This is a genomic window from Pantoea sp. Fr-CA_6, from assembly GCF_024520895.1.
Lineage (GTDB): Bacteria > Pseudomonadota > Gammaproteobacteria > Enterobacterales > Enterobacteriaceae > Pantoea > Pantoea agglomerans.
Genome location: NZ_JALNPO010000009.1, coordinates 115,344 through 173,014 on the forward strand (window position 1 = coordinate 115,344; position 57,671 = coordinate 173,014).

General features: G+C 56.4%; 55 protein-coding genes (2 of these 55 cut by a window edge). 13 read left to right on the forward strand and 42 right to left on the reverse strand.

Features of this window, described 5'->3' with window-relative positions:
* The 4 genes from gyrB to NR201_RS16400 all read left to right on the forward strand — a co-directional run.
* Positions 1-1,654, forward strand: the 3' portion of a protein-coding gene (gyrB, locus tag NR201_RS16385) for a DNA topoisomerase (ATP-hydrolyzing) subunit B (protein WP_010258926.1). 755 nt of this gene lie to the left of the window's left edge; only the last 1,654 of its 2,409 coding nucleotides appear in the window; its start codon lies beyond the left edge, outside the window; its stop codon occupies positions 1,652-1,654.
* A 192-nt stretch (positions 1,655-1,846) separates the two neighbouring features.
* On the forward strand, positions 1,847-2,326 hold the full coding sequence (locus NR201_RS16390) for a YhcH/YjgK/YiaL family protein (protein WP_010671614.1): 480 nt from the start codon (positions 1,847-1,849) through the stop codon (positions 2,324-2,326).
* A gap of 99 nt (positions 2,327-2,425) precedes the next feature.
* The gene (gene yidA / locus NR201_RS16395; RefSeq protein WP_010258924.1) at positions 2,426-3,235 is read left to right on the forward strand and encodes a sugar-phosphatase; all 810 of its coding nucleotides are present in this window, start codon (positions 2,426-2,428) and stop codon (positions 3,233-3,235) included.
* Positions 3,236-3,350: 115 nt separating this feature from the next.
* The gene (locus NR201_RS16400) at positions 3,351-4,610 is read left to right on the forward strand and encodes a DUF3748 domain-containing protein (protein WP_033780887.1); all 1,260 of its coding nucleotides are present in this window, start codon (positions 3,351-3,353) and stop codon (positions 4,608-4,610) included.
* Here the strand turns inward: NR201_RS16400 and NR201_RS16405 are convergent.
* The gene (locus NR201_RS16405; protein WP_223564587.1) at positions 4,585-4,953 is read right to left on the reverse strand and encodes a YceK/YidQ family lipoprotein; all 369 of its coding nucleotides are present in this window, start codon (positions 4,951-4,953) and stop codon (positions 4,585-4,587) included. The two genes, NR201_RS16400 and NR201_RS16405, sit on opposite strands and share 26 nt — an antisense overlap.
* 290 nt (positions 4,954-5,243) lie before the next feature.
* On the opposite strand from NR201_RS16405, the gene ibpA reads away from it, so the two are divergent.
* A complete protein-coding gene (gene ibpA / locus NR201_RS16410; RefSeq protein WP_010258920.1) occupies positions 5,244-5,660 on the forward strand; it encodes a small heat shock chaperone IbpA in 417 nt (138 codons plus the stop codon).
* A gap of 62 nt (positions 5,661-5,722) precedes the next feature.
* Here the strand turns inward: ibpA and NR201_RS16415 are convergent, their stop codons facing one another.
* Genes NR201_RS16415 through NR201_RS16440 form a run of 6 tightly spaced genes read right to left on the reverse strand, consistent with a single transcriptional unit; the run spans position 5,723 to position 11,445 of the window.
* On the reverse strand, positions 5,723-6,634 hold the full coding sequence (locus NR201_RS16415) for an EamA family transporter (RefSeq protein WP_158131264.1): 912 nt from the start codon (positions 6,632-6,634) through the stop codon (positions 5,723-5,725).
* A 21-nt stretch (positions 6,635-6,655) separates the two neighbouring features.
* Positions 6,656-7,156, reverse strand: coding sequence for a YbaK/EbsC family protein (locus tag NR201_RS16420; protein WP_256849977.1), 501 nt, complete (start codon positions 7,154-7,156; stop codon positions 6,656-6,658).
* Between the two features lie 29 nt (positions 7,157-7,185).
* Entirely contained in the window at positions 7,186-7,986 is an 801-nt protein-coding gene (locus NR201_RS16425) for a hypothetical protein (RefSeq protein ID WP_010671609.1), read from the reverse strand.
* 5 nt (positions 7,987-7,991) lie between these two features.
* Positions 7,992-8,699: a class II glutamine amidotransferase gene (locus NR201_RS16430; RefSeq protein WP_022624802.1), complete on the reverse strand. Its 708-nt coding sequence runs from the start codon at positions 8,697-8,699 to the stop codon at positions 7,992-7,994.
* Positions 8,687-9,961 carry an acetyl-CoA carboxylase biotin carboxylase subunit family protein gene (locus NR201_RS16435; protein ID WP_167430507.1) on the reverse strand — a complete coding sequence of 425 codons (1,275 nt, stop codon included), beginning with the start codon at positions 9,959-9,961 and terminating at the stop codon, positions 8,687-8,689. The genes NR201_RS16430 and NR201_RS16435 overlap by 13 nt, the downstream gene beginning before the upstream one ends.
* Positions 9,962-9,978: 17 nt before the next feature.
* A complete protein-coding gene (locus NR201_RS16440) occupies positions 9,979-11,445 on the reverse strand; it encodes a hypothetical protein (protein WP_256849978.1) in 1,467 nt (488 codons plus the stop codon).
* A 167-nt stretch (positions 11,446-11,612) separates the two neighbouring features.
* On the opposite strand from NR201_RS16440, the gene NR201_RS16445 reads away from it, so the two are divergent.
* The gene (locus tag NR201_RS16445; RefSeq protein WP_010258912.1) at positions 11,613-13,064 is read left to right on the forward strand and encodes a PLP-dependent aminotransferase family protein; all 1,452 of its coding nucleotides are present in this window, start codon (positions 11,613-11,615) and stop codon (positions 13,062-13,064) included.
* Here NR201_RS16445 and NR201_RS16450 read toward each other — a convergent pair.
* The 9 genes from NR201_RS16450 to NR201_RS16490 all read right to left on the reverse strand — a co-directional run bounded on the left by NR201_RS16450 (position 13,061) and on the right by NR201_RS16490 (position 22,165).
* On the reverse strand, positions 13,061-14,311 hold the full coding sequence (locus tag NR201_RS16450; protein WP_010671604.1) for a valine--pyruvate transaminase: 1,251 nt from the start codon (positions 14,309-14,311) through the stop codon (positions 13,061-13,063). The genes NR201_RS16445 and NR201_RS16450 overlap by 4 nt on opposite strands.
* A gap of 81 nt (positions 14,312-14,392) precedes the next feature.
* Entirely contained in the window at positions 14,393-15,367 is a 975-nt protein-coding gene (ghrB, locus tag NR201_RS16455; protein ID WP_010671603.1) for a glyoxylate/hydroxypyruvate reductase GhrB, read from the reverse strand.
* Between the two features lie 74 nt (positions 15,368-15,441).
* Positions 15,442-16,722, reverse strand: a complete 1,281-nt coding sequence (locus NR201_RS16460) for an MFS transporter (RefSeq protein ID WP_010258909.1) — start codon at positions 16,720-16,722, stop codon at positions 15,442-15,444.
* Positions 16,723-16,754: 32 nt separating this feature from the next.
* Positions 16,755-17,720, reverse strand: coding sequence for a sugar kinase (locus NR201_RS16465; RefSeq protein WP_010671602.1), 966 nt, complete (start codon positions 17,718-17,720; stop codon positions 16,755-16,757).
* Between the two features lie 9 nt (positions 17,721-17,729).
* Positions 17,730-18,479, reverse strand: coding sequence for a hypothetical protein (locus NR201_RS16470; protein ID WP_010258907.1), 750 nt, complete (start codon positions 18,477-18,479; stop codon positions 17,730-17,732).
* Positions 18,480-18,618: 139 nt separating this feature from the next.
* On the reverse strand, positions 18,619-19,644 hold the full coding sequence (locus NR201_RS16475) for a LacI family DNA-binding transcriptional regulator (RefSeq protein WP_010258906.1): 1,026 nt from the start codon (positions 19,642-19,644) through the stop codon (positions 18,619-18,621).
* A 65-nt stretch (positions 19,645-19,709) separates the two neighbouring features.
* Positions 19,710-20,690, reverse strand: a complete 981-nt coding sequence (locus NR201_RS16480) for a LacI family DNA-binding transcriptional regulator (protein WP_256849979.1) — start codon at positions 20,688-20,690, stop codon at positions 19,710-19,712.
* Between the two features lie 135 nt (positions 20,691-20,825).
* The gene (locus NR201_RS16485; protein WP_010258904.1) at positions 20,826-21,488 is read right to left on the reverse strand and encodes an OmpA family lipoprotein; all 663 of its coding nucleotides are present in this window, start codon (positions 21,486-21,488) and stop codon (positions 20,826-20,828) included.
* Positions 21,489-21,598: 110 nt separating this feature from the next.
* Positions 21,599-22,165: a DNA-3-methyladenine glycosylase I gene (locus NR201_RS16490; RefSeq protein ID WP_033785863.1), complete on the reverse strand. Its 567-nt coding sequence runs from the start codon at positions 22,163-22,165 to the stop codon at positions 21,599-21,601.
* 153 nt (positions 22,166-22,318) lie between these two features.
* Here NR201_RS16490 and NR201_RS16495 point away from each other — a divergent pair, with 153 nt between their 5' ends.
* The 5 genes from NR201_RS16495 (at position 22,319) to NR201_RS16515 (ending at position 26,493) form a co-directional block, all read left to right on the forward strand.
* Entirely contained in the window at positions 22,319-23,005 is a 687-nt protein-coding gene (locus tag NR201_RS16495) for an autotransporter (RefSeq protein WP_010258902.1), read from the forward strand.
* Between the two features lie 75 nt (positions 23,006-23,080).
* Positions 23,081-23,761, forward strand: coding sequence for a hypothetical protein (locus NR201_RS16500; protein ID WP_010671597.1), 681 nt, complete (start codon positions 23,081-23,083; stop codon positions 23,759-23,761).
* 111 nt (positions 23,762-23,872) lie between these two features.
* Positions 23,873-24,409 (forward strand): primosomal protein DnaT, encoded by a 537-nt coding sequence (gene dnaT / locus NR201_RS16505; protein ID WP_033780812.1) that lies wholly within the window; start codon positions 23,873-23,875, stop codon positions 24,407-24,409.
* Positions 24,409-25,149, forward strand: coding sequence for a DNA replication protein DnaC (dnaC, locus tag NR201_RS16510; protein ID WP_010258898.1), 741 nt, complete (start codon positions 24,409-24,411; stop codon positions 25,147-25,149). The genes dnaT and dnaC overlap by 1 nt, the downstream gene beginning before the upstream one ends.
* Positions 25,150-25,359: 210 nt before the next feature.
* Entirely contained in the window at positions 25,360-26,493 is a 1,134-nt protein-coding gene (locus NR201_RS16515; protein WP_022624794.1) for an ROK family transcriptional regulator, read from the forward strand.
* 58 nt (positions 26,494-26,551) lie between these two features.
* Here NR201_RS16515 and xylR read toward each other — a convergent pair whose 3' ends face one another.
* From xylR to xylF, 4 genes are all read right to left on the reverse strand, one after another.
* The gene (gene xylR, locus NR201_RS16520) at positions 26,552-27,730 is read right to left on the reverse strand and encodes a D-xylose utilization transcriptional activator XylR (RefSeq protein ID WP_010672192.1); all 1,179 of its coding nucleotides are present in this window, start codon (positions 27,728-27,730) and stop codon (positions 26,552-26,554) included.
* Positions 27,731-27,823: 93 nt separating this feature from the next.
* Positions 27,824-29,008, reverse strand: a complete 1,185-nt coding sequence (gene xylH / locus NR201_RS16525; protein ID WP_033768410.1) for a xylose ABC transporter permease XylH — start codon at positions 29,006-29,008, stop codon at positions 27,824-27,826.
* Positions 29,001-30,521 (reverse strand): xylose ABC transporter ATP-binding protein, encoded by a 1,521-nt coding sequence (locus tag NR201_RS16530; RefSeq protein ID WP_052270969.1) that lies wholly within the window; start codon positions 30,519-30,521, stop codon positions 29,001-29,003. The genes xylH and NR201_RS16530 overlap by 8 nt, the downstream gene beginning before the upstream one ends.
* A 28-nt stretch (positions 30,522-30,549) precedes the next feature.
* On the reverse strand, positions 30,550-31,542 hold the full coding sequence (gene xylF / locus NR201_RS16535; RefSeq protein ID WP_010258888.1) for a D-xylose ABC transporter substrate-binding protein: 993 nt from the start codon (positions 31,540-31,542) through the stop codon (positions 30,550-30,552).
* 344 nt (positions 31,543-31,886) lie between these two features.
* On the opposite strand from xylF, the gene xylA reads away from it, so the two are divergent.
* Together xylA and xylB are read left to right on the forward strand one after the other, a co-directional pair.
* Entirely contained in the window at positions 31,887-33,209 is a 1,323-nt protein-coding gene (gene xylA / locus NR201_RS16540) for a xylose isomerase (protein ID WP_010258886.1), read from the forward strand.
* Between the two features lie 17 nt (positions 33,210-33,226).
* Entirely contained in the window at positions 33,227-34,669 is a 1,443-nt protein-coding gene (gene xylB / locus NR201_RS16545; RefSeq protein WP_256849980.1) for a xylulokinase, read from the forward strand.
* Positions 34,670-34,835: 166 nt separating this feature from the next.
* On the opposite strand, the gene NR201_RS16550 is transcribed toward xylB, so the two are convergent.
* From NR201_RS16550 to ovoA, 22 genes are all read right to left on the reverse strand, one after another.
* Positions 34,836-36,074 (reverse strand): MFS transporter, encoded by a 1,239-nt coding sequence (locus NR201_RS16550; protein ID WP_010258883.1) that lies wholly within the window; start codon positions 36,072-36,074, stop codon positions 34,836-34,838.
* A 107-nt stretch (positions 36,075-36,181) separates the two neighbouring features.
* Positions 36,182-36,916, reverse strand: a complete 735-nt coding sequence (phoU, locus tag NR201_RS16555; protein ID WP_010258881.1) for a phosphate signaling complex protein PhoU — start codon at positions 36,914-36,916, stop codon at positions 36,182-36,184.
* 17 nt (positions 36,917-36,933) lie between these two features.
* Positions 36,934-37,707 (reverse strand): phosphate ABC transporter ATP-binding protein PstB, encoded by a 774-nt coding sequence (gene pstB, locus NR201_RS16560; protein WP_010258879.1) that lies wholly within the window; start codon positions 37,705-37,707, stop codon positions 36,934-36,936.
* Between the two features lie 44 nt (positions 37,708-37,751).
* Positions 37,752-38,642 carry a phosphate ABC transporter permease PstA gene (gene pstA / locus NR201_RS16565; RefSeq protein ID WP_010258878.1) on the reverse strand — a complete coding sequence of 297 codons (891 nt, stop codon included), beginning with the start codon at positions 38,640-38,642 and terminating at the stop codon, positions 37,752-37,754.
* Positions 38,639-39,601, reverse strand: a complete 963-nt coding sequence (pstC, locus tag NR201_RS16570) for a phosphate ABC transporter permease PstC (protein ID WP_022624789.1) — start codon at positions 39,599-39,601, stop codon at positions 38,639-38,641. Before pstC ends, pstA begins: the two co-directional genes overlap by 4 nt.
* Before the next feature lie 87 nt (positions 39,602-39,688).
* Entirely contained in the window at positions 39,689-40,732 is a 1,044-nt protein-coding gene (gene pstS / locus NR201_RS16575) for a phosphate ABC transporter substrate-binding protein PstS (RefSeq protein ID WP_010258875.1), read from the reverse strand.
* Positions 40,733-40,897: 165 nt separating this feature from the next.
* Positions 40,898-42,727, reverse strand: a complete 1,830-nt coding sequence (glmS, locus tag NR201_RS16580) for a glutamine--fructose-6-phosphate transaminase (isomerizing) (protein ID WP_010258873.1) — start codon at positions 42,725-42,727, stop codon at positions 40,898-40,900.
* A 154-nt stretch (positions 42,728-42,881) separates the two neighbouring features.
* Positions 42,882-44,252 (reverse strand): bifunctional UDP-N-acetylglucosamine diphosphorylase/glucosamine-1-phosphate N-acetyltransferase GlmU, encoded by a 1,371-nt coding sequence (gene glmU, locus NR201_RS16585; protein ID WP_256849981.1) that lies wholly within the window; start codon positions 44,250-44,252, stop codon positions 42,882-42,884.
* 160 nt (positions 44,253-44,412) lie between these two features.
* Entirely contained in the window at positions 44,413-44,832 is a 420-nt protein-coding gene (locus NR201_RS16590) for a F0F1 ATP synthase subunit epsilon (RefSeq protein WP_010258871.1), read from the reverse strand.
* A 24-nt stretch (positions 44,833-44,856) separates the two neighbouring features.
* Positions 44,857-46,254, reverse strand: coding sequence for a F0F1 ATP synthase subunit beta (gene atpD / locus NR201_RS16595; RefSeq protein WP_010258870.1), 1,398 nt, complete (start codon positions 46,252-46,254; stop codon positions 44,857-44,859).
* Positions 46,255-46,284: 30 nt separating this feature from the next.
* Positions 46,285-47,151, reverse strand: a complete 867-nt coding sequence (gene atpG / locus NR201_RS16600; protein WP_010258869.1) for a F0F1 ATP synthase subunit gamma — start codon at positions 47,149-47,151, stop codon at positions 46,285-46,287.
* Positions 47,152-47,203: 52 nt separating this feature from the next.
* Positions 47,204-48,745 carry a F0F1 ATP synthase subunit alpha gene (gene atpA, locus NR201_RS16605; RefSeq protein WP_010258868.1) on the reverse strand — a complete coding sequence of 514 codons (1,542 nt, stop codon included), beginning with the start codon at positions 48,743-48,745 and terminating at the stop codon, positions 47,204-47,206.
* 14 nt (positions 48,746-48,759) lie between these two features.
* Positions 48,760-49,293 carry a F0F1 ATP synthase subunit delta gene (atpH, locus tag NR201_RS16610; RefSeq protein ID WP_003849530.1) on the reverse strand — a complete coding sequence of 178 codons (534 nt, stop codon included), beginning with the start codon at positions 49,291-49,293 and terminating at the stop codon, positions 48,760-48,762.
* 14 nt (positions 49,294-49,307) lie between these two features.
* Entirely contained in the window at positions 49,308-49,778 is a 471-nt protein-coding gene (atpF, locus tag NR201_RS16615; RefSeq protein ID WP_003849528.1) for a F0F1 ATP synthase subunit B, read from the reverse strand.
* A gap of 105 nt (positions 49,779-49,883) precedes the next feature.
* Entirely contained in the window at positions 49,884-50,123 is a 240-nt protein-coding gene (gene atpE / locus NR201_RS16620; RefSeq protein ID WP_003849523.1) for a F0F1 ATP synthase subunit C, read from the reverse strand.
* A 105-nt stretch (positions 50,124-50,228) separates the two neighbouring features.
* Positions 50,229-51,047 (reverse strand): F0F1 ATP synthase subunit A, encoded by an 819-nt coding sequence (atpB, locus tag NR201_RS16625; protein WP_010258863.1) that lies wholly within the window; start codon positions 51,045-51,047, stop codon positions 50,229-50,231.
* Between the two features lie 8 nt (positions 51,048-51,055).
* On the reverse strand, positions 51,056-51,436 hold the full coding sequence (gene atpI, locus NR201_RS16630) for a F0F1 ATP synthase subunit I (protein ID WP_010258861.1): 381 nt from the start codon (positions 51,434-51,436) through the stop codon (positions 51,056-51,058).
* A 711-nt stretch (positions 51,437-52,147) separates the two neighbouring features.
* Positions 52,148-52,765: a 16S rRNA (guanine(527)-N(7))-methyltransferase RsmG gene (gene rsmG / locus NR201_RS16635; protein ID WP_010258859.1), complete on the reverse strand. Its 618-nt coding sequence runs from the start codon at positions 52,763-52,765 to the stop codon at positions 52,148-52,150.
* A 48-nt stretch (positions 52,766-52,813) separates the two neighbouring features.
* Positions 52,814-54,703: a tRNA uridine-5-carboxymethylaminomethyl(34) synthesis enzyme MnmG gene (gene mnmG, locus NR201_RS16640; protein ID WP_010258857.1), complete on the reverse strand. Its 1,890-nt coding sequence runs from the start codon at positions 54,701-54,703 to the stop codon at positions 52,814-52,816.
* A gap of 432 nt (positions 54,704-55,135) precedes the next feature.
* On the reverse strand, positions 55,136-55,576 hold the full coding sequence (mioC, locus tag NR201_RS16645) for an FMN-binding protein MioC (RefSeq protein ID WP_052270974.1): 441 nt from the start codon (positions 55,574-55,576) through the stop codon (positions 55,136-55,138).
* 155 nt (positions 55,577-55,731) lie between these two features.
* Complete coding sequence (gene asnC / locus NR201_RS16650) at positions 55,732-56,193, reverse strand: transcriptional regulator AsnC (RefSeq protein ID WP_003849496.1); 462 nt, start codon at positions 56,191-56,193, stop codon at positions 55,732-55,734.
* 103 nt (positions 56,194-56,296) lie between these two features.
* Positions 56,297-57,671 carry the 3' portion of a 5-histidylcysteine sulfoxide synthase gene (gene ovoA, locus NR201_RS16655; RefSeq protein ID WP_256849982.1) on the reverse strand. 764 nt of this gene lie beyond the right edge of the window, so only the last 1,375 of its 2,139 coding nucleotides appear in the window; its start codon lies off the right edge, out of view — the gene reads right to left on this strand; the stop codon is at positions 56,297-56,299.

The window sequence follows — 57,671 nt, forward strand, 5'->3', positions numbered from 1 at the left end:
GGAAGTGGCGCTGCAGTGGAACGACGGCTTCCAGGAAAATATCTACTGCTTTACCAACAACATCCCACAGCGCGACGGCGGTACACACCTCGCCGGTTTCCGTTCAGCGATGACCCGTACCCTGAATGCCTATATGGAAAAAGAGGGTTACAGCAAGAAGGCCAAAGTCAGCGCCACCGGTGATGATGCCCGTGAAGGTCTGATCGCTGTGGTTTCGGTGAAAGTACCGGATCCTAAATTCTCCTCGCAGACCAAAGATAAACTGGTCTCCTCCGAGGTGAAAACAGCGGTTGAGCAGCAGATGAATGAACTGCTGGCTGAATACCTGCTGGAAAATCCTTCAGACGCCAAAATTGTAGTCGGCAAAATCATCGACGCTGCCCGTGCCCGTGAAGCGGCACGCCGCGCCCGTGAAATGACCCGCCGTAAAGGCGCGCTGGATCTGGCGGGTCTGCCAGGCAAACTGGCGGATTGCCAGGAGCGCGACCCGGCGCTGTCTGAAATCTACCTGGTGGAGGGTGACTCCGCAGGCGGCTCGGCCAAACAGGGCCGTAACCGTAAAAACCAGGCGATTCTGCCGCTGAAAGGTAAGATTCTTAACGTTGAAAAAGCGCGTTTCGACAAGATGCTCGCCTCTCAGGAAGTGGCCACGCTGATCACCGCGCTGGGCTGCGGTATTGGTCGCGACGAGTACAACCCGGACAAGCTGCGCTATCACAGCATCATCATCATGACCGATGCCGACGTCGATGGTTCGCACATCCGTACCCTGCTGCTGACCTTCTTTTATCGTCAGATGCCTGAAATCATTGAGCGCGGCCACGTTTATATCGCCCAGCCGCCACTCTACAAAGTGAAGAAAGGCAAGCAGGAGCAGTACATCAAAGATGATGAAGCGATGGATCAATACCAGATCGCTATCGCGCTTGATGGCGCGACGCTGCACACCAATGCCAGCGCGCCGGCGCTGGGCGGTGAGCCGCTGGAGACGCTGGTCACTGACTTCAACAGCACCCAGAAGATGATCAAGCGTATGGAGCGCCGTTATCCGATGGCCATGCTGCGTGCGATGATTTATCACGACACGCTGAGCGACCTGACCAGCGAAGCAGAGGTTACAACCTGGCTGAATGGTCTGGTGAGCTATCTGACTGAACGCGAAGCGCACGGCAGCACCTATCTGGCACAGGTGCGCGAAAACCGCGAATCAAACCTGTTCGAGCCGGTACTGCGCGTCCGTACCCACGGTGTAGATACTGACTATCCGCTGGATGCTGATTTCATTCAGGGTCCTGAGTATCGCAAAATCTGCGCCCTGGGCAGCAAACTGCGTGGTCTGCTGGAAGAAGATGCTTACATCGAACGTGGCGAGCGTCGTCAGCCAGTGGCAAGCTTCGAACAGGCGATTGAGTGGCTGATTAAAGAGTCGCGTCGCGGCCTCTCGGTCCAGCGCTACAAAGGTCTGGGCGAGATGAACCCGGAGCAGCTGTGGGAAACCACCATGGATCCAGACAGCCGTCGTATGCTGCGCGTTACCATTAAAGATGCGATTGGCGCTGATCAGCTGTTCACTACCCTGATGGGCGATGCGGTTGAACCGCGCCGCGCCTTCATCGAAGAAAATGCGCTGAAAGCCGCCAATATCGATATTTAACCGGCATCAGAGATGAAAGGCCATCACCCAGGTGATGGCCTTTTTTTTGTGCCGTCCGGGCGGAAAACCCGCCAGGGCGTGCCTTCCTGCCCGCATGCTGCGATCCCGATCACGTTTTAACCCGGTCAGCTCCCTTACTCTTGCCCCTCTTTGCGCATTTACCGCGCACTATTCCACACAGGGAGTAACACCATGATTGTTTGCGATCGTCACGACTGGGACAGAGAACGTCACGCCTTTCATCCGGTAGTCGATCAGGCGATAAGCTGGATTGCCAGCACAGATTTCAGCCAGCTGGAAACCGGCAAATATGAGATCCTGCCCGACAACAAAATGTTCTGTCTGGTGCAGGAGATGATGACCGAACCGGCCAGCGCACGCAAAGCGGAGTCCCACTTCAACTACATCGATATTCAGTATCTGCTGACAGGCACCGAAAATATTGGCGTGGCCCGCGCCCATCCCGACCAGCACATCACCGAAGATTTTGCCCAGCAGCGTGACGTCGTTTTTTATCAGAAAATATTGAATGAGTCAGTGATTACGCTGATGCCCGGCATGTTCGCGCTCTTTTTCCCGCACGATATCCATCGTCCCTGCTGCGCCCCTGGCGAACCCGCAACAATCCGAAAAGCCGTGATTAAAATCCACCGCGATCTCTTTACCGCCTGAAGCTGGCGATCAGCTGGCCGTTCTCGCCTGCCATGAAACTGGTCAATGTGCGCTGAATCGCGCTAGCATTGAACAAAACCCAGACGCTACGAGGACTCTATGGCTATTAAATTGATCGCTATCGACATGGATGGCACCCTGCTCAACCCGCAACATGAGATCACACCGGCGGTGAAATCCGCCCTGGATCGCGCCCGTCAGCAAGGGGTGTCGATTGTTCTGACTACCGGCCGGCCGTTTGTGGGTATCCAGCGCTATCTCATGGAACTGGATATGCAGACGCCCGGCCAGTACGCGATCAGCAACAACGGTGCGCTGGTTCATCAGGCCGAAGATGGTGAGTGCGTGGCGGAAGTGACGCTGACCTTTGACGACTACCTCTACATTGAGAACCTGGCGCGTGAGCTTGGCGTACATTTCCAGGCATTCGACAAAACCCATCTCTATACCCCTAACAAAGACATCAGCGAATACACCATCCATGAAGCGAGCCTGACCGGCATTCCGGTGCGCTACCGCGCGGTGGAGGAGATGGATCGTGCCATGCGCTTCCCGAAACTGATGATGATCGACCGGCCCGCTCTTCTCGACGCGGCGATTGCCCGCCTGCCCGGGCATGCTCAGCAGACCTACACCATCCTGAAGAGCGCGCCTTATTACCTCGAAATCCTCGATCGTCGGGTGAATAAAGGCCAGGGCGTCAAAATGCTGGCTGAGAAGCTCGGCCTGAAGCAGGAAGAAGTGATGGCGATTGGCGATCAGGAGAATGACCTGGCGATGATCGAATACGCAGGAACGGGTGTCGCAATGGGGAATGCCATTGACTCTGTTAAGAAAATTGCTCAGTTCATCACCAAAACCAATATGGAAGATGGCGTCGCGCATGCCATCGAAGAGTTAGTGCTGTAACGGCCTGTTCTCTGCCGGGCCGCTTCGGCCCGGATCCCCTAACCCGGCAAAATTGCTGCACCGCAAAACAGAATCGCGTAATTTGTCGGGCAACTCTTTCTCCGTGGGTTTCATCATGTCAGAAAAACAGATCACCTTTGCTGCCCGTCAGCATCAGCTCACCAATATTAATGTCTGGACTGCCGACAGCCAGTGGCTGGCGTTTGACGTTCGTCCATCGGGCGCGTCGTTTACCAGTCAGACCATTGAGCGGGTCAATGTGATGACCGGTGAGGTGGAGGTGCTGTATCAGGCCCGGCATGGTGCCCATGTTGGCGTCGTCACGGTCAGTCCCGACCTGCCACCGCGCTACGTCTGCATTCATGGCCCGGAACATCCCGATGCCAGCTGGCAGTATGACTTCCACCACCGGCGCGGGGTGATCGTTCAGAACGGTGCGGCGGTGAATCTGGATGCCTGCGATATCACGCCACCGTTTACCCCTGGCGCGCTGCGTGGCGGCTCGCATGTACATGTCTTCAGTCCCGACGGTTCTCGCCTGAGCTTTACCTACAATGACCACGTAATGCACGAACTGGATAGCCGGCTCGATCTGCGCAACGTCGGCATCGCGGTGCCCCTTTGCGCTGTAACGCCCGAAAAGCAGCATCCGCGCGAATATGACGGCACCTTTTTTTGCCTGCTGGTGAGCCAGACGCATGCGGAACCGCTGCCAGGCAGTGACCAGATTAATCGTGCCTGTGAGGAGTGCTGGGTCGGTGAGCGTGGCTACCAGAAGCCGGACGGCAGCTGGCAGCGCTGGGCGATCGCCTTTATTGGCGACACGCTGACGGCGCAGGGTGAAAAACGGCCTGAAGTTTTTATTGTTGATCTGCCTGATGCGCTGGAGGATTACGCCCGCGCCGGAGAGATGCCGCTGGAGGGCAGCAGCCAGCAGTTACCTGCGCCACCGGCTGGCGTGCAGCAGCGTCGCCTGACGCACAGCCGTGGTGTGGCTCTGCAACCTCGCCACTGGCTGCGCGCCGCACCGGATGGCAGCCAGATAGCGTTTCTGATGGCGGATGCCGCAGAGGTGATCCAGCTCTGGACGGTCTCACCCAACGGCGGCGAACCGCGTCAGATCACCCGACTCAGCCACAGCATTCAGTCCGCCTTTAGCTGGCATCCTGACGGCCAGGCGATCGCTTTTGTCTGCGATAACAGCGTGATGCGATGTGACGTTGAGAGCGGCGCGTGTCAGCGTCTGACCCGCAGAACAGAAGAGGCGCCATCAGGTGACGCGGTGGTCTGGTCACCTGATGGTACACAGATTGCTTATATGCGTGAGGTGAATGGCTGGCGGCAACTCTTTACGGTTGCGGCAGTGACCGCATAGGAGGCATAGGCTGCGCCTGCGCCAGGCTTTCCTGCGTATGCGCCAGCCTTTCGCTCTGCAGGATGCGTTCACGTGGAGAGTCGAGAGATTTATCTTTATCGCTGCGGTAGTAGTCCCACGGCAGCAGCAGCGTATCCAGCACGGCAGAGAAAGGAAGATCGATTAACGCCAGCGGCTTCAGCGCCCAGCTGGTATCACCATCGGACAGCATATCAGCGCTGGCACGGGTGCCTGGATAGTAGCCCTGACTCGCACCTGTGTGAGACATCACGCTGGAACAGCCGGTTGTTGCCATTGCGCAGCACACCACTCCAGCCAGAGGTAAGGTCTTCATCAATTTCATCATCATCATCCCTTCAGTCATGGCATAAGCCTGGCTGAGTTTGCTTGCCAGACAACGTCAACACTCTGGGGCGAAGTCCGTCTGGGTCTGGCAAATGTAGTCCTGAGTGTATGTCATTTCCTCAAATTGGCGAAAAAAATTGCATTTCGCCCTCTTGAAAATGGTCTTGTGGCACCCATTTTTAGTTTACGGACGCACTCACCGTTGCCGCAAGGGACAGTGGGGTGCCGTATCCAGCCTGTCCAGTAGTGGAAGGTTGCCAAAACTTGCTGACATTCAGGAGTCTTAATATGCGTAATTTTGATCTCACCCCACTTTATCGCTCTGCTATCGGTTTTGATCGCCTGTTTAACCTGCTCGAATCTAATCAGAATCAGAGCAATGGCGGCTATCCTCCCTATAACGTTGAACTGGTCGATGAAAATCACTATCGCATTACTATTGCGGTGGCCGGTTTTGCTCAGAGCGAACTGGATATCACGGCGCACGATAACGTGCTGATCGTGCGGGGTGCCCATCCTGAAGAGCAGACCGAGCGTAAATACCTGTATCAGGGTATCGCCGAGCGTAACTTCGAGCGTAAATTCCAGCTCGCCGACCACATTGTGGTGCGCGATGCCCGTCTCGAGAATGGTCTGCTGAGCATCGATCTTGAACGACTGGTGCCGGAAGAGGCGAAACCACGCCGTATTGAGATTCTGAAGTAACCATGACAAACGCCGCGTTAGCGGCGTTTTTTTTGCCCTTATATCTGAAGGCGGACTTGTCCTTACGACTGCGTTCGCATCGCTAAGCGCTGACCCAGCACGCCACCAAACACATTGACCAGCAGTCCCAGTATAATCACCACCGCACCCAGCATCTGCTGCCCGGAGAGATGCTCATCCAGCACCAGCGCGGCGGTAATAATCCCCACCACTGGCACCAGCAGCGACAGCGGCGCGACGCGCCAGGTTTCGTAGCGACTCAGCAGATTCCCCCAGATAGCGTAACCCACAATGGTGGCGACAAACGCCAGATAGAACAGCGCCAGCACGGTCTGCAGGCCGATATGCAGCAGGCTGTAAACGATGGCGGCCTGACCATCAAACAGCAGCGAACAGGCAAAGAAAGGAACGATCGGCACCAGCGCACTCCAGACCACCAGTGACATGATAGGCACGCTACGGTTCCGCATAATAATCTTATTGGTGATATTACCCAGCCCCCATGAGAGCGCCGCCGACAGCGTCAGCATCATGGTGGTCAGCGTAATACCGGCGCTGGTCTGCCCTTCCATGCCTGCCGTCGCCAGCAAAAACATCCCCAGCGTAGCGATGATAATCCCGACAATATGATTCCAGCGCAGCCTCTCCGCCAGCAACAGCGCGCCCAGCAACAGGGTAAAGAATGCCTGCGCCTGCAGCACCAGCGAGGCCAGACCGGCAGGCATGCCGAGCTTGATCGCCAGGAACAGAAAGGCGAACTGACCAAAACTGATGGTCATGCCATACACCACCAGCCAGCGCAGCGGAATCGGCGGGCGACGCACAAAGAAAATGGCGGGAAAGGCGACCAGGGTAAAACGCAGCCCGGCGAGCAAAAAAGGCGGCATACCCTGCAGCCCCAGCTTGATCACCACAAAATTGACGCCCCACGCCACCACCACGCACAGCGCTAACAGCATATCTTTTACCGACATCAGAAACTCCTTGTCCTGCCGTCAGGCGGTGACCGCAATCGGGGTCGCGATATCGGCACAGCAGCCTTCACCCACGATGCGAAAATAATCATCTACAGCCAGCGCGATCGACTTATCCAGCTCGCCCGCGTTAAACCATAACGTTCCGACCTGTTGCAGCCGGGTATCCACCCGCAGCGCCAGCCGGTCATCAAAACTAAACGGCGGTACCGCGCCCATCACACAGCCCGTCAGCGCCTGCGCCAGCTCCGGAGCGGCGAAAGAGGATTTTTTGCCGCCTATGGCGCGCGCCGCACTTTTGAAATTGATCCGGCAGTCGCCCGGCACTATCGCCAGCAGCTGACGCGATGGCGCACCGTCCGGCATGCTGACGTCCAGCACCATCGCTTTGGCCGCCTGGCCCAGCAGGTTACCGCGTATCTGGCTGATCTGTTCGGTCTGCCCTATCGCCTCATGTTCCACCACGCGGTAGCTGGCCTGCTGCTGATCCAGCAGCGCAGTAATTTTTTCAAACGTCGTCATTCCCTTCTCCTGTTCTGGCACAGCCCGGCTTAGCTCCAGGCGATAGCGTGTTTCATTTTTTTATCGGTCAGCCCGAAAAAGAAACCCATGGTGATACGGGTATCGCCTTCGACCCGATCGATCTCATGATAAAACGCAGGATTAAACAGATAGATATCGCCACTGCGTGGTGAAAATTCGCAGATCTCGCTGTTTTCAATCACCCCACTGCGATAACCCAGCTCCCCGGCGGTTTTGAACTGCTCATCCTCTGGCGACCACTTTTTGTTGTAGATGCGCAGTGCCCCACCCGCGTTGCACTCCTGCAGGCAGACCACGCAGCTGAGCTGATGCAGGATTTGCGTCACCACCAGCGAGGTCTCTGCGGCGTCGCGCACGATATTGTCGTTATGCAGCGGGTTCGCGACGCCATTGGCATGAAAGCGCACGATAGAACCGGCATAGTCTCCACAACCCGGTTCGTGGGCGATGCGTAAACTTTCCAGCCGCAGCGCATGCTGAACCCAGCGGTAAATCTGTTCGCGCAGCGTATTCAGTGAGGGCGGCAACGCCGGCTGGATATCGCGCAGCTCGGTAAAGTAGTTATCGGGAGCCGCAGTATGACGCGCCAGATAGGGGCCGAGCGTGGTCAGCGCGCCATTGGGATAGTGGGAGACACGGATCTTTTCCCGGCAGCTCTGCAGGTCAGTCACCACCGCTTCCCGCACCTCTGGCGTCAGGAAATTACGCAGCACCAGCAGCGGCACCCGTGCGGTAACGATGTCATCCAGCCAGGTCGATTCCACAAACATGTTGGGATTAATCACGCGGAACTGATTGAAAATTGCCATGTTTATCACTCCCTAAACGGTATTTCATAGAGTTCATGATTGTTCATTCGCCGCCAGTTGCCAGCGCTGCCTGGTATTGCCACGGGTTCAGAGGCGATCAGCGTGCAACCATCCTGTTGCTGAAAATGCATCGTAAAATAGTCGGGCCAGGGCGTGTCGTGCGGATACCACTGCCACGCCCAGGCTTTGTCACGGGTGACGAAAATGGCATTCCCTGCGCTGCCGCCCGGCTCTACCTGCGCCATCTTTGCGCGCAGATAGTCGCGGGTGAAATCGGCAGGCGTGGTCTGATCTACCAGATAACGCAGATACTCTTCTGAATCGAAGCGCGATTCGGCCAGACCGAGCTGACGGTAAATCGTCGGCAGAAAGCCGTTATGCATCATGTACCACTGATGTCCGGCGCTGTTGCGCCACAGCGGATGAGAAAACGCCAGTCCCTGATTTTTACTCAGCGTGGCGTGCCGCACATGCACCGCCAGAAACCGGCTGCGCAGGCGATCCACATCGATACCCGGCAGCGCTTCTGCGAACGCGCCGGTGCCGTGCAGGGTACGAATCTCGCCCTCTTCGAGCCACAGACAGCCCCAGCCGTTAGGGTGTGATTTGATCGGGCCATCGTGTTCGGCGCTTTCACCGCAGCTCATGGCGCGCGCCGCCTCCAGAATTTCTGCGCTGTCGAACCGGCCATGCGCCAGAATCATCCTGCACATACTTTATCTCTCCCGGCCGCCACCGGCTGCGCGGCAATCACCTGCTGAAAAGTGGTCATAATCGGCTCACGCGCTGTGGCCGTCAGGCTGAAAGTGGCCAGAATGCCCGCGTGACGCGTCAGGTCGGCATAGAGCGATGAGCGTGACGAAACCTGTAACGCAGGCAATCTGAGTGGCGGTAACAGCGCGCCCTGCTGATGCTGATCGATCCAGCGTTCGGCAGCCTGCAGCTGCGCCGGTTGCCGTAACCGCAGCTGGCCGACCGCACCGGGTGTGGTGAAGGCAAACGCGGGCAATGCGCCACCCGCCTCCAGCCGGAAGGTGACTTCCGCCCAGTTGATGCCGGTCGCCTCCTGCACCAGCGTCGCCACACCCATGCCGGAGAGCCGGAACCCCATCTCCAGGAAATGCGGCACGCCGTTGACCACAATAAAATCGATATGAAATGCACCCTGACAATAGCCAAAGGTTTCACAACAGAAGGTCATCAGGCTGCTGAACGAGGCTGGCAGGGCCGCTGCCGCCATCGCCACATGCCCCGACTCATAAAAGCTGACGCAGCCCTCAGCATCCCGGTGCTGCTCAATCACCTTCTGGCAGCAGGTCAGCGCCTGGGGATGTCCCTGATGCACCACGCCCTGTAATGAAAACTCATCGCCGATCAGTGCGCTTTCCACAATAAAGCCGCTGAAACCGCGTCCGCCGTAGTTCATGGTCTGCACCAGCTGTTTCACTACGCTATGCAGCTGATCGGCATGCTCAATCAGCCAGATACCCAGGCCGCCGCCGCCATCCACCGGCTTCACGACGCAGGGATAGATCAGCGCCTGTCCGGCATCCAGAATGCTGAGCGGCGAGGCGAAAAAGCGGAACTCCGGCTGCGGGAAGCGCGGCCAGGCTTTTTTTAGCGCCATGCGCTGCGCATATTTATCCAGCGGAATAAAGGCGGCGGGCGCATCCGGCCCGGCCAGCATCTCGCGCAGTCGTCCGGCGCTGGCGTTGTAGGCTTCAAAGCCCGCCAGCACCACCAGCGGATGCGCCAGTAAACCGGCGTGCAGATAGGCCTGCATCACCTCCCAGGGATTCTCGGGTCGATCGAGGCGAATGATCAGATCAAATGGCAGAGCCAGGCTTAACGACTGGTAATCGACGAAATCACCCATTTCAGCCAGCACGGTAAAATAGCCGTCGCGCTTCGCCACCGCGCAGTAAGGATTTTGCCCGTCGCGGGTGGCGCCAATTTGCAGAAAAATCTTTTTCATCGCCTCGCCTTACCGGGTTATCGCCCGGAAATGATTTCTGTCACGATGTCATTCAGTACACCGTTATTGACCTGAATCACCGCTTTGTGGGGATCAAAACGCAGCACGCGCGACAGCGGATCGGCACTTTTGCCCTCCAGCAGCGAACTGACCGGCTTGCTCTGCCAGCAGTGCCGCATCTGCGTCAGCGTCATGCCAGAGAGCCGGGTTAACTGCTGTGCCAGCGCGCCATCCTCACTGCGTTGCTCAAGCAGGTCGCGGATGGCCGCCTCATCCAGCGTAATCTGCTGCTGCATCAGCCAGTGTCCGAGCTGCTCTCCCTGCGCCAGGAACGGGGAGTAGATCATGCAGATCAGCTGATCTTCGCTGAGGTCAAACGCCTGTATGGCGAAGTCCGCCGCGCGCTGCCGCTGCCGCTGGATCGCGGCGTCATCCTGATAGCGTGCCGCCATCTCATCGATTAGCGCGGGCGGAAAATCTTTCTTCACCATCAGTCCCAGCGCAAAGCGCACATATTCGCGGATCCCTTCGGCATAGTGGCGCTGCAGCAGCGTTTCTGCCCGCAATCCGCGCAGGTGTGCCATCAGCGTCGGATTACCGCAGTCGGATTCGGAGAAGCTGAACATCAGCGCATCAAAACGGAAGCGCATAAATTCGCTGAGCAGTGCCCAGTGCGCGCCCGCTTCATAGGCGGTGTCCTGATAGATGTTGAAGAACAGTGGATTGCGCGCCAGTTGGTGGGTGATGCGGTGCGCAGGCGTCAGCTGATCGGCGCCATAAACATCGCTGAAGTAGCGCTCTGCCACACCATCCAGCGTCTGCAGAAACCCGCTGAAGCCCCGGGTTTTGTCCGCCACCGGCGCATCAAACAGCCGTGAGAGGTGCCGCGCCCAGGCGACATAGGCGGCCTGCTCCTGTGGCGAGTCGCCGGTAACAATCAGATCCACGCCACCGTTGTAGTCTGCCGCCAGGCCAAAGGAGTTCACCATGCTGAGATTACAGGCGTTGCAGAAGGTCGAGCGCGCGTCGGCGCGATACCGGTGGCCATTCATCAGCACGTCATTGCGGTTCTGCTGCCGCACGCTGCCCGGCATCGGCAGGTCGCGGTCAAATGGCCGGATAAGCAGGCCATCCACCACCAGACACTCCACCCGCTCATCGTCATGCATCGCCAGCGACTGATAAACGCGGTGAATATTCTCCATTACGCTCTGATTCATCGCCGCATGGCGATTGGTGCTGATCCGCAGATGAAAGGTGCTGCCCTGCTGCTGCCAGATCAGTCCCTGAATGTAACGCACGTAAGCCACCATGTAGCTGCTGTCTTTTCCCCCGCCATAGGCGAGCAGCACACGGTTATTCTCCAGCTGCTGCTGATCCGGCAACGCTGCCAGCAGGCGAAGAGAGCAGCGCTGAGCGGACTCAATGATGGCGGGTGACAGATACGCTTCCATCTCCTTCATCATGGCGGGCAGATTATTCATTTCTCACGTTTTCCTCAGGTGAACAGAATCACTTTATGGTCTGAAGCCCGGGGCTGACGGGGTCGCCGGGCCGTTTAGCGTTATGAATAATTAAGAGATGCAGCCTAAAGTACTTTGAATGTACTCTGTTGAATATGCACAGATCAGCGCGATATGGGGTGGAACAGATGGCCGATATTATCGGGGAACAGGAGAGTCAGAGCAGTCGTTACCGCCAGATCGCAGAACAGATCAAGCAGGCCATTCATGCCGGTTCGCTGGCACCTGACAGCCGTCTGCCGTCGGTGCGCACGCTGGCGACGCAGTACAATGTCAGCCTCACCACCGCCCTGAAGACACTGCGCACGCTGGAAGATGAGCGCTACGCCGTTGCCCGCCCCAAATCGGGCTTTTTTGTTGCTCCGCAGCGGCCCTCTTCCCGTCAGTTGCCCGCCGTCAGTGAACAGCCGCGCGCCATCGCGCCGCTTGATGAGCAGACAGAGCTCCATCTGGCGATGCTTGGCTCAGACTGCCGGGTGCGTCTCGATCTGGCCAACGGTGACAGTGCGCTCTATCCGGTCAAGCGCATCGGCCTGCTGATGCGTCAGATGGGCTACAGCAAACCGGCCCTGCTCGGGAATACGGTGAAGGGCACCGGCTATGCGCCGCTGAAAACAGAGATTGCCCGCCGGGCAGTGGGTTACGGCTGCAATATCAGCGCTGACGATATTCTGATCACCAACGGCTGCATTGAGGCGATCTCGCTGTCGCTGCGCGCCACGACCCAGCCGGGCGATGTGGTCGCCGTGGAATCACCCTGCTATTTCGTGCTGCTGCAGATGCTGCATAACCTCAATTTACGGGTGATTGAAGTGGAAGCCGGGCCGGAAGGGTATGTCGATGTCGCGAAGCTCACCGGGCTGTTTCAGCGCAAGGCGGTGCGGGTTTTTCTCACCCTGTGCAACGTCAACAATCCGCTGGGAAAAAGCATTCCCAACGAGCATAAGGCCTATATTGCGCGGCAGGCGGATGAAAACGACGTGGTGATTATTGAGGATGATATTTTTGGCGATACCGCCTTTGGTGAACGCCGCCCTTTCCCGATGCGCGCCTTCAGCCCCAACGCCATTCTCTGCAGCGGCTTCTCTAAAACCGTGGCGCCAGGCATTCGTATTGGCTGGGTTCACAGCGTCAACTACATGCGCAAAATCGCCTCACTGAAATATACCTCAACCATGGGCACCTCGGTGCTGTCGCAGGCGGCGGTGGCGGAACTGCTGCGCAGCGGCGGCTATGATGCTCATCTGCGTAAGCTGCGGCGTGAGCTGGCTCGACAAATCCGTGAAATGCGTCAGTCGGTGTTACGGGAATTTCCGGCGGGAACCCGGGTGTCCGATCCGGAAGGAGGCTATGTGCTGTGGGTTGAGATGCCCCGACAGGCGCTGAACGTGCGCGAGCTGTTTCTGAAAGCGCGCAACGCGGGCATCGGCATTGCGCCGGGCCACATTTTTGCCACCGACCAGCGCTACGATCACTGTTTCCGGCTGAATGCCGGTTTTGGCTGGAATGCAGAGGTGGAACAGGCGATTCAGCAGCTGGCACAGTGGTGCCAGCTGTCGTTAACCGATACGCAGGATTAGCTGTCGCGCCAGGCGTTCTCAACCTCTTCCGCCAGAATCTGCACCGCCCGCTCAATATTCTCTGCATCCGGCACGTAATTCATCCGCATACATTGATGGGTGTGCGGCCACGCCTGTTCCAGTCCCGGGAAGAAGAAGTGGCCCGGCACCATCAGCACGCCGCGCGCTTTCAGCCGCTGATAAAGCAATTCGGTGGTGATCGGCAGATCGCGGAACCAGAGCCAGAGGAAAATCGCCCCTTCCGGCTTGTGGATCAGGCAACGGTCTTCCGGCAGATAGCGCCGCAGGATCGCAATGGTCTGCTGCACCTTCTGCTGATAGAACGGCTTAATCACCTCTTCGGAGAGCCGTAACAGATCGCCGCGACGGATCATCTCATTGGCAATGGCCGGACCGATACTGCCGGGTGCCAGACTGATGATGCCGTTCATATTGCTCAGCGCGGTGATAGTCTTCTCGTCAGCGATAATGATGCCGCAACGCGCACCCGGCAGGCCGAGCTTCGACAGACTCATGCAGAGAATGATGTTGGGGTTCCACAGCGGGCGCACCTCGCTGAAAATGATGCCGGGGAACGGCACGCCATAGGCATTGTCGATCAGCAGCGGCACATCATGCTGCTGCGCCAGCGCATCGAGCTGCATCAGCTCATCATCGGTGATCACGTTGCCGGTAGGGTTGGTCGGGCGCGATACGCAGATCAGCCCGACCTCTTCGTTCATCGGCAGATGCTCAAAATCGACATGATATTTAAACTGACCTTCCGGCAGCAGCTCAATGTTCGGCTTCGCCGACACAAACAGCCCCTCTTCCAGGCCGGCATCCGCATAGCCCAGATACTCAGGCGCCAGCGGGAACAGCACCCGCTTTTTGCTGCCATCGGCCCGACGACCGGCGAACAGATTGAACAGATAGAAGAAGGCGCTCTGGCTGCCGTTAGTCAGCGCAATGTTCTGTGCGGTGATGGGCCAGCCAAGCTGATCGCTCAGTAGCCCGGCCAGCGACGCCAGCAGCGTCGCTTTTCCGCGCGGGCCGTCGTAATTGCACAGCGCCTCGCTGAGTTTGCCTTCCTCATGCATCTGCTGCAGCAGTTGCTGAAAGTAGTCGTTCATGGCCGGGATCTGCGCCGGATTACCGCCGCCCAGCATGATGGTGCCGGGCGTTCGCAGGCCCGCGCCCATATCTTCCATCAGACGTGAGATGCCGGAATGTTGGGTAAATTTGTCGCCGAACTGAGAAAAAGACATAGCGGTTAAATATTTGTGATAGCGAATCGGGGGTCCACCATAACGCCCGCCATGGGCGGGCGCAATGGAAAGGCGAGGGGATTACTTCAGCGCCTGCGGGTTCACGCAGTTTTTCTCGACGCTTCCACCGAGTGCAGCGAGGAGATTCTCTACCGCATCCTGCATCATGCCGTAGCGGGTTTCATGGGTGGCAGAACCGATATGCGGCAGCGTCACCACATTGGGCAGCGACAGCAGCGGAGAGTCGGCAGAGACCGGCTCCTGCTCAAACACATCCAGCCCGGCGGCATGCAGTTTGCCCGCCTGCAATGCGGCGATCAGCGCATTCTCATCCACCACCGGCCCGCGACCGGCGTTGATCAGCACCGCATCCGGCTTCATCAGTTCAAGCTCGGCGGCACCGATCAGATGGTGCGTCTCTTCAGTCAGCGGCAAACTGATGCAGACGAAATCACTCTGCTTCAGCAGCGCCTCCCGTTCACAGCGCTGTGCGCCAAAGCGCGACTGCGCCTCTTCATGCTCGCGGCGGGCGTTGTAGAGGATTTTCATGCCGAAGCCAAAGTGGGCGCGCTGCGCCAGCGCCATCCCGATACGTCCCATGCCGAGAATACCCAGCGTTTTATGGTGCACGTCGATGCCGAACTGTGCCGGACCGATGCTCTTCTGCCAGTTGCCCGCTTTGACCCAGGCATCCAGTTCCGGTACCCGACGGGCGGTGCTCAGTACCAGCGCCATCATGGTGTCCGCCACGGTTTCGGTCAGCACGGTCGGCGTGTGCATCAGCACCACGTGACGCTGATTCAGCGCATCCACATCAAAATTGTCATAGCCTACAGAGACGCTGGAGCAGACGCGCAGATTGGGCATCTTCGCCAGCAGCTCGCCATTCACTTTACCGCCCGATCCCAGCAGACCTTCTGCCTGCTGGAACGCCGCAGCATGTTCCTGCTGGCTTTCCGGCGAGAGATCGCTGATTTCCGTCACGTCACACTGTTCAGCCAGGCGAGCATAGAGATCGTCGGGCAGTTTTTTATAGAGAATTACAGCGGGTTTCATTCGGTGGCTCCCGGTCAATAAGTAGCGGGCGGCTTGCAGGCCGCCCGGAGAAATAGAGGCTAACGTTTACGCTTTCAGGCGGGTTTCGCACCCTGCAGCGGCGGCGCTTTGTTCTGCGCCGGTTTCACAATCAGCGTCAGCCACACCGAAACCAGCAGGGCCGATCCCATAAAGATGTAGGACGCGGACGGGCTGCCGGTGGCTCCATTAAGATAGCCGACAATCCATGAACCGATAAACGACCCCAGCGCACCCATACTGTTGATCAGCGCCATTGCGCCACCGGCGACATTGCGTGGCAGCATCTCAGGAATAATGGCGAAGAACGGTCCGTAAGGCGCATACATCGCGGCACCGGCAATCACTAACAGGGTGTAGGACATCCAGAAATTGTTCGATCCCACCAGATAAGAGCCCAGGAACGCCAGCGCGCCCACCAGCAGCAGCGGCCAGACGAACAGCTTACGGTTCTGGGTTTTATCCGACGCCCAGGAGACCACCACCATCGCAATGGTCGCCGCCAGATAAGGCACTGCGGAGAGCCAGCCCGCCTCTACCATGCCCATCTGCGTGCCGTTACGCAGAATCGACGGCAGCCACAGCACAAAGCCATAGACGCCGATGCTCCAGGCAAAATATTGCAGGCAGAGAATGATCACGTTGCGGTTGCGGAACGCTTCGCTGTAGTTGCGCACCGCTTTAATATTTTCCTGCTCTTTCTGCAGTTCAGCCTGCAATGCCGCTTTCTCGGCATCGCTCATCCAGCGCGCCTGCGCCGGCTTATCCTGCACCAGGAACCACCAGGCGATCGCCCAGACCACCGCCGGAATCCCTTCGAAGATAAACATCTCACGCCAGCCAAACGATTCGATCAGATAGCCTGACACGACCGACATCCACAACACCGTGACCGGATTACCCAGGATCAGGAAGGTATTGGCGCGTGAACGTTCCGACTTGGTAAACCAGTTGCTGATGTAGATCAGCATCGCGGGCATCACCGCGGCTTCCACCACGCCCAGAATAAAGCGAATGGCCGCCAGCATCGGAATGTTGCTGACCACGCCGGTCAGTGAGGCACAGCCGCCCCACAGGATCAGGCACCAGAAGATCAGTTTCTTGACGCTGCGGCGTTCGGCGTAAATTGCACCCGGGATCTGGAAAAAGAAGTAACCCAGGAAGAACAGCGCACCCAGCAGCGAGGACATGCCTTTGGTGATGCCGAGATCGTCATTAATCCCGGCAGCAGAAGCGAAGCTAAAATTTGCACGATCGAGATACGCCAGGCTGTAGGTGATAAACACGATGGGCATGATGAACCACCAGCGTTTTGGCGCGATTGTCTGCTTTTTCATCGGGAACTCCTGTGACTGTAGAGGGGCGCGAACTACACGTCGCCCAGTTGCTGACGCGTCGGCAGACCTTCGCTGTCACCAATGACCTGAATCGCCATCGAACCAATTTTGTTGCCGCGACGAATCGCCTGCGGCAGCGACTGACCTTCCAGCAGGGCGCTGATGACGCCAACGGCAAAGCCGTCTCCGGCGCCTACGGTATCCACCACGTTGTCGACTTTTATCGCCTCAACCTGGCCCTGCTCGCCCTGCGCCGTTTTATACCAGGCACCGTCACAACCGGTTTTAATCACGACCGCTTTCACACCCTTATCGAGATAGAAATCCGCGATCGCTTCTGGCTGACGATAGCCGGTCAGAATCAGCCCCTCTTTTTCGCCCGGCAGTACCCAGTCGGCATACTCCGCCAGCAGATTGAGCTGCTTACGCATCTCCTCTTCGCTGCGCCACAGCACCGGCCGCAGGTTAGGATCAAACGAGATAGTTTTACCGCGCGCACGCATCTCTTTGGCGGTGTGCTTCAGCAGCTCCAGCGAACTCTCTGACAGCGCCGCCGCCACACCGCTCAGGTGCAGATGTCGCGCCGAACCAAAATAGTCCGCGTCAAAATCGTCGACCGACAGATGGCTGGCCGCCGAGCCTTTACGAAAATATTCCACCAGTGGATCAGAACCGTCGTCGACTTTGGACTTGAGCTGAAAACCGGTGGGATAGCGCTTATCGACCGTCACCCGGGCGTGGTCGATACCCTCTTTTTCCAGCTGCTGGCAGATAAACCGGCCAAAAGCGTCATCGCCAATACGACTGACCCAGCCCACTTTCAGGCCAAGACGAGCCAGGCCGGTCGCCACATTGAGTTCAGCGCCCGCCGCGCGTTTAACAAAGGTCTCTGCTGCGGCCAGGTCGCCGGTTTCACGGGCGATGAACATCGCCATCGCTTCACCGATAGTGACAACATCAAGCGGACCGTTGTGATGCATAGTGTGATGCGTGGTCATCTTCACTCCTTACACGTTACGCAGCAGCGACACGTAGTGGCGTGTCACCGCAGTCAGATCGTCGCCTTCCAGCGGAAATTCAATACCGCGCGGTGCCTGTGCGGGCAACTGTTGCAGCAGTGTGCGCCAGTGGTCATCAGCCTCATCCAGCGCAATCGCGCGGTAGCTATCCTGGTGCGCCACGGCGGCTTTGACATGCACATAGCCCACCTGCGCAGCCAGCTGCTGCGCCGCCTGATCGGCATCCTCACCGGTCCAGCACCAGTTACCCATATCAAAGGTCATGCTGATCGGCAGATCCGCTTCCCTGACCGCCGTGAAAAAGGCGACTGACGGAGCCAGTCGGCCATGCTCAGTCTGGTCATTTTCCACCGTCAGCTGAAACGGCAGATCTGCCAGCAGCGCCTGCAACGCTTCGCGAGGCAGCGCACCGGTGAACTCTCCCAGCGCCACTTTCAGCCGCTGAGCGTTTAACTGGCGTGCTTCTTCAACGTAGTGGGTTATACGGGGATTGATTTCGCCGCCGTCACAAAACAGCGTATCGGGCACCGAATAGCTGCTGTGCAGCTGATGCTGCGCCACCGCCCGGGCCAGTGCCGGCAGATCGGCCAGTGCCGCGTCATCAAGCAGTTCGCGGCGGATTTCGACCCCGTCTGCGCCCGCCTGCTGGATAATCGGCAGCAGCGCACGCTGACCGCCGAGAGCGGCGATCTGTGCGTGGCCATATGCGGCGGTCACCACGATGATGTCAGGTTTCATGTTCTACTCCATGGCAGGGTTCTGCCCATAACGAATACAAAAACCCTAAATGGAACCGGTTCCAAAGCAAAGCAGCAAACTGTGAAATTATGATCGTGCTCACGAAGCGAGCACGTAAACGGAAGGTTAAATCTGAAATTCAGTTAAGAGGCTGGCTGGAGCCGCGAACGATAAGTTCGCCAGAGAAGACCTGCTCGGCAACCGGCAATCCGCTGCCTTCGATGCGCGTAATCAGCCGTTCCAGCGCACTGTAGCCAATCTGCCAGGTGGGCTGTTTCAGCGTGGTGATACCGACACCGGCCAGCGCCGCCCACTCCAGTTCGTCAAAACCGAGCAGGCCGATATCGCGGCCCCAGTGCAGATTGAGTCGCTGTAGCGATCGCGCTACCTGCAGGGTCAGCGCCCCGTTGGCGACCATCACTGCGCAACGTTTGCCGGTGTGACGCTGATGAAAGGCCAGCAGCGCCTGATCCAGCGCGGCGGGCTGATGCAGCGCCACTTCCGTATTCTCATGCTCAACCTGCGGATGCTCTGCCAGTAGCTGGCGGAAGGCCTGCAGGCGCTCACGGCGCGTGTTGACGCTGCCCAGCGGCTCGCTAAGAAACAGCAGCGCATCATAGCCATTGTCGACCAGATGCCGCGTTGCCGTTTCAGCTGCCTCGGCGTTATTCAGGCCCACCACATCGCAGGGAAAATCGGGGATTTTACGGTCAATCAGCACCATCGGCAGCAGGGATTGTTGCAGATGGTTCAGCACCTCTTCGCGCATCCCGACGGCGTTTACCACAATGCCCTCAACCTGATAGCTGCTCAGCAATTGCAGATAGTGCTGCTCCAGATCCACTTCGTTATTGGTGTTACACATCAGCAGCGTGAAGCCCTGCTCGCGGCAGGCAGCTTCAATACCGCTCATGACATCAACAGAATAGGGATTGGTGATATCGGCGATAATCAGCCCGATCAGGCGGGTACGTCCGCGCTTCAGGCCGCGCGCCATCTGACTCGGGCGATAGCTGAGATCAGCAATAGCCTGTTCGATCCGCGCTTTCAGACCGGCAGAGAGCAGATGCAGTTCACCATTGAGATAGCGTGAAACGCTGGTTTTACCGGTTCGTGCCGCGTGAGCAACATCGCTGATGGTGGCGCGAGGCGGCCTGATTTTCATGAGATATCCTGCGTAATAAGAAACCCGGCAGAGACTAGCACAAGCAAAGCCCGGCGCAAAAAGCGCTACGCCGGTAATTGCAGCCAGGGTTGCCACAGGGTCTGTAACGTTTCCGGCGGTGCGCCATCAATCAGCCGGATGACCATTTCAGCCACCTGTTCACCGGCCTGATGCGGCGTCGCCTGGCGAATGGCGACAATGGGATGATCGAGAATCGCATCTCGCGGCAATCCTTCCCAGCCCGCCAGCAGAATGGCACCCTCGCCCGCTGCACGCCCCGCCAGTTGCAGCGCCAGAGCCGCGCCTTCAGCCAGCGCAGCGCAGTCGGTGATGATCACTTCCGGTACTGGCCCCTCTGCCAGCCACTCCCGGGTTTGCTGATAGCCGGCGCGACGCGACGGTGCCACCGCCGCCATCGCGTAAGGCGTAACTTCCCCCAGCGCCGTCAGATAACCCTGACGCCGGTCACGCACCCGCGTACTGTTTTCATTGCTGCCAAGCCAGGCTATCCGCTGCCGTCCCTGCGCCAGCGACCAGCCCACCGCCAGCTGTGAACCGGCAAGGTGATCAACATCAAACCACGCATAGGTCGATGGCAGATCGCTGCGGCCCAGCGCCAGAAAACGAAAATTGGTCTGGAGCAGAGCATGAAGCCGACTGTCTTCTGGCGTAGTGTGGCCGACGATCAGGGCATCAACGGCGCCACTGCGCAGCAGGCGTGTCAGCGTCGACTGACTCTGCTGCTTATCCGCCAGCAACAGCAGGTTAATGTCATAACGGGCAAGGTGATGCTCCAGCGCCAGCAGCATGTCGCTGAAGTCGCTGCCATTCAGGGGAGAGGCACCGATCGGGTAGACGAACCCCACCGCGTTAGCACGGCCGGTTTTCAGACGCCGGGCCGCCGCATTAGGCCGGTAGCCACGCCGCTGCGCTTCCTCTTCGATGCGTTTACGCGTCTCCTGAGCGACATCCTGATAACCGTTGAGGGCGCGGCTGATGGTCGTTACGGAAAGACCTAAAACCGCAGCGATGGCTTTAAGAGACATAGGAAGGCGTCCATTGATCAATTTTTGATCAGGCTACCATAAAGCCTCTGTTGGCTCTATTCGCAGAAACATTACAGATACTTTTAACGCGATGCTTTACAGAAAAAAGGCGCCCCCGGGCGGGGGCGACCGCGTTTATCCCAGCGGGCTGAGCGTGATCTCAACACGACGGTTTTGTGCTTTGCCTGCTTCGGTGCTGTTGCTGGCAACCGGGTTATCCGGGCCTGCACCTTGGGTGCGCAGGCGATCGCTGGCAACACCCTGCACGATCAACGCGCTGGCGACGCTTTCAGCACGCTGCTGTGACAGACGCATGTTCAGCGCGCGGGTGCCGGTGCTGTCGGTATAACCCACTACGTTTACCGCGGTTTTCGGATACTCTTTCAGCACCATTGAAACACCTGTCAGGGTGTTCGCGCCGGCAGGTTTAAGATTGCTGCTGCTGGAGTCGAAGGTGACATTGTTTGGCATATTCAGGACGATGTTATCGCCATTACGGGTCACGCTGACGCCCGTTCCGCGCATCTTGTCGCGCAGTTTCGCTTCCTGCACATCCATGTAGTAGCCCACGCCACCGCCCAGTGCGGCTCCGCCAGCAGCACCAATCAGCGCACCTTTACGGCGATCTTTCTTCGACGAGGAGAGTACACCGACACCGGCACCCACTAACGCACCCAGGCCTGCGCCCACACCTGACTTACCCGCCTGAGATTCGCCGGTGTAAGGATTGGTGGTACAACCTGGCAGGGCCAGACTGCCGCTTAATAACAAGGTGATGGCGATTAATTTCTTCTGCATTTTTGTTCCCTTACATTCGACACACAGGGGAAAACCTTTCCCATAAGTGGCACGATTATGCCGCCTGGTGGCCGGGAATGTAGTGAGGAAAAATCCTGATTTAGCGGGAATTACGCCTTTTGATTGTCAGGATGGCAAAAACAGTTGCTCTGATGATCGTTTATCAGCCCGCAGGCCTGCATAAAGGAGTAGCAGATTGTGGGGCCGATGAATTTGAAACCACGCTGCTTTAGCGCCTTCGAGAGCGCAATGGCCTGCTCTGAGGTGGTGGGAGCCTGACTATAGTCAGGATAATGGTGGACGATTTGCGCGTTATCGACAAATTGCCAGACGAAGTGGCTGAAATCCTCGCCTTGCGCTTCCATCTGGAGATAGGCACGAGCGTTGGCGATAATCGCCGCGATTTTACCGGCGTGGCGGATAATGCCGCTGTTGAGCATCAGCGTGTCGATCTCTGCCGCATCCATCAACGCTATGGCCTGCGGATCAAACTGGTGAAACGCCGCCCGATAGTTTTCCCGCTTTTTCAGCACGGTTATCCAGGATAACCCCGCCTGCTGTCCTTCCAGACAGAGCATCTCAAACAGCGCACGCTTGTCTCTCTGTGCCACACCCCACTCCCTGTCGTGATAAGCCAGATAGAGGGGATCCTGCGTTACCCAACCACATCGTTGCATCGCTTTGTTCCTTTATAACAAGAATATTTTAGCGGTCCGCTTGATCTTAGAATTAATCGGTTGATAGTTAAACGATCACCGGTTAAATAACAGAGACGGGCCGAAATTTAATTTAAACGCCGGATAATAACTTCAGCCTTGCCTGGAGAAGCGATGTTGCCGAGAAGCGGTTGGAAAGGTCTGCGGATCTGCTGTGCTGTATGGCTGTTAATCTTAACGCAACCGACTTTTGCGCGCGGCGGCATCTCTGCGCCTCAACATCCCGACTTTCTGCCCGACTACGATACGATTCTGGCGGAGAAGATCGCCCTGACGCCACTCGCCTTCAGCGATGAGAGCCGCGCCCTGTTTGAAGCCGCTATCAACTCTCCCACCGCGTCACCCATCGCCGTCCACAGTGAAACCGGCAGCGTAGGCACCACCCCGCTGGGAAAACGCTATCGGGCTGGGGTTGACCTGCCCATTGCCCCGTCATTTACCACCGGGCCGGTGGCGCAGTATGCCGTTGATCCACAGCAGATGAACTGTCTGCAATGTGACTACAGCGATCAGCAGAGTCGTGAGCAGAGCGCCAGCGTCGGCTGGCGCATCGATTCGCAGCAGGGATGGATATCGCCCTGGGCGCAGCTGAGTTATCACTATCTGCTGGCAGACACGCCGCAGAATCCCCGGCGTGAGGCGACGAACGGCACCGATCAGTCCGAAGGCATCGATCTGAGCATCGGTGCACAAGTGCCTCTGAACGATAATCTGGCGGCTTTCGCCGCGTTTTCACAAAGCGAAGCGCTGAATAACCAGGAGCAGCAACTTTATACCTTTGGCTTCAGCGCCAGCTTCTGACCGGGGCATGAAAAGAGAAAGGGAATCGGGCGTTTAAAATATAATGAGTCCGCTAATCATTATACTGGTAACACTATGCGCAACGATTTGACAATTATTGGCCGTGAAATGACGGTCTTCATACTGGCAGCACTCTTTCTCGCTCTGATGATATTGCCCATCTATATTGATGTGGCCTGGATGAATGATGCGCTGCACGAAACTTCTTTTACTGAAACCACCCAGGAAATCATGCTGGCGGTGATTGCCGCCCTGTTCTTTATTGCGGCCCAGCGCCGTCCGGCTCAGCGCGGCGCGCTGACCTTAGTGGCGGGCTTCTATAGCTGTATGCTGATCCGTGAGCTCGACTTTGTGTTTGATGCTATCCAGCATGGCAGCTGGATCTGGTTCGCCCTGGCGGTGACGGCAGGTTGTCTGGCCGTCGCGCTGCGAACGCCGAAAAAAACCCTGCATGCGCTGGCCAGGCTGCTGCAGCACCGCAGCTGGCCGGTGATGGCCTCCGGCTTTTTAGTGGTGCTGGTCTTCTCACGACTGTTTGGTATTCATGCGTTGTGGCAGCACCTGATGCTGGGAGATTACAACCGCGTGGTGAAAAACATGGCCGAAGAGGGTACCGAACTGCTGGGTTACGGCCTGTGCTGGCTGGCCTCGGTTCGCTATCTATGGCAGACCCGTCCGGCCGCCGCTGCCGTCAGCGTGCACGCCACCGAATCTGCACCGGCCCGTCACGCCACTTCTCCGGTCACCTCGCACTGATCCGCACTCTTGCTTTTTAAGCGATCCGCATCATTAAAAAAGGTACAATAAACACTTCTGCGTCGGCGACGGGTTCCCGGCGCAAGGTGTTCGTTAACCTCAGGTCTTTTCATGTCAGCTAAAATCTTAACTTCAACGCTCATTGGCCTGGATGCCTTCCGACAGGATCCGCTGACTGCCCTGCAGCAGGCGGAAAAGGGCACGCTGGCGGTGTTAGATAATTATGCGCCGGTGATGTACGCCATCACACCTAAGCGTCTGGCTGAGCTGCTGGCCCTGGAAGCCGCCGCCCGGCAGCCGAATGATGTGGCGCTGGATGACAGCCTGTATGACGATTCCCCCGCCGCGATCCATACGCCGGCTGGTAAGTTCGCCATGTATCAGGGCTGGCAGCCGGATGCCGACTTTACGCGCCAGGCCGCGATCTGGGGTGTGGCGCTGGGCGAACCGGTGACCCCCAGTGAGCTGGCGGCCTTTGTGGCCTACTGGCAGGCGGAAGGCCGGATGTTCCATCATGTGCAGTGGCAACAGAAACTGGCACGCAGCATTCAGATGAACCGTGCCGCAAACGGCGGGCAACCGAAGCGTGATATCACGCAGTTGCCCGATCCTGACCGTACCATTCCCGATGGTTTCCGAGGTGAATGATGAAAACGCCAAACGATCTCTTTAACCGTCTGAAAAAAATGATGCCCGCAGGCACACGTCCTAAATTTGCCAATGGCGAAGAGCTACTGGCGTGGAATCAGGAGCAGGGTCGCCTGCGATCAGAGGCGATTGTGCGTGAGAATCGCGCAATGAAAATGCAGCGCGTAATGGGCCGTTCCGGCATTCGCGAGCTGCATATGAACTGCTCATTTGATAATTACCGGGTAGAGAATGAGGGACAGCGCAAGGCGCTGGAACTGGCGCGTCAGTATGCCGCTGAATTTGATGGCAGCATCGCCAGTTTTGTCTTTTCAGGCCGTCCCGGCACCGGTAAAAACCATCTGGCCGCCGCGATTGGCAACGACCTGATCCTGCGCGGTAAAAGCGTGCTGATCGTGACGGTTGCTGATTTGATGTCGAGCATGAAGGGCACCTTCAGCGGCAGCAGCGGCATTACCGAAGAGCGGCTGATTCAGGATCTCAGCAGTGTTGATTTGCTGGTGATTGATGAGATCGGTATGCAGAGTGAATCGCGCTACGAAAAAGTGATTATTAACCAGATTGTCGATCGCCGATCCTCCTCGAAACGCCCGACCGGCATGTTATCCAACCTCGACCATGCGGGCATGAATACGCTGCTGGGCGAACGTGTCATGGACCGTATGCGCCTTGGCAACAGCCTGTGGGTGCGCTTCGACTGGGAAAGCTATCGCAGTCGGGTACGCGGCGACGAATATTAAACAGTGACCCGGCAGCGCTGAGTCAGGATCATTCCGACGTTCGGCCGTTGGTGCAGCAGAAAAACCCGGCGTTAATCCCACGATCTGATCGCGGTCACGATCTTAGCCACAGGCGATCGGGTTGTGTGAAACCGCCCGCAAAAGTGTGGGATGTGGAATACGTATGGGCTGATACACTCAATTCTTACTCCTCTGTTGAGTGAACCCGTAATGAAAACGAACGGCAAAGGCCCTGCACTACTGCGACTGAATAACCAGAAACGGGTGATGACTCAGCTGCGTAAGCTGCGCGTGACGTCGCGTCAGGATCTGGCGGAGGCGCTGACACTCAGCAAAAATACCGTCTCCTTAATCATTGATGACCTGCTGGAGCAGGGTCTGATAGAGGAGCTGGGGCCGGTCAGCGTCGCGTCCGCCGGACGGCCTAAAATCGGGATTACCCTGCGACCGGAAAAGCTCAAGAGCGCAGGCATCATGGTGGAACGCAACGTTATCCACTGGCGGGTCTGCGACTATTTTTCACAGGTGCTGGCTGAAAAGACGCTGCGCACCGATACCAGTAACCCGACCCGACTGCTGGCTGAGCTGGCGATGCTGTGCCGGGAACTGATGAAAAGCTATCCTGATTTGCTCGGCATTGGCCTGGGTTTTCCCGGTATCGTCGATCCCCGGCGCGGCTGGATGCATATTTCATTGCCCCTCGAATGGCAGGATGTTGACCTGCTGGGCGCGCTGAGTAAGCACGTCAGTCTCCCCATCCGCATTATGAATAATGTCAAAGCCGCTGCGCTGCTGGCGGTACAGCTACGTGGATTATCTGTGGAGAGCGGTCACTTTTATCTGCGTATTTCCGAGGGAATTGGCGGCGCACTGGTACAGCATGGCGAAGTATTTACCGGGCACAGCTGGACGGCGGGCGAGGCGGGACATCTGGTTGTCCAGCCCGACGGCCCGCGTTGCAGTTGCGGCCGCCGCGGTTGCCTGGAAGCGCTGGTCAGCCAGCCTGCGGTTAAACAGCAGCTGGCGCAGCGTCAGCCAGGCCTGAGCTGGCAGAACCGCGACAGTGCGCCGCGCGTGGTGGATGAGGTGATGGCGCAGGCGGGTGGCTATCTGGGTGCGGCGCTGAGTCAGATTATGCTGCTGCTCAATCCCGCCACCATCATCATTGATTGTCCGTGGAACGCCAGTGAGGTCTTCTGCAAGGCGGTGCGCACTACCGCACACGGCAACGCGCTGGCCTTTACCGCCGCACATACCCTGCTGCACTTTCCTGAGCAGCGGATCGATCCGGCCAACGGGCTGGCGCTGGCGGTGCTGGAGCAGAGTGAGCAGCGGATGATCTAGTGGCTCAAGCCGCCCTGATTCATCCGATATCCATCCACCTCAGACTGAACGCTTCCTGCTACAACACATTCTCCCCAAAATGCTGGCGATACTCTTTTGGCGTGGTGTCGTAGCTTTTGCGGAAGACCGAGTAGAAATACTGCAACGAAGGATAGCCGCACATCTGCGAGATCTCGTTGATGTTGAGCGATGAAGAGGCCAGCAGTTCGCGCGCTTTTTCCAGTTTTTCACGGTGGATCATCGCATGGAGGGTGTCGCCGGTCTCATCCCGAAAGCGTTTTTCCAGATTAGAGCGCGACAGCCCGACTGCATCCAGCACCTGCTCCACTTTGATCCCCTTACAGGCGTTGAAGCGGATGTAGTGCATCGCCTGAATCACCGCCGGATCGCGCAGCGAGCGGAAGTCGGTAGAGCGCCGGGCGATGACTTTCACCGGCGGCACCAGGATACGCTGAAGCGGTAAGGGCTGCTTATCCAGCAGCCGATGCAGCAGTTTGGCCGCCTGATAGCCCATCTGTCGCGAGCCCTGCGCCACGGACGAGAGCGCCACGCGTGACAGATAGCGGGTCAGCTCCTCATTATCAATCCCGATCACCGTAAGCTTCTCCGGCACCGGTATTTTCAGGTGTTCGCACGCCTGCAGCAGGTGTCGCGCCCGTGAATCCGTGACGGCGATAATGCCGGTTTGCGGCGGCAGCGTCTGCAACCAGTCGGCGAGACGGTTCTGGGCGTGTTGCCAGTTTTCCGGCGCGGTTTCCATGCCCTGATAGACCACGCCCTGGTAGCGCTCACGTCCCACCAGCTGGCGAAACGCCTGTTCACGCTCCTGTGCCCAGCGCTTGCCGCTGGAGACCGGTAAACCATAAAAGGCGAAGCGGTTAATGCCCTTCTCTTTCAGATGCAGAAAGGCTTTCTCCACCAGCGCGGCGTTGTCAGTCGCGATGTAGTGCACCGGCGGATAATCCTCCTGCCGATGATAAGAGCCGCCAACGCCGACAATCGGCACGGAAACATTCGACAGCAGGGTTTCGATAGAGCGATCGTCGTAATCGGCGATCACCCCATCGCCCAGCCACTCCCGGATGTTGTCGATGCGGCAGCGGAAATCTTCTTCGATGAAGATATCCCAGTCAGTCTGCGACGCCTGCAGATACTCACCGACGCCCTCCACAACCTGACGGTCATACACTTTGTTGGCGTTAAACAGCAGGGTAATGCGATAGCGTTTCTCATGCATGATGGCGCGTTCCCTTAAATCCTCAGCGCATTGCATAACACGGCTGAAAGGGGCAAAAAAATTGTTTGCGCCACAATGTGATCGCCCGCGCGATTACACCCGACGCCGCGTTGCCGTATCCATCCACACCGCCAGCAGCAGAATCGCGCCTTTGACGATGTACTGCCAGAAAGTCGGCACATCCATCATGCTCATGCCGTTATCCAGCGAGGCCATAATAAAGGCTCCCATTACCGCGCCCGCAACCGAACCCACGCCACCCGCCAGGCTGGTGCCGCCGATGACACAGGCGGCGATAGCGTCGAGTTCCGCAATATTACCCGCCGACGGCGAACCTGCGCCCAGCCGTGAACTGAGGATCAGCCCGGCAATCGCCACCATCACACCGTTGATGGCAAACACCGCCAGCTTGGTACGCGCCACGTTAATGCCAGACAGGCGCGCAGCATCAATGTTGCCGCCGATGGCGTAGATACGACGGCCAAACGCGGTGCGGGTTGCCATAAACATGCCCGCCAGCAACAGCACGGCCAGCAGTAACACCGGGGTCGGCACGCCGCGATAGTCGTTGAGCAACCAGATGGCACCCAGCACTAGGATGGCGGTGATCGCCTGACGTCCGATGGTGCCGCTGGCTGCGCCCTGCGCCAGTCCGAGCTGCTGACGACGCAGCCGCAGCCGCCACTGCCACAACATAAACAACGCCAGACCGGCAACGCCAAAGCCGAAACCGACGCCGCCCGGCAGATAACTCTGACCAATCTGCGACATGCCCGGCGTGATCGGCGCAACCGTAGTGCCATCGGTAATCCCGACCAGAACACCGCGGAAAGCCAGCATCCCCGCCAGCGTCACAATAAACGAAGGCACTTTACGGTAGGCCACCCACCAGCCATTCCACGTGCCAAGCAGTAATCCCATCACCAGCGTCACCACGATGGTCAGCGGCAACGGCCAGCCGAGCCAGACGTCGAATATCGCCGCCGCGCCACCCAGCAGGCCCATCATGGAACCTACTGACAGGTCGATCTCCGCCGAGATAATTACGAACACCATACCCACGGCCAGAATGCCGGTGATGGCGGTCTGACGCAGCAGGTTGGAGACGTTACGCGCACTGAGCCACGAGCCGTCTGTGGTCCAGGTAAAGAACAATGCAATCAGCACAATTGCGCCCAGCATCACCAGAACCTGCAGATTAGGCAGTGTGAACCTGCCCGGTGACGGTTTGCCCGGCGTGCCGGAGAGGCGGCTTTGGGTACTTTCACTTTTAAGCATAATGTTCACTCCGCAGGGCAGCTTCCATCACCTGCTCCTGAGTCAGGTTATCGTTAATCAAATCGGCTTTGATCTGCCCTTCATGCATCACCAGCACCCGATCGCTCAGGCCCAGCACTTCCGGCAGCTCAGAGGAAATCACAATCACCGCGATACCCTGCTGAACCAGCGCATTGATCAGCAGGTAGATCTCCTGACGTGCGCCCACATCAATGCCGCGCGTCGGTTCATCGAGGATCAGGATTTTTGGATTGAGCAGCAGACATTTCGCCAGAATCGCTTTCTGCTGGTTGCCGCCGCTTAAACGACCAATCGGCAGTTCTGATGAGGAGGTTTTCACCCGCAGCCGACCGATCGCGTCGTTGATCGCCTGCTGCTCCTGCGCTTCATCCAGCGTTGAGAGCCGGTGGCTGAACTGGTCCAGCGCCGCCAGGGTAATATTTTTGCCCACCGCCATCAGCGGCACGATGCCATCTTTTTTACGATCTTCCGGCACCATCGCGATGCCGTGCGCAATGGCGGCGCGGCAATCGGTGATGTTGACCTGTTTGCCATTAATCCAGATATCGCCCTGCCAGCGCCCCGGCCAGACGCCAAACAGACATTGGACTGTCTCAGTCCTGCCCGCGCCTACCAGTCCGGCAATGCCGAGGATTTCACCGCGTCTGAGCGTAAATGAGACATTGTTAACGCGGCGGATGTGGCGGTTAACCGGATGCCAGGCGGTGAGGTTTTCAACTTTCAGTATCACGTCGCCAATCTGATGCGGCGCGTGGGGATAGAGCGCGGTCAGCTCGCGTCCCACCATCATGGTGATGATGTCATCTTCGCTCAGGCCCGCTGCCGGACGGGTAGCAATATGCTGGCCGTCACGAATCACGCAGATGGTATCGGAGATCGCCTTAACCTCATTCAGCTTGTGCGAGATGTAGATGCAGGCAATGCCGTGTTCACGCAGATTGCGGATGATGCCGAGCAGCACGTCCGTTTCCTGCTCCGTCAGGGAAGAGGTCGGCTCATCCAGAATCAGCAGCCGGACCTGTTTGTTAAGGGCGCGGGCAATCTCCACCAGTTGCTGCTGCCCAAGGCCTAACTCACCGACCCGGGTGGCGGGAGAAACGTTCAGCCCGACTCGCGCCAGCAGTTGCTGGCAGCGCAGGGTCATGGTTTCATCATCCACCATGCCGAAACGGCTCAGTTCGGCACCGAGGAAAATGTTCTCCATCACCGTCAGTTGCCGCACCAGCGCCAGCTCCTGATGAATAATCACAATGCCTTTACGCTCGGTATCGCGAATGGTCTGCGCCTGAATGTCGTCGCCAGAGAAGTGAATCTGCCCTTCAAAATCACCGTGCGGATAGAGTCCGCACAGGATTTTCATCAGCGTCGATTTGCCCGAGCCATTCTCACCACACAGCGACATCACTTCGCCCGCCTCAAGTTGCAGGCTGACATCATTCAGCGCCTTCACGGCACCGAAACGCTTGGTGATATTTTTCATTTCCAGCAGCATCGACTGTTCTCCCTCACGCTATGCGCAGTCAGAGTTCGCTCTGTTTGTGGAAACCGTCTTTCACCACGGTACTTTCAATATTGTCTTTGTTGACCGGAATCGGCTTCAGCAGCCGTGACGGAACCTCTTTCAGACCATTGTTCAGCGTGCTGTTGCTGGCGGGTGTTTTGCCCTCGCCCAGCTCGACGGCAATTTTCGCCGCTTCGGTGGCGAGCTCAGTGATCGGTTTGTAAACCGTCATGGTCTGGGTGCCCGCTTTGATACGCTTAATGGCTGCCAGATCGGCATCCTGACCGGAGATCGCCACTTTTCCTGCCAGCCCCTGCGCGCTCAGCGCCTGAATCGCGCCGCCTGCGGTGGCATCGTTAGAGGCCACCACCGCATCGATATGGTTGCCGTTGGCGGTCAGGGCATTTTCCATAATTTTCAGGGCATTTTCCGGCAGCCAGGCATCGACCCACTGGTCGCCAACAATTTTAATGCTGCCGTTATCAATATAGGGTTTTAACACCTTCATCTGTCCGGCACGAAACAGGCGTGCGTTATTATCCACAGGCGATCCGCCCATTAAAAAATAGTTGCCCTTAGGCACCTGTTTCACAATGCTCTCGGCCTGAAGCTCGCCCACTTTTTCATTATCGAAAGAGATATAAAAGTCGATATCGGCATTATTTATCATTCGGTCATACGCCAGCACTTTAATGCCTTCCCGTTTCGCTTCAGCGACAACATTACTCAATACCTGACCGTTGTAAGGAATAATCACCAGCACATCGACACCGCGATTGATCATATTTTCAATCTGCGACATCTGTGTCTCTTCGTTGCCGTTGGCTGACTGAACAAACACCTTCGCGCCCAGCGTCTCAGCCTGTTTTACGAAAATGTCGCGGTCTTTCTGCCAGCGTTCGAGTCGCAAATCGTCAATCGCCATGCCGATCTTCACTTCTTTTGCCACGCTGGTCTGGCTGAACAGCGCCAGCGCCGCACAGGCGGCGAGCAGTGCATGTTTCATCTTCATTGTGATCATCCTGTAGGTTGAGGCTATTGTCGTTTCAGGCCTATAAACCAGGCGGATGAATTGTTGCCCTTATTTTCCTGTTACAGCAATTACTGATTTTTATCCGGCTATTACGTTTTTTGGTTTATTTCATTTTTTATGAGCGCGATCGAGGTTTCATCTTTTTCGGACAAGAGAGCGATAATGATAAACCACCCCGTAAATAACATTATTTTGCGAGCCAGCGCACAAATAATAATTATCTGACACCCGTAGTGAAATATCGTAATTGAGCTGAGGCAGCAGCCAATATCAAATATTGCTTCAACGCAGGCCATTCGGGTACTGATGCTAAGGAGCAAACCATGCACGCTTATTTCGATCAGATCGATCGGGTTCGTTATGAAGGCACCCAGTCGACTCATCCTCTCGCTTTCCGCCACTACAATCCCGATGAGGTGATCCTCGGCAAGACCATGGCGGAGCATCTGCGCTTTGCCGCCTGTTACTGGCACACCTTCTGCTGGAATGGCGCGGATATGTTTGGTGTCGGCGCTTTTGATCGTCCGTGGCAGAAAAGCGGAGATGCGCTGCAGCTGGCAAAACTGAAAGCGGATGTGGCCTTTGAGTTTTTCCACAAGCTGAATGTGCCGTGGTACTGCTTCCATGACGTTGATGTCTCACCAGAAGGCGATTCGCTGCACAGCTACAAAGAGAATTTTGCCGCCATGACCGATAAACTGCTGGAGAAACAGCAGGAGACCGGCGTGAAACTGCTGTGGGGCACAGCCAACTGCTTTACCCATCCACGCTACGGAGCCGGGGCTGCCACCAATCCCGATCCTGAAGTTTTTGCCTGGGCAGCGACGCAGGTCTGCAGCGCCATGCAGGCGACCAAAACCCTGGGCGGCGAAAACTATGTGTTGTGGGGCGGACGCGAAGGGTACGAAACTCTGCTGAATACCGATCTGCGCCAGGAGCGCGAGCAGATTGGCCGCTTTATGCAGATGGTGGTCGAGCACAAACACAAAATTGGCTTTCAGGGAACGCTGCTAATTGAACCGAAACCGCAGGAGCCGACCAAACATCAGTATGACTATGATGTCGCGACGGTTTATGGCTTCCTGAAACAGTTCGGACTGGAGAAAGAGATCAAGGTTAACGTTGAGGCGAACCACGCCACGCTGGCGGGTCACTCTTTCCATCATGAAATTGCGACGGCCATTGCGCTGGGCATTTTTGGTTCAGTGGATGCCAACCGCGGCGATCCGCAGTGCGGCTGGGATACCGATCAGTTCCCGGTCAGCGTGGAAGAGAATGCGCTGGTGATGTACGAAATTCTCAAAGCGGGCGGCTTTACCACTGGCGGCTTAAACTTTGATGCCAAAGTGCGTCGTCAGAGCACTGATAAATACGATCTGTTCTACGGTCATATTGGCGCGATGGATACCATGGCGCTGGCGCTGAAGGTCGCCGCTCGCATGATCAGCGATGGTGAACTCGATAAGCGTGTGGCACAGCGCTACAGCGGCTGGAATGGTGAGTTCGGCCAGCAAATTTTGAAAGGTGAGTTTTCACTGGAGGCACTGGCGGCGCATGCTCAGCAGCAGCAGCTCAATCCGCAGCATCAGAGCGGACGTCAGGAGCAGCTGGAAAATCTGGTGAATCACTACCTGTTTGATTTCTAACCCTTCAGGAGCAGAGCATGTTTATCGGGATCGATTTAGGCACCTCTGGCGTCAAAGTGGTGCTGATGGATGCACAAGGCAACGTGGTGGCGACGGAAACAGCGCCGCTGCAGGTTTCGCGTCCGCAGCCATTGTGGAGCGAGCAGGATCCCGAAAGCTGGTGGCAGGCGCTGGATTTGTCCATGCAGGCGCTGAGCGCGCAGCAGGATCTGCGCGCGGTGCAGGCCATCGGGCTGAGCGGACAGATGCATGGTGCAACGCTGCTCGACAGTGCAAATCAGGTATTACGACCGGCCATGCTCTGGAATGATGGGCGCAGCGAGGCGCAGTGCCGTGAGCTGGAACAGAAGGTGCCGGATTCGCGGGCGATCACCGGCAACCTGATGATGCCCGGCTTCACGGCTCCTAAGCTGCTGTGGGTTCAGCAATATGAACCGGCAATATTCAGTCAGATCGCTCACGTGCTGTTGCCCAAAGATTACCTGCGCTGGCGATTGAGTGGCGACTTCGCCACTGATATGTCAGATGCAGCAGGCACAATGTGGCTGGATGTGGCACGGCGTGACTGGAGCGATGTGATGCTGCGCGCCTGCGACCTCAGCCGCGATCAGATGCCGCAACTCTATGAGGGCAATGCCCTGACCGGCACCTTACATGCCGAACTGGCCACACGCTGGAAGATGAACGCCGTGCCGCTGGCGGCGGGCGGTGGCGACAATGCTGCGGGTGCGATTGGTGTCGGCATGACCGAACCGGGCCAGGGCATGCTGTCGCTGGGTACGTCGGGCGTCTACTTCGTGGTGAGCGACGGCTATCTCAGCAATCCGCAGCGTGCGGTACACAGCTTCTGTCATGCGTTACCCCAGCGCTGGCATCTGATGTCGGTGATGCTCAGCGCAGCCTCCTGTCTGGACTGGGCAGCGACGCTGACCGGTTGCAGAGATGTTCCTGAGCTGCTGGCTGAAGCTGAACGCGCACGCGATGACCTGCCCGGCCTGTGGTTTCTGCCCTATCTTTCCGGTGAGCGCACGCCGCACAATAACCCGAATGCCCGGGGTGCTTTCTTTGGCTTTACCCATCAGCATAGCCGTCCCGAGCTGGCGAGAGCGGTGCTGGAAGGCGTAGGGTTTGCGCTGGCGGAGGGCATGGACGCGCTGCACGACTGCGGCGTTCAGCCAAAGAGCATTATGTTGATCGGCGGCGGCGCACGCAGTGCACTGTGGCGTCAGATGCTGGCAGACATCAGTGGTCAGACACTGGATTACTGTCATGGCGGTGAGGTTGGCCCGGCGCTGGGAGCCGCCAGGCTGGCACAGCAGGCGCTGGATGCAGAGATCACCGTGCCGACCCCGGTTCTGGTGCAGCGACACCAGCCGGATCCGGCCCGGGTAGCGCACTACCAGCCACGTCGTGAGACCTTTGCGACGCTGTATCAACAGCTCCTGCCGCTGATGAAGTAAACCTGCGAGAACGCTCTGCCTGTTATGGATTTAAATCGCCTGTTAACGGATCCCCCTGCCATGTAATGCCAGGGGGGTAATGAAGGCAGAACAGGTGATCGTGAGCCATATTACTGACCCGGAATGGCCGGGATGACACTTACCCAGCCATACCATCACGGTAGCATCAGCCAATCGCGCCCAGCGTATCTTCCTGACCCTGTTTCTTCGGCAGCAGGAACAGCGTCGCCGCAATATCCAGCAGATAAATCAGCGCCAGCAGGGTAATCGCCGCCGTAAACGAGAATTGGCTCGCCAGCAGACCAATCACCACCGGGCCGAAGCCGCCCACACCGCGACCAAGGTTGAACAGGACGTTTTGCGCGGTGGCACGCACCTGCGGCGGAAAGGTATCGGAAATCAGCGCGCCATAACCGCCAATCATGCCGTTAACAAACATCCCCATGATCGCGCCGGTAAATAGCATGATGTTCGGGTCGCGCAGCTGAGCATACACCACCACCATCACTACTGCGCCAAACTGATAGAGCAGGAAGATTTTCCAGCGTGCGAAGCGGTCGGCCAGTACGCCAAACAGCCAGATGCCAAAGGTCATCCCGACCACGGTCACCGCGGTCCAGAGGCCCGACTTCGTCAGGCTGAAGCCAAAGCTGGAGGAGAGGTAACTCGGCATCCAGATCATCAGCCCGTAGTAACCAAAGTTCTGTACTGAACAGAGGATAAAAATGCCCAGGCTGGCTTTGGCGGTGGCGCGATCGCGTACCAGCAGTTTCAGGCGCGCCGGAAAAGAGAGTGACGGCACATGTTTAACCTGCCGTTGATACGCCTCCGGTTCACCCATGCCGCGACGAATGGCAAACGAGACCAGCGCAGGCAACAAGCCGACCAGAAACATGCCGCGCCAGCCGATGATAGTCAGCAGCGGCGGTGTGATAAAGGCCGCCATCAGCACCCCGAGTTGCCAGCCTATACCGACCCACGCTGATGCGCGATTGCGCTTCTCCGCCGGCCAGGCTTCGGCAATCAGCGCCATGCCGATACCAAATTCGCCACCCAGACCGACACCCGCCAGCGTTCGCCAGGCGAGCAGATCCCAGTAGCCCTGCGCCACCGCGCACAGGCCGGTAAAGACCGAGAAGACCAGAATCGTGACGGTGAGCATGCGGATGCGACCATAGCGGTCGCTGAGATGACCAAATACGATGCCACCGATAACCGCGCCAATCAGCGTCCAGGTCACCAGCGATCCCGCCTGTGATGGATTGAGCGCCAGCGAAACACTGATAGCCGGCAGCATAAAGCCGAGTATCAGCAGGTCAAATCCATCCATGGCATAACCGCTGACCGCAGCCAGCATCGCTTTGCCCGGCGTTACGCCCGGCTTAGATTGGGGAGAAGGGGACATCGTTGCGCACCTCATAAAGAAAAGTGCCGCAATTATAGAGAGAGTTCAGGATGTGACCAATTGAAAAGGCTTATCCCTGCGCCGATCAGGCGCAGGAAGAAGATTTATCAGGAAGGTCTGTTGCTGCCGTCATCGCCCGACAGTAATTCATCGAGCCGGTCGCCGCCAACGTGACGGAAATCCTGACCTTTGACGAAATAGAAGATGATTTCGCAGATGTTCTGGCAACGATCACCGATACGCTCAATGGCGCGGGCACAGAACAGCGCCGTCAGCACGCTGGGAATGGTGCGCGGATCTTCCATCATGTAGGTCATCAGCTGGCGCACAATGCCTTCGTACTCTTTATCCACCTTTTTATCTTCACGGTAGATAGTGATCGCTTCGTTGAGATCCATGCGTGCAAAAGCGTCCAGCACATCATGCAGCATCTGTACGGTGTGACGACCCAGCGACTCAAGGCTGACCAGCAGCGGCAAATGCTGCTGACCAAACTTCTCCAGCGCCGTGCGGCTGATCTTCTCCGCCACGTCGCCAATCCGTTCCAGCTCAGAAATGGCTTTGATGATCGCCATCACCAGTCGCAAATCGATCGCGGTTGGCTGACGTTTGGCGATGATGCGCACGCAGGCTTCATCAATCTCCACTTCCATCATATTGACCTTCTGGTCACCGTCGATCACCCGCTGCGCCAGTTCGCCATCCAGATTATGCATGGCGGTAATTGCATCGGTCAGCTGCTGCTCGACCATACCGCCCATGATCATCACCTGGGTACGGATATGCTCCAGCTCGGCATTGAACTGACCGGAGATGTGCTTATTCAGATTAAGATTATCCATGTCGATCTCCTGTCAGATCAGCCGTAGCGGCCAGTTATATAATCTTCGGTTTGCTTCTGGGCGGGTTTAGTGAACAGCGTGTCGGTATCGCTGAACTCAATCAGTTCGCCCAGATACATGAAAGCCGTATGGTCAGAGCAGCGTGCAGCCTGTTGCATGTTGTGCGTCACGATCACCACGGTGTAATCCTGTTTCAGCTCGGTGATCAGCTCCTCAATACGGCCAGTAGAGATAGGATCAAGCGCAGAGCAGGGCTCATCCAGCAACAAGACTTCCGGGCGAATCGCGATACCGCGGGCAATGCACAGACGCTGCTGCTGGCCGCCGGAGAGACTGTAACCGCTCTGATGCAGCTTGTCTTTGGTTTCATTCCACAGCGCGGCTTTGGTCAGCGCCCACTGCACGCGCGCATCCATATCGGCACGCGACAGCTTTTCAAACAGGCGAACGCCAAAGGCGATGTTGTCATAGATCGACATCGGGAACGGCGTAGGCTTCTGAAACACCATGCCGACCCGGGCGCGCAGCAGCGCGATATCCTGCTGAGTCGCCAGAATGTTTTCGCCATCCAGCAGAATGTCCCCTTCAGCCCGCTGATCCGGATAGAGCGAGTACATTTTGTTGAAGGTCCGCAGCAGGGTCGACTTACCACAGCCCGATGGCCCGATAAACGCAGTCACCTGATTCTTAGCGATATCCAGATTGATGTTCTTCAGCGCATGATATTTGCCGTAATAGAAGTTCAGATTACGGACCTGAATTTTATCGGCTGATGCTGTCGCGATACTCATAATTCATCTCTCTTATACGGCGCCGCACAGGGCCGCGCCGGAAATTAACCGTGTTTACCTTTGGCGAAAATCACCCGCGCCACGATGTTCAGCACCAGCACGCAGAGGGTGATAATCAGCACACCTGCCCAGGCCAGGCTCTGCCATTCGGCGAACGGGCTCATGGCGAACTTAAAGATGGTGACCGGCAGGTTCGCCAGCGGCTGCATCATGTCGGTGCTCCAGAACTGGTTCGAGAGCGCCGTGAACAGCAGCGGTGCCGTTTCACCTGCAATGCGCGCAATCGCCAGCAGCACACCCGTGATGATGCCGGAGACCGACGCTTTCAGGGTGATAGACGCGATCATCTTCCACTTGGGCGTACCCAGCGCGTAAGCCGCTTCACGCATGCTGTCTGGCACCAGTCGCATCATGTTTTCGGTGGTACGAATCACAATCGGCACCTGCAGCAGCGCCAGCGCAATCACCCCGGCCCAGCCGGAGAAGTGCTGCATCTGCGACACCACAAGGGTGTAGACGAACAGGCCGACCACAATCGAGGGTGCCGAAAGCAGAATGTCGTTAATAAAGCGGATCACTTCTGCCAGTGGCGACTTGCGCCCATATTCCGCCAGATAGATACCCGCCATGATGCCCAGCGGTGTGCCGAAGAAGGTAGACCAGAAAATCAGTAATCCGCTACCCGCCAGGGCGTTAGCCAGCCCGCCGCCCGCGGTATTGGGTGGTGGCGTTGATTCGGTGAACAGGGACCAGGAGAGCCCATCCACGCCGCGCGATACGGTGGTGAACAGGATCCACACCAGCCAGAACAGGCCAAAAGCCATGGTCAGCAGCGACAGCGTCAGCGCAATTTTATTTTTAGTGCTGCGCCAGGACTGCATTTTACGGCGTGATGCGTCCAGTTCGGCGCGCGCCTGAATTTCAATTGTAGTCATGAGCGCGCTCCTTCACTTTTCGCCAGCCGCATAATCATCAGCTTTGAAATCGCCAGCACGATAAAGGTAATCACAAACAGGATCAGTCCCAGCTCCATCAGCGCGGCGACGTGCACGCCCGATTCCGCTTCAGCGAACTCGTTGGCCAGCGCCGAGGTGATGCTGTTACCCGGCATAAACAGCGACGGGCTGTCGAGCTGGTAGGTGTTGCCGATAATAAAAGTCACCGCCATGGTTTCACCCAGCGCACGACCCAGTCCGAGCATCACACCGCCAATCACGCCATTTTTGGTAAAGGGCAGTACGATGCGCCAGATCACTTCCCAGGTGGTGCAGCCGATGCCGTAGGCTGACTCTTTCATCATCACCGGGGTCTGCTCAAAAACGTCGCGCATCACCGAGGCGATGTAAGGGATGATCATGATCGCCAGAATCACACCCGCCGCGAGGATGCCGATACCGAAAGCGGGGCCGGAGAAAAGCTCGCCGACAATCGGAATGCCCGATAGCACGTCATTGACCGGTGTCTGGAAGTATTCGGCAAACAGCGGCGCGAAAACAAACAGGCCCCACATGCCATAAACAATACTGGGAATGGCCGCCAGCAGCTCAATGGCGGTGCCCAGCGGGCGACGCAGCCAGCCTGGCGCGAGTTCGGTCAGGAACAGCGCAATACCAAAACTCACCGGTACTGCGATAATCAGGGCAATAATGGAGGTCACAAGGGTGCCGTAGATCGGTACCAGTGCACCAAATTGTTCGTTGGGCGCATCCCAGGTTTTGGTCCACAAAAAGGCGAAACCAAACTTCTGGATGCTGGGCCACGAGGAGATGATCAGGGAGACAATAATGCCGCCCATCAGTAACAGGACAATCAGCGCAGCCAGCCTGACCAGCGCGCCAAAAATTCTGTCACCTTGTTTGCCTGGGGCTTTGAATGCCGGCTTCGTTGCAGCCATAGAAGTCTCAGTCTTCAGAAGTTATCAGGACGGCATGACGCCGCCCGTTGAGTCTGACCGGACTGCTGTCCGGTCAGGGTCGGTCAATTACTGATAAAGCGCTTTACCAGAACTGTCTTTGATGTTGGCTTTCCAGGCGGCGCGAATCTGTTCAGTCACGCTCTCTGGCAGCGCAGCATAATCCAGCGCTGTGGCGGTTTTGCTGCCGCTTTTGTAAGCCCAGTCGAAGAATTTCAGTACTTCAGCGCCTTTGGCCGCATTAGCCTGATCCTTGTAGATCAGAATAAAGGTGGTTGACGAGATTGGCCAGGCATCAGCGCCCTTCTGGAAGGTCAGATCCTGCGCGAACGATTTGCTCCAGTCAGCGCCTTTCGCGGCATTACTGAAGCTGGTTTCGCTTGGGGCGACCGCTTTACCATCGGCATCGATCAGTTTGGTGTAGGTCAGGTTGTTCTGTTTAGCGTAGGCGTACTCCACGTAGCCGATTGAACCCGGCAGACGCTGAACAAACGCGGCGACGCCGTCGTTGCCTTTACCGCCCAGACCGACCGGCCAGTTAACGGTGTTACCTTTACCAATTTTGCTGTTCCAGTCCGGGTTCACTTTCGCCAGATAGCTGGTGAAGACGAACGAGGTGCCTGAACCGTCAGCGCGACGTACCACGTTGATGTTGGTCTCTGGCAGTTTCACGCCTGGGTTAAGTTTAGCAATCGCCGGGTCGTTCCACTTTTTGATGGTGCCGAGGTAGATATCACCGACGGTTTTGCCATCCAGCGTCAGCTGACCTGACTTGATACCCGGCAGGTTAACCGCCAGTACTACGCCACCGATCACGGTAGGGAACTGGAACAGGCCATTTTTCTGCAGATCTTCATCTTTCATTGGCGCATCGGACGCACCGAAATCGACGGTTTTGGCGATAATCTGTTTCACGCCGCCAGATGAACCGATACCCTGGTAGTTAACTTTGCTACCGGTGGCTTTTTGATATTCTGCTGCCCACTTGGCATAAACCGGCGCCGGGAACGTCCCGCCTGCGCCAGTGAGATCGGTTGCCGCAAAAGCAGATACCGCGCTTACGGCGAAGGTGGTGGCGAGGATTCGGGCTACGGTGCTACGCATCAGTGTCATATTCCCTCCAGGGGAGAAAAGTCAGGCTTGGGGCCGTTTTAGTAAGAATCTGTGATTGCTGCAGGAGGGAAAATAGGACAGTTTGATGACAGTGAAATGTACGAAATATGACAGTTATATGACAGAGGGCCAGAGCAAAGTGGGCCCGCGACGGGGCCCACCCGGTTATTCCACAGTAACCGATTTTGCCAGGTTACGTGGCTGATCGACGTCGGTCCCTTTGATCAGGGCGACGTGATAGGAGAGTAACTGTAGCGGCACCGTGTAGAAGATGGGCGCAATGACCTCTTCGACATGCGGCAACGGGATGATCTTCATGCCGTCACTGTCGCTGAAGCCTGCATCCTGATCGGCAAAGACATAAAGCAGGCCGCCGCGTGCGCGTACCTCTTCGATGTTGGATTTGAGCTTCTCCAGCAGTTCGTTGTTAGGTGCCACCACGATTACCGGCATATCCGCATCAATCAGCGCCAGCGGGCCATGTTTCAGCTCGCCTGCGGCGTAGGCTTCCGCATGAATGTAGGAGATCTCCTTGAGCTTCAGCGCCCCTTCCATGGCAATCGGATATTGATCGCCACGACCCAGGAATAGCGCGTGATGCTTGTCAGAGAAGCCTTCCGCCAGATTCTCAATCAGCTTATCCTGCGCCAGCATCTGCTCAATCCGGCTCGGCAACGCCTGCAGTGCATGAACGATCTCATGCTCAGTCTCGGCTGACATCCCTTTCAGACGGCCCAGTTTCGCCACCAGCATCAGCAGCACCGCTAACTGGGTGGTGAACGCTTTGGTAGAGGCGACGCCAATTTCGGTGCCCGCTTTGGTCATCAGTGCCAGGTCAGATTCCCGCACCAGTGACGAACCGGCTACGTTGCAGACCGCCAGCGATCCCAGGTAGCCCAGCTCTTTAGAGAGACGCAGCGCCGCCAGAGTATCTGCCGTTTCACCCGACTGCGACAGGGTGATCAGCAGGCTGTTTTTGCGCACCGCTGATTTGCGGTAGCGGAATTCCGAGGCAATCTCGACATCACAGGGCAGGTTTGCCAGCGACTCAAACCAGTAGCGTGACACCATGCCGGAGTTGTAGGAGGTGCCACAGGCGATAATCTGGATATGCTCAACCTGGCTCAGCAGCGCTTCTGCGCCCGCGCCCAGTTCGCTGAGATCAACCTGACCCTGGCTGAACCGACCGCTCAGGGTGCTTTTCAGCGCCATGGGCTGTTCGTAGATCTCTTTCTGCATGTAGTGACGGTAAATGCCTTTGTCACCGGCATCATATTGCAGGTTCGACTCGATCTCGGCACGGGTCACGGTGTTGCCTTCACGGTCGATCACCGTGACATCGCGACGGCTGATTTCGGCGATATCACCCTCTTCCAGATAGATGAACCGACGGGTCACCGGCAGCAGGGCCAGCTGATCCGAGGCGATAAAGTTTTCGCCCATGCCACGACCAATCACCAGCGGGCTGCCGGAACGGGCCGCCACCAGCAGTGACGGATCGCGGCTGTCCATGATCACCATGCCATAGGCACCGCGCAGCTGCGGAATCACACGCAGTACGACTTCACGCAGCGAACCGCCCTGCTTCTGCTCCCAGTGAACCAGATGCGCCACCACTTCGGTGTCCGTTTCAGAGGCAAAGACATAACCGCGCGCGATCAGTTCAGCGCGCAATGGCTCATGATTTTCAATGATGCCGTTGTGCACGATGATGATGTGCTCTGAGACGTGCGGATGCGCGTTCGCTTCCGACGGCTCGCCATGGGTTGCCCAGCGCGTGTGCGCGATGCCGGTGCCACCAATCAGCGGTTGCTGTTCAGCGGCTTCCGCCAGTTTCTGCACTTTCCCTAAACGCCGCAGGCGCGTGACGTGCCCCTGACGATCGACCACGGCCAGACCGGCCGAATCATATCCGCGATATTCAAGACGACGCAGACCTTCCAGCAGAATCTCTGCGATATCACGTTGCGCTACTGCACCAACAATTCCACACATAATGATGTTTTCCTGACTACATGGCTTTTCGCCACTTCTGTTGTCATGCGACCTGATATCCGGCTTTGCCGGTTCCCCGAGCCTTGTAGAGAGTGGGGATTATAGTTTTGGCACTGCACTGCATCGGCCCGCATTAAAGCGGGCCGTTAAAAATTTATTTTTTCTTCTGTGGGCGCTGCCAGTCCGCTTTGTGATTCTGCTCTTTACGGTTATAGACCAGACCGGCCTGGGTCACATCTTTCATGATGGTCGTGCCCGCCGCAATGGTGGTCCCTGCCGCGATGCTGACTGGCGCCACCAGCTGGGTATCTGAGCCCACAAACACATCATCGCCAATCACAGTTTTGAATTTGTTCGCACCGTCGTAGTTGCAGGTAATGGTGCCTGCACCGATATTTACGTTGTCGCCAATCTCCGCATCACCGAGATAGGAGAGGTGCCCCGCTTTCGATCCTCTGCCCAGACGCGCTTTCTTCATTTCGACGAAGTTGCCCACGTGGGCGGCATCGGCCAGTTCGCTGCCAGGACGCAGACGGGCAAAAGGTCCGACGGTGCAGGCAGTGGCGAGATTCGCATCCTCGATCACCGAATAGGGGCTGATTTCACAGTCATCGCCAATCACGCTGTTTTTGATAATGCAGCCCGCGCCGATTCTGACGCGTGCGCCCAGCGTGACCTGGCCTTCAATAATGACGTTGGTGTCAATTTCAACATCCCGTCCGTGCGTCAGCGTCCCGCGCAGGTCAAAACGGGCCGGATCGCGCAGCATCACGCCAGCCAGCAGCAGTTTTTCCGCCTGTTCGGCCTGGTAAGTGCGCTCTAATGTCGCCAGCTGCAGCCGGTTATTGACGCCATCGGTTTCACTGATGCGTGCCGGATGAACCGCGTTGATCACCCGACCTTCCTGATGCGCCAGCGCGATAATATCGGTGATGTAATACTCACCCTGCGCATTATTGTTGGTGAGCTGCGCCAGCCAGCGTTTTAAATCGCCGCCGTTGGCGATCAGAATGCCGGTGTTGATCTCTTTAATGGTGAGCTGCGCCGGGCTGGCATCTTTCTGTTCGATAATGCCGGTGATGGTGTCGTTCTCACGCACAATGCGGCCATAACCGGTTGGGTCGTCCAGTACCACGGTAAGTAAGCCAATGCCGCCCTGCGGTTTTGCTTCGCGCAGCCGCTGTAGTGTCGCCTGAGAGATGAGCGGCACGTCACCGTAAAGCATCATGATATCTTCATCATCCGCGAATGCGGGCGCTGCCTGCTGCATCGCATGGCCAGTGCCGAGCTGCTCGGCCTGCAGCACCCAGTTGAGTGTGCTGTCAGTGAGGGTCGCCTTCAGGCGATCGCCGCCGTGACCATAAACCAGATGGACCTGCTGTGCGCCCAGCCCTTTAGCCGCGTCAATCACATGCTGAACCATGGGTTTGCCTGCCAGCATATGCAGAACTTTAGGCAGATCGGAATACATACGGGTGCCCTTGCCAGCAGCAAGGATCACCACACTCATCGCACTGTTAGACATAACTATCCTGAGTGAATTTTTACGGGTGAAAGTAAAACGGTTTGGGATTGAGATTACTACATTTTTCTCAGGCCGAAATTAGGCGGACAGGCAGATCAGGCGCAGCAGACAAAAAAAATGCCAGCCCGAGGGCTGGCATTTCATGACGCATAAAGCTGGATTACATCGCTTTTTTGGTCAGTTCGATCACGCGCAGTTTAGCAATGGCTTTCGCCAGCTCGGCAGAGGCCTGAGCATAGTCCACGTCGCCATGGCTGCTGTTCATATGGTCTTCTGCTTTGCGTTTTGCTTCCAGAGCGCGCGCTTCGTCCAGATCGGTACCGCGGATAGCGGTATCGGCCAGAACGGTGCTGCTGCCCGGTTGCACTTCCAGCACGCCGCCAGAGAGGTAGATAAACTCCTCTTCGCCGTGCTGTTTCACGATACGGATCATTCCAGGCTTAATGGCAGTCAGCAGCGGCGCATGGCCAGGGAAAATCCCCAGTTCACCTTCGCTACCTGACACCTGAATTTTCTGTACCAGACCAGAGAACAACTGCTCCTCTGCGCTGACCACATCCAGGTGATAAGTCATAGCCATAATCTTCCTCCCGGGAAACCGTTATTACAGTTTCTTCGCTTTTTCCACGGCTTCTTCGATGGCGCCAACCATGTAGAAGGCCTGCTCTGGCAGGTGGTCAAACTCACCTTCCATGATGCCTTTAAAGCCACGGATAGTGTCTTTCAGCGTCACGTATTTGCCCGGTGAACCGGTGAATACTTCTGCAACGAAGAACGGCTGAGACAGGAAGCGCTGAATCTTACGCGCACGTGCCACCAGCAGTTTGTCTTCTTCAGACAGCTCATCCATACCGAGGATGGCGATGATGTCTTTCAGTTCCTGATAACGCTGCAGCAGTGACTGAACGCCACGTGCAACATCATAGTGCTCCTGACCGACAACCAGCGGATCCAGCTGACGGCTGGTAGAATCCAGCGGGTCAACGGCCGGGTAGATACCCAGAGAGGCGATCTGACGGCTCAGCGTTACCGTTGAGTCTAAGTGCGCAAAGGTAGTTGCTGGTGATGGGTCAGTCAGGTCATCCGCAGGGACGTAAACGGCCTGTACGGAGGTGATTGAACCGGTCTTGGTGGAGGTAATACGCTCCTGCAACACACCCATCTCTTCTGCCAGCGTTGGCTGGTAACCTACCGCAGATGGCATACGACCCAGCAGTGCAGAAACTTCTGTACCGGCCAGGGTATAACGGTAGATGTTATCGATGAACAGCAGAACGTCGCGGCCTTCATCACGGAATTTTTCCGCCATGGTCAGACCGGTCAGTGCTACGCGCAGACGGTTACCCGGCGGCTCGTTCATCTGGCCATAGACCAGTGCAACTTTATCGATAACGTTAGAGTCAGTCATTTCGTGGTAGAAGTCGTTACCCTCACGAGTACGCTCACCCACACCGGCAAACACTGAGTAACCTGAGTGTTCAGCCGCGATGTTACGGATCAGTTCCATCATGTTGACGGTTTTACCTACACCCGCACCACCGAACAGACCGACTTTACCGCCTTTAGCAAACGGACACATCAGGTCGATAACCTTGATGCCGGTTTCCAGCAGTTCCTGCGAGTTAGACTGATCTTCATAAGAAGGGGCTGCGCGGTGAATAGAGGCGATCTCTACTGCGCTGCCATCTTCTTCTTTCAGCTCGCCTTTCATATCGATTGGCTCGCCGAGAACGTTCATGATACGGCCCAGGGTCGCTTTACCGACGGGTACCTGAATCGGTTTCTGCAGGTCGTTGACGCTCAGACCACGCTTCAGGCCGTCAGACGTACCCATTGCGATGGTACGTACTACGCCGCCGCCGAGCTGCTGCTGAACTTCCAGCACCAGACGCGCATCACCATTCATAACCTCGAGGGCGCTGTACACTTGCGGTACCGCGTCCTGAGGGAATTCGACGTCAACAACGGCGCCGATAATCTGGACAATCTTTCCAGTTGCCATCTTGAATCCTCTACCTAATTCCAAACCTGGTTAAACCGCGGAGGCTCCACCGACAATCTCGGTAAGTTCCTGGGTGATGCTGGCCTGACGAGCTTTGTTGTACACCAACTGCAGCTCTTTGATCAGATTTCCGCCGTTATCGGTTGCGGCTTTCATCGCTACCATACGTGCGGCCTGCTCACTGGCCAGATTTTCCACCACACCCTGATAAACCTGCGATTCGACATAACGACGCAGCAGGGTATCCAGCAGCGCTTTCGGATCGGGTTCATACAGGTAATCCCAGGTCTTCGCCTTCATCTCTTCTTCACCTTCCGCTGGCGGTAACGGCAGCAGTTGGGTGATGGTCGGAGTCTGAGACATGGTGTTATTGAATTTGTTATTGACGATCATCAGCTTGTCGATGCGGCCTTCATCATAAGCCTGCAACATCACTTTTACCGGGCCAATCAGGTCGGACAGGGTAGGTTTATCGCCCATGCCACTGACTTGCGCCACAATGTTGCCACCCACAGCATTAAAGAATGACGCCCCTTTTGAACCGATAATCGACAGATCGCTCTGCACGCCTTTATCGGACCAGGACTTCATATCCGCCAGTAACTTTTTGAACAGGTTAATGTTCAAACCACCACAAAGCCCGCGGTCAGTTGAAACGACCAGGTAGCCGACGCGCTTCACGTCGCGCTCTTCCAGGTAAGGGTGCTTGTATTCCAGATTACCCAACGCAAGGTGACCAATCACTTTGCGCATGGTTTCTGCATACGGACGGCTGGCCGCCATGCGTTCCTGCGTTTTACGCATCTTGGAGGCGGCGACCATTTCCATCGCTTTGGTGATCTTCTGCGTGTTTTTCACGCTTCCAATCTTGCTTCGTATCTCTTTTGCGCCGGCCATTAGCTTCTCCTCAAAGCCTTGCGGCCTGCCTTTTCAGACAAGCCGCCAGACATTACCAGGACTGGGTTGCTTTAAACGTCTCGACCAGGCCTTTCAGCTTGGCTTCGATATCGTTATTAAAGTTACCCGACTGGTTGATTTCAGCCATCAGCTCAGCGTGGTCGCGATCGGCGAAGGCCAGCAGTGCAGCTTCGAAGCTGCCAATTTTTGCCAGTTCAACGTCGTTCAGATAGCCACGCTCTGCAGCGAACAGAACCAGACCCTGCTGCGCAACAGACATCGGCGCATACTGTTTCTGCTTCAGCAGCTCGGTCACTTTCTGACCGTGGCTCAGCTGTTTGCGGGTTGCATCATCCAGATCAGAGGCAAACTGCGAGAATGCCGCCAGTTCACGATACTGTGCCAGCGCGGTACGGATACCACCGGACAGTTTCTTGATGATCTTGGTCTGTGCAGCACCACCTACGCGGGATACCGAAATACCTGGGTTAACGGCCGGACGAATACCGGAGTTGAACAGGTTCGATTCCAGGAAGATCTGACCATCAGTAATCGAGATTACGTTGGTCGGAACGAACGCAGAAACGTCGCCCGCCTGGGTTTCGATGATCGGCAGCGCGGTCAGTGAACCGGTTTTACCTGTCACTGCGCCATTGGTGAAACGCTCTACATAATCAGCGCTTACGCGTGATGCACGTTCCAGCAGACGGGAGTGGAGATAGAACACGTCGCCAGGGAATGCTTCACGACCTGGTGGACGGCGCAGCAGCAGAGAAATCTGACGGTACGCGACAGCCTGCTTAGAAAGGTCATCGTATACGATCAGCGCATCTTCACCACGGTCACGGAAGTATTCGCCCATCGCACAGCCTGCGTACGGAGAGAGATACTGCAGTGCAGCAGATTCAGAAGCAGACGCCACAACAACGATGGTGTTCTGCAGTGCGCCATGCTCTTCCAGCTTACGAACCACGTTAGAGATGGTTGAGGCTTTCTGACCAATCGCAACGTAGACACACTTGATGCCTGAGTCGCGCTGGTTGATGATCGCATCGATCGCCATTGCGGTTTTACCGGTCTGACGGTCACCGATGATCAGCTCACGCTGGCCACGACCGATTGGAATCATCGCATCGACCGACTTATAACCGGTCTGAACCGGCTGGTCGACTGACTGACGATCGATAACGCCAGGTGCAATGACTTCAACCGGTGAGAAACCGTCGTTGTCGATTGCGCCTTTACCGTCGATAGGAGCACCCAGGGTGTTCACTACGCGGCCCAGCAGGCCACGGCCTACCGGTACTTCAAGAATACGGCCAGTACACTTAACCTTCATGCCTTCGGCGAGGTCAGCGTAAGGGCCCATCACCACTGCACCAACCGAGTCACGCTCGAGGTTCAGGGCGATAGCGTAACGGTTGCCCGGCAGGGCAATCATCTCACCCTGCATGACATCGGCCAGGCCGTGTACGCGGATGATACCGTCACTTACAGAAACAATCGTACCTTCGTTGTGAGCTTCACTCACGACATTGAACTGAGCAATGCGCTGCTTGATCAGTTCGCTGATTTCGGTGGAATTCAGTTGCATATGCTCCAGTCCCCTTAAGACTGCAAGACGTCAGCCAGACGGTCAAGACGGCCGCGTACGCTGCCATCAATAACCAGATCACCCGAACGGATGATCACGCCTGCCATCACAGACTTATCAATTTTGCAATTCAGCTTAACTTTGCGTGACAGACGTTTTTCCATCGCGGCGCTGATTTTATTCAGCTGGTCGTCACTCAGCGTACTGGCGGAGATAACATCAACTTCAGCGGTGGCTTCATGAGCGTCACGCAGTTCGATGTATTGGGCCAGTACAGCCGGAAGCGCTGTCAAACGTCCGTTTTCCGCCATCACCTTAATCAGGTTCTGCGCGGGTTCATCCAGTTGATCACCACAGACTGCGTTAAACGACGCTGCCAGCGCTTCGGGTGCTAATGCACCTGAGAGAAGATCAGCCATCTGTTCATTGCGAGCCACTTCTGCGGCAAACGCCAGCATCTGTTGCCAGCGTTCAATACTTTGATGCTCAACAGCAAAGTCAAAAGCTGCTTTGGCGTAGGGGCGAGCTACAGTAATCAGATCAGACATCAGCCCCTCCCTCCTTACAGTTCAGCGACCAGTTTATCAACGATGTCGCTGTTAGCAGCTTCATCCACGGAGCGTTCGATGATCTTCTCGGCGCCAGCCATAGCCAGCAACGCGACCTGCTTACGCAGTTCTTCACGCGCACGTTTGCGTTCAGCGTCAATTTCAGCCTGCGCTTGTGTCACGATGCGATTACGTTCGTTTTCAGCTTCGGTTTTGGCTTCGTCCAGAATCTGCGCGCGACGCTTGTTCGCTTGCTCGATAATGACCTGAGCGTCTTCTTTGGCTTTTTTCAGCTGGTCGGTCGCATTAGCCTGCGCGAGATCCAAATCTTTCTTTGCACGTTCAGCAGAAGCAAGGCCTTCAGCAATTTCTTTCTGGCGCTTTTCGATAGCAGCCATGAGCGGCGGCCATACGTACTTCATGCAGAACGCGACAAACAGGATGAACGCGATAGCCTGGCCGAGGATTGTTGCATTAATGTTCACAGCACAATGCCTCTAGATTGAGTATTTAACTTTTCTGCCGTTATCAACGATAAGCGGCAGAATCCGTTCACCCTTGCACATTGTGCGCTGAGTGAACACAGGGCTTTAGGCGACAGCAAACATCACGTACAGACCCAGACCAACAGCGATCATCGGGATTGCATCCACCAGACCCATTACAACAAAGAACTGCGTACGCAGCAGAGGAATCAGGTCAGGCTGACGAGCAGCGCCTTCCAGGAATTTTCCTCCGAGGATGCCGATACCGATCGCAGCACCGATTGCCGCCAGGCCCATCATCACAGCGGCAGCCATGTACAGCAGATCCATATTCAGGTTTTCCATGACAGTCTCCAGTTTGTTTCAGTTAAATGCTCCCTTCATCTTCCGGGCTTCAGCGGTGTGCGCTGCAACCCGAAATCAAGAGGGAAAGTAGTGTTGAGAAAAAAATCAATGTTCTTCAGATGCCATCGACAGATAGACAATCGTGAGGACCATGAAAATGAAAGCCTGTAGCGAAATGATCAGGATGTGGAAAATGGCCCACGGCACATTCAGCACCCACTGCGACCACCACGGCAACAGACCGGCAATAAGGATAAAGATCAGTTCACCCGCATACATGTTACCGAACAGTCGTAAACCCAGTGATACAGGCTTAGACAGCAGGCTCACACCTTCCAGAATCAGGTTGATCGGGATGAAGATCGGGTGGTTAAAAGGCTGCAGCGTCAGCTCTTTAGTGAAGCCGCCAATGCCTTTCATTTTGATGCTGTAGAACAGAATCAAAATAAATACGCCCAACGCCATAGATAGCGTGATGTTCACGTCTGCAGATGGTACGACGCGCAGCGCCGGTAACCCCAATACGTGCTCGCCAATATATGGCAGCAAGTCGATTGGCAGCAGATCCATGAAGTTCATCAGGAAGACCCAGACAAAGATTGTCAGAGCCAGCGGGGCGATAAGTTTGCTCTTACCGTGATACATGTCGCGCACGTTACTATCGACGAAACCGACAACCAGTTCGATAGCCGCCTGCATTTTCCCTGGCACACCGCTGGTGGCAGATTTCGCCACGCTACGGAACAACACCAGGAAGATGATTCCCAGCACCATAGAGAAAAACATGGAATCGATATTTAATACCCAGAACGTCGCGGGAGCGTCGTGCGGATTCACTATCTCGAAGGTACGCAGGTCCAACTGAAGATGAGTCAGGTGGTGACCAATGTACTCTTGCGGAGTAGAGATTTCTCCTGCAGCCATGATGCCTCTTACCCTTTGTTGTTAATTACCGCCGGTGCCAGCATTTGTACCACCAGCACCGATAACCAGGTTATTCCGACCGGCCAGAAAACCGCTCCGAATAGACCCAACGCCACAATGAGCAAAATGATGGTCGCAAACACTTTGGCTATTTCACCCAAAGCGAAGCTCCACGCGACTCGCCCCGAAGCTGGGGTTTGCCCCTGCAGGCGCCAGGCTAAAAACAAAAACAATACGTTTGGCAGCCAGGCTGCCGCACCGCCAGCAAGAGCAGAGAGACCCCAGATGACATCTTTAAGAGCAAAGAGTGCACCGATGATGACTATCGTCACCAGCTGAATCATCAGCACCGTTCGGGCGTATTTTACACTGTAAAGAGACACTGACATGACGCTGATACTCTCCTGCCCCGTTAGGGGTATGTCGCGTGTCGTATAAGACTGCCTTTGCGCAGTTGAGTCAAGCAGCAAAAGCCGTGCAAATTATACGGGCCGCACCTGCGATTTCAATCGGTAAGTAGCGAAAAGGTGAACAATTATTTAAATTTCTTTCCGGAGGGCTATTTTTCCAAAGATTACCCTGCAGAGATTCACCCTAATCTGACTGAAAATTCTCTCGCAACTTGCTTTTAAAGCGTGCTTTAGATCACATAATAAGCACTTTCACTACACTGAGTTTTATCTTCGCGCTATTTAAGAACAATCTGTATTACAAATTAACTCAATAAAATCAAATTATTGAAATTATAAAAATGCATCTGCAAGACTATTTTCACAGAAAACACGCTATTGACATCGAACTGTGCTTAAGAATCGTGTAATTGATATTACGCACGCAAAGTTATTACCGCGATATATTTTCTGCCGTGACTACTTTTATTCAGCGACCCGCCTATACAAGTGATATTTCTGATAACTGAATGTGAATTAAACGTTAAATGTAACAGAGCTTTTCGGATAATTTCCGTCAGCGTTTTAACCTTCGGTCAGCCAGGGCTTAATCAAAATCTTTTATTGATAGCGCATCATCTGCACTTTTTTCATCCCGGAACTGACGAAAATCACTGGCAGATAAACGCTAAATCTCTGCCAGTCGAAAGCCTATTGGTGACGAAGAATGACCAGGTGGCGATCACCTTCCAGCTGCGGTACCTGCAACTTAATCACAGCATCAGAGACGTAGCCTGCCGGTAACTCCGCAATTTCATCGTCCGGACGCACGCCTTTCAGCGCGAAGAAGCGCCCTTCTCTTCCCGGCAGATGATGACACCAGTTCACCATGTCGGTCAGCGAGGCAAATGCACGACTGATCACGCCATCAAAGGGCGGCTCAGCCGGGAACGCCTCAACCCGGCTCTGCACCGGAGTAATGTTAGTGAGTCCTAACTCATGCTGAACCTGACGCAGGAAACGCACCCGCTTGCCCAGGCTGTCGAGCAACGTAAAGTGCGCATCAGGCATCACGATAGCCAGCGGAATGCCAGGCAGTCCTGGTCCGGTTCCAACATCAATGAAACGTGAGCCTTGCAGATGCGGCGCCACCACGATGCTGTCGAGGATATGGCGTACCAGCATCTGCTGCGGATCGCGCACTGATGTCAGATTGTAGGCTTTGTTCCACTTATCCAGCAGGCCGACATAGGCAACCAGCTGCTGTTTTTGTTGATCGGAGAGGGAAATACCGGCTGCCTGTAGCAGCGACGTGAGTGTGTTGATCACAGCATAAGTCCATTCAGCGGGGGCGAGTCTCCTCGCCCCGTTTTCAGATCAGGCGCTTTTACGCAGCAGACCCTGTTTTTTCAGATAGATAAGCAGAATTGAGATGGCCGCCGGCGTAATACCGGAGATACGCGTCGCCTGACCAATCGAACTCGGTTTGTGATCGTTCAGCTTGGCGATAACCTCATTTGAGAGGCCGTTCACCTGGCGATAGTCGAGCTCCACCGGTAACAGCGTGTTCTCGTTGCGCAGCTGGCGATCGATCTCTTCCTGCTGACGCGCGATATAACCTTCATATTTGACCTGAATCTCAACCTGCTCAGCGGCCTGCTCATCAGCCAGTGCCGGACCAAAGGCATCCAGCGTCATCAGCTTCAGATAGGTCAGCTCAGGACGGCGCAGCAGATCTTCGCCGCTCGCTTCTTTGGTCAGTGGCGCACTGAGTACCGTATTCACTTCCGTCACATGCTCTGACTTCGGATGGACCCAGATATCGCGCAGGCGCTGACGCTCCTGTTCAATCGCTTCCAGCTTCTGATTGAAACGCGCCCAGCGCGCATCATCCACCAGACCCAGTTCACGACCGGTTTCGGTCAGACGCAGATCGGCATTGTCTTCGCGCAGCATCAGACGATATTCAGCACGGGAGGTAAACATCCGGTACGGCTCTTTGGTACCGAGCGTGCAGAGGTCATCAACCAGTACGCCCAGATAAGCCTGGTCACGACGTGGTGCCCAGCCCTCTTTGTCCGCAGACTGACGGGCGGCATTCAGACCCGCCAGCATCCCCTGCGCAGCGGCTTCTTCGTAGCCGGTTGTGCCGTTGATCTGGCCGGCAAAGAACAGGCCGTGAATAAATTTGCTCTCCAGCGTCAGTTTGAGATCGCGTGGATCGAAGAAGTCATACTCGATGGCATAGCCCGGACGCACGATCTTCGCATTCTCCATGCCCTGCATGGAGCGAACGATCTGAATCTGCACATCGAATGGCAGACTGGTTGAGATGCCATTCGGGTAGATCTCATTGCTGGTCAGCCCTTCCGGCTCCAGGAAGATCTGATGCGAGTTACGATCGGCAAAGCGCATCACTTTGTCTTCGATAGACGGGCAGTAGCGTGGACCGATCCCCTCGATGATCCCGGCATACATCGGGCTGCGATCCAGATTATTGCGGATCACCTCATGGGTTTTCTCATTGGTGTGAGTGATCCAGCATGGTACCTGCTGCGGATGCTGAGACGCATTGCCCATAAACGAGAACACCGGCATCGGGTTATCGCCGTGCTGCGGGCTGAGCACTGAAAAATCGATGGTGCGCGCATCGATACGCGGTGGCGTACCAGTCTTGAGGCGGTCTACCCGCAGCGGCAGCGCACGCAGTCGTTTTGCCAGCGGAATGGACGGGGGATCACCTGCACGACCGCCACTGTAATTATCCAGACCGATATGAATTTTGCCGTCAAGAAACGTGCCGACGGTGAGTACGACTGTTTTCGCGCGGAACTTCAGTCCCATCTGGGTGACTGCACCCACCACACGATCGTTTTCCACGATAAGATCGTCGACCGCCTGCTGGAAGATCATCAGATTGGGCTGGTTCTCCAGTGCCGTACGCACTGCCTGGCGATAGAGCACGCGATCCGCCTGAGCACGGGTTGCCCGCACTGCCGGACCTTTGCTGGCGTTTAGTATCCTAAACTGGATACCCGCCTGGTCAATCGCACTGGCCATCAGACCACCCAGGGCATCCACTTCCTTCACCAAATGTCCTTTGCCAATCCCACCAATCGCCGGGTTACAGGACATTTGTCCAAGCGTATCAATGTTATGGGTGAGTAACAGGGTTTGCTGACCCATTCGGGCTGCCGCCATTGCGGCTTCGGTGCCCGCATGACCACCACCAATTACGATGACGTCAAAAGGATCCTGATAAAACATGAAGTGGTACCTCGGTTGATGAACTTGCAGGATCGTCGTCCTGGGGCGTGGATTCTACTCAAATTCCGTCTGGGGTGAAAGCCGCGGGATCGTCCGGTTTTAAAAGAAAGGATCTTAGATCTGTATATGATCTTTCTGTTAGATCTCTTATTAGGATCCCGCTTTTCTGTGGATATGTGCCAGAAGCACAGCAGAAACAACAGGATGAAGAGGATCAATACCTGTTAGTGATCGGTGATCCTGATCCGTATAAGCTGGGATCAAAATGGCAAGTTATCCACAGCTCAAAATTCATTCTACGGTTGTTCTTTGGATAACTACCGGTTATACGCAGTAAAAGAGGGTAGTTATCCACAAAATAAACGAGCGGAAAAGGATAAAATCAGCATGTTCCACTGGGGATCGTCACTATTTCGCGATCCCCAGCCCCCTTCAGATCGCTTTTTTCCAGCTTTCCAGCCAGGCTTCCGCGGGATCTTCAGGGATCTCATGATCCAGCACATCAATCTCCAGACGATCGCCGATCTGGCGGGCACCCTGAGCAATTAACAGGGCTTCAATCTGGCGGATCGCGCCACAAAAGAGATCATATTCATGATTGCCGAGTCCGATGGCACCAAACCGGACCTGCGAGAGATCGGGCTGGCTTTCCGTAATGGCTTCGAACAGCGGCAGCAGGTTATCGGGAATATCGCCTGCACCGTGAGTTGAACAGACCACCAGCCAGATACCCTCATGTGGCACTTCATCCAGCTCCGGGCCATGCAGCATCTGCGTTGAGAAGCCCGCTTCCTGTAATTTTTCTTCCAGATGTTCAGCCACATACTCTGCGCTACCCAGAGTACTGCCACTGATTAAGGTGATATCGGCCATCTTGCTCTCCCGGACATTAAGGCGAGCATTGTACGCTGTGATCAAGCGGTGATCCACCTGTGGACAACAGGGTTAATAGATTAAGAGAAGCGAACGCAGCCGTTGCCAGCCGCCACATTCGTCAGGGATAAGATTATGCACAAGGCGGAGAAGGATCAGGGCTTGATAGTGCGCATGATCGGGTTTTGCAGCGAGATCAGCGTTTCCGTCGACTGAATTTCATCTATGGTCTGGATCTTGTTGATCAGCACCTGTTGCAGGGCATCAATGGACCGGCACATCACCTTAATAAAGATGCTGTAGTGGCCGGTGGTGTACCAGGCTTCAACCACTTCATCCAGCGCATCCAGTTTGCTCAGCGCCGCCGGATAGTCACGCGCGCTCTTAAGGATAATGCCGATAAAACAGCAGACATCAAACCCCAGCTGGCGCGGATCGATATCAACCCGGGTGCCCAGGATAATGCCCGCCTGCTTCATCTTCTCCACGCGGACATGAATGGTGCCGGGGCTGACGTTAAACTGTTTTGCCAGCTCGGCGTAAGCAGTGCGCGCATTGTCGAGCAGGGCATTCAGAATGCCGCGATCCAGGTTATCGAGCTGCAGATGTTCGGCCATGGCCATCCTCGTTATTGGTCTGCTTAAGTAAACAAGGATGAATGTGCAGCAAAATAGTGGTTCAGGCAACTCCCGGCAGCGACGGGCGTCGCTGCCGGTTCACTTAGCGTTTGCGCCAGACGGTGACCTGCGCCAGCGTATGCTGGAACTTGCGGGCCGTTTCGCGGATCACAAACGGTTTATCCTGCGGTTCGTCGACCAGGTCGAAGTCGGCCGCCAGCAGACGTTGCAGTGCCTGCAGCGTCGTGAGTGCCTCACCGTTTTCACGCACGCCGCCCAGCCAGTTCTCCTTCGGCGTGAAATCCTCCAGCCAGGTATAGGGCGATGAGAGCACCAGAATGCCGCCCTGACGCAGCATCGGCGTGACATCCCGCAGGAAGCGTGCGGGCTGACGCAGGCGATCGATCAGGTTGGATGCAAGTACCAGATCGTAACGGGCGGGTTGCGGCTTAAGGTTACAGGCGTCGCCCTGAACAAACTGAATCCGCTGCGCCAGTTCGCTCTCCAGCGCGAAATCTTTCAGGCGAACCTGGCGATACTCCACCAGATCGCCTTCCTGTGGCAGGAGATAACGGAAGTCTTCGCCGCTGGCCAGCTGAAGCGCCACATCGATGAAGCGCGCCGAGTAGTCCATGCCGGTGACACGTTCAAAGTGGCGGGCCAGTTCAAAACTGGCGCGTCCGGTGGCACAGCCGATATCCAGTGCCTCGCCGCGTGCTGTGGTGTAGTTCAGCGCCAGGTTTACCAGGCTTTCGGCATAGTTATCCACGCCGAAATAGCGCGGGCCATACTGGAAGTCGAGGTATTGCGACACCATGGCGTCAGATTCATACGGGTTCAGCACCATGGTTTCCTGATGGCTGGAAACCACGTAGCGGAAACCGGCATGCTGGAAGAAGTGGCGGCGGAACGCATAGCGTGCCGATTTCAGCGCTTCGTTGCCGGTCGATATCCAGCTACCGCCTTTGATCAGCGAATGTTTGCCATCAAAGGTCGGGGTAGAGAAATCATCGTAAAGCGGGTGGACTTTAAAATCTTCAAAGCCGTTGGTCGGCGTGGTCGTCCACTGCCAGACGTTACCGACGATATCGAAGAAGTCGCCCTGGGCGAAGAGATCGACCGGTGAAGAGGAAGCCCAGTACGCCAGGTTAATGTTGCCCGGTGCCCGATCCCAATCCGGCTGATCGCCCGCGACCTGTTCGCGCAGCTGAGCCCACTCCGCTTCACAGGGGAGCTGAACACTCATTCCCGTCTGATCCGCTTTCCAGCGGCAGAAGGCCGCCGCTTCCAGCTGGTTAACCTCGGCTGGCCAGTCCCACGGCATTGCGACTTCTTCACACATCAGACGCAGTTTAAGCTGATCGGGCATCGCAGGCGTGCCGACCCAGAAGGTGGGCATCTCCGCTTTTGCAAACTGACACCAGCCCCAGCCTTCGTCATCCCACCAGCGAGCGTCCTGATAACCCCCCGCCTCAACG

Coding starts and splice junctions, on each gene's coding strand:
- NR201_RS16485 (WP_010258904.1), bottom strand. CDS start 21,488: ATGCAGAAGAAATTAATCGCCATCACCTTGTTATTAAGCGGCAGTCTG.
- pstB (WP_010258879.1), bottom strand. CDS start 37,707: ATGAGTATCGCGACAGCATCAGCCGATAAAATTCAGGTCCGTAATCTG.
- glmU (WP_256849981.1), bottom strand. CDS start 44,252: ATGTCTAACAGTGCGATGAGTGTGGTGATCCTTGCTGCTGGCAAGGGC.
- NR201_RS16465 (WP_010671602.1), bottom strand. CDS start 17,720: ATGACCACGCATCACACTATGCATCACAACGGTCCGCTTGATGTTGTC.
- xylR (WP_010672192.1), bottom strand. CDS start 27,730: ATGCATGAGAAACGCTATCGCATTACCCTGCTGTTTAACGCCAACAAA.
- NR201_RS16515 (WP_022624794.1), top strand. CDS start 25,360: ATGAAAACGAACGGCAAAGGCCCTGCACTACTGCGACTGAATAACCAG.
- NR201_RS16390 (WP_010671614.1), top strand. CDS start 1,847: ATGATTGTTTGCGATCGTCACGACTGGGACAGAGAACGTCACGCCTTT.
- NR201_RS16590 (WP_010258871.1), bottom strand. CDS start 44,832: ATGGCTATGACTTATCACCTGGATGTGGTCAGCGCAGAGGAGCAGTTG.
- atpH (WP_003849530.1), bottom strand. CDS start 49,293: ATGTCTGATCTGATTACTGTAGCTCGCCCCTACGCCAAAGCAGCTTTT.
- atpA (WP_010258868.1), bottom strand. CDS start 48,745: ATGCAACTGAATTCCACCGAAATCAGCGAACTGATCAAGCAGCGCATT.
- atpE (WP_003849523.1), bottom strand. CDS start 50,123: ATGGAAAACCTGAATATGGATCTGCTGTACATGGCTGCCGCTGTGATG.
- NR201_RS16460 (WP_010258909.1), bottom strand. CDS start 16,722: ATGAAAAAGCAGACAATCGCGCCAAAACGCTGGTGGTTCATCATGCCC.
- xylH (WP_033768410.1), bottom strand. CDS start 29,008: ATGCTTAAAAGTGAAAGTACCCAAAGCCGCCTCTCCGGCACGCCGGGC.
- ghrB (WP_010671603.1), bottom strand. CDS start 15,367: ATGAAACCCGCTGTAATTCTCTATAAAAAACTGCCCGACGATCTCTAT.
- NR201_RS16445 (WP_010258912.1), top strand. CDS start 11,613: ATGGCCGATATTATCGGGGAACAGGAGAGTCAGAGCAGTCGTTACCGC.
- xylF (WP_010258888.1), bottom strand. CDS start 31,542: ATGAAGATGAAACATGCACTGCTCGCCGCCTGTGCGGCGCTGGCGCTG.
- xylB (WP_256849980.1), top strand. CDS start 33,227: ATGTTTATCGGGATCGATTTAGGCACCTCTGGCGTCAAAGTGGTGCTG.
- NR201_RS16495 (WP_010258902.1), top strand. CDS start 22,319: ATGTTGCCGAGAAGCGGTTGGAAAGGTCTGCGGATCTGCTGTGCTGTA.
- NR201_RS16420 (WP_256849977.1), bottom strand. CDS start 7,156: ATGACGACGTTTGAAAAAATTACTGCGCTGCTGGATCAGCAGCAGGCC.
- NR201_RS16400 (WP_033780887.1), top strand. CDS start 3,351: ATGTCAGAAAAACAGATCACCTTTGCTGCCCGTCAGCATCAGCTCACC.
- mioC (WP_052270974.1), bottom strand. CDS start 55,576: ATGGCCGATATCACCTTAATCAGTGGCAGTACTCTGGGTAGCGCAGAG.
- dnaT (WP_033780812.1), top strand. CDS start 23,873: ATGTCAGCTAAAATCTTAACTTCAACGCTCATTGGCCTGGATGCCTTC.
- NR201_RS16425 (WP_010671609.1), bottom strand. CDS start 7,986: ATGGCAATTTTCAATCAGTTCCGCGTGATTAATCCCAACATGTTTGTG.
- NR201_RS16440 (WP_256849978.1), bottom strand. CDS start 11,445: ATGAATAATCTGCCCGCCATGATGAAGGAGATGGAAGCGTATCTGTCA.
- pstC (WP_022624789.1), bottom strand. CDS start 39,601: ATGGCTGCAACGAAGCCGGCATTCAAAGCCCCAGGCAAACAAGGTGAC.
- atpG (WP_010258869.1), bottom strand. CDS start 47,151: ATGGCCGGCGCAAAAGAGATACGAAGCAAGATTGGAAGCGTGAAAAAC.
- dnaC (WP_010258898.1), top strand. CDS start 24,409: ATGAAAACGCCAAACGATCTCTTTAACCGTCTGAAAAAAATGATGCCC.
- pstA (WP_010258878.1), bottom strand. CDS start 38,642: ATGACTACAATTGAAATTCAGGCGCGCGCCGAACTGGACGCATCACGC.
- glmS (WP_010258873.1), bottom strand. CDS start 42,727: ATGTGTGGAATTGTTGGTGCAGTAGCGCAACGTGATATCGCAGAGATT.
- NR201_RS16450 (WP_010671604.1), bottom strand. CDS start 14,311: ATGTCTTTTTCTCAGTTCGGCGACAAATTTACCCAACATTCCGGCATC.
- yidA (WP_010258924.1), top strand. CDS start 2,426: ATGGCTATTAAATTGATCGCTATCGACATGGATGGCACCCTGCTCAAC.
- NR201_RS16530 (WP_052270969.1), bottom strand. CDS start 30,521: ATGCTGCTGGAAATGAAAAATATCACCAAGCGTTTCGGTGCCGTGAAG.
- pstS (WP_010258875.1), bottom strand. CDS start 40,732: ATGACACTGATGCGTAGCACCGTAGCCCGAATCCTCGCCACCACCTTC.
- mnmG (WP_010258857.1), bottom strand. CDS start 54,703: ATGTTTTATCAGGATCCTTTTGACGTCATCGTAATTGGTGGTGGTCAT.
- atpB (WP_010258863.1), bottom strand. CDS start 51,047: ATGGCTGCAGGAGAAATCTCTACTCCGCAAGAGTACATTGGTCACCAC.
- NR201_RS16480 (WP_256849979.1), bottom strand. CDS start 20,690: ATGTCTCTTAAAGCCATCGCTGCGGTTTTAGGTCTTTCCGTAACGACC.
- atpD (WP_010258870.1), bottom strand. CDS start 46,254: ATGGCAACTGGAAAGATTGTCCAGATTATCGGCGCCGTTGTTGACGTC.
- NR201_RS16475 (WP_010258906.1), bottom strand. CDS start 19,644: ATGAAAATCAGGCCGCCTCGCGCCACCATCAGCGATGTTGCTCACGCG.
- NR201_RS16405 (WP_223564587.1), bottom strand. CDS start 4,953: ATGAAATTGATGAAGACCTTACCTCTGGCTGGAGTGGTGTGCTGCGCA.
- atpI (WP_010258861.1), bottom strand. CDS start 51,436: ATGTCAGTGTCTCTTTACAGTGTAAAATACGCCCGAACGGTGCTGATG.
- ibpA (WP_010258920.1), top strand. CDS start 5,244: ATGCGTAATTTTGATCTCACCCCACTTTATCGCTCTGCTATCGGTTTT.
- NR201_RS16500 (WP_010671597.1), top strand. CDS start 23,081: ATGCGCAACGATTTGACAATTATTGGCCGTGAAATGACGGTCTTCATA.
- asnC (WP_003849496.1), bottom strand. CDS start 56,193: ATGGCCGAACATCTGCAGCTCGATAACCTGGATCGCGGCATTCTGAAT.
- NR201_RS16490 (WP_033785863.1), bottom strand. CDS start 22,165: ATGCAACGATGTGGTTGGGTAACGCAGGATCCCCTCTATCTGGCTTAT.
- NR201_RS16550 (WP_010258883.1), bottom strand. CDS start 36,074: ATGTCCCCTTCTCCCCAATCTAAGCCGGGCGTAACGCCGGGCAAAGCG.
- NR201_RS16470 (WP_010258907.1), bottom strand. CDS start 18,479: ATGAAACCTGACATCATCGTGGTGACCGCCGCATATGGCCACGCACAG.
- phoU (WP_010258881.1), bottom strand. CDS start 36,916: ATGGATAATCTTAATCTGAATAAGCACATCTCCGGTCAGTTCAATGCC.
- xylA (WP_010258886.1), top strand. CDS start 31,887: ATGCACGCTTATTTCGATCAGATCGATCGGGTTCGTTATGAAGGCACC.
- NR201_RS16430 (WP_022624802.1), bottom strand. CDS start 8,699: ATGTGCAGGATGATTCTGGCGCATGGCCGGTTCGACAGCGCAGAAATT.
- NR201_RS16415 (WP_158131264.1), bottom strand. CDS start 6,634: ATGTCGGTAAAAGATATGCTGTTAGCGCTGTGCGTGGTGGTGGCGTGG.
- NR201_RS16435 (WP_167430507.1), bottom strand. CDS start 9,961: ATGAAAAAGATTTTTCTGCAAATTGGCGCCACCCGCGACGGGCAAAAT.